This is a genomic window from Streptomyces sp. NPDC093260, from assembly GCF_040683715.1.
GTDB classification, from domain to species: Bacteria; Actinomycetota; Actinomycetes; order Streptomycetales; family Streptomycetaceae; genus Streptomyces; species Streptomyces sennicomposti.
Map to the genome: position 1 here is coordinate 284,642 of NZ_JBFBEK010000005.1, position 55,482 is coordinate 340,123.

Below are 55,482 nucleotides of genomic sequence, written 5' to 3' on the forward strand. Positions count from 1 at the left end.
AGCATCCCGCGGGCGGTGACCTCCTCGATGACCTCGCGGCTGGTGACGGCCGAGAGCGTGTCGAAGACCGCCTGCGCCCACGGACTCATCTTCTCCGCCTCGGAGCCCGGCAGATAGCCCAGCTCCTGCCCGCCCACCGCGTACAGCGGCCGGAACACCATCACCTTCTGGTGCTGACGGCGCTCCAGCACCGCCTCCAGGCCCGCGCACAGCGCCAGCGCCGACTTGCCGGTGCCGGCCCGGCCGCCCATCGACACGATCCCGACGTCCGGGTCGAGCAGCAGGTCCAGCGCGATCCGCTGCTCGGCGCTGCGGCCCTTGATGCCGAACGCCTCCCGGTCGCCGCGCACCAGCCGGACGTTCCCCTCGGGCGTGACCCGGCCCAGGGCCCGGCCGCGCTCCGAGTGGATCGTCAGCCCGGTGTGCACGGGCAGGTCCGCCGCCTCGGGGACGTGGACGTGGCCCTCCTCGAAGAGGACGTCCACCTGTTCGCCCGGAAGGGTGAGTTCGGACATGCCGGTCCAGCCGGAGGAGTCCGTGATGGCGAGTTCGGCGCGGTACTCCTCGGCGAGGAGGCCCACGGACGACGCCTTGATCCGCAGCGGCAGGTCCTTGGAGACGACCGTGACGTCGTATCCCTCGGCCTGGAGGTTGCGGGCGACCGCGAGGATGCGCGAGTCGTTGTCACCCAGGCGGTAGCCGCTGGGCAGCACGCTGGGGTCCGAGTGGTTGAGCTCGACCCGCATCGTTCCGCCGAGTTCCCCGATCGGGATGGGGGCGTCGAGGCGGCCGTGCCGGACCCGGTAGTCGTCCAGCAGGCGCAGGGCCTGGCGGGCGAAGTAGCCGAGTTCGGGATGGTGCCGCTTGGCCTCCAGTTCCGTGACCACGACGACGGGGAGCACGACCTCGTGCTCCTCGAAACGGGTCAGGGCGTTCGGGTCCGCCAGCAGGACGCTGGTGTCGAGAACGTAGGTGCGCCGGTCTGGCTTGGGGCGCTTTGTGCTGGTCACCACGGAAGGACGTACCCCCTCGGATGAGGTCGGGGAGCGACGAGGACGAGCTGGACCGGTCGACGGCCCCGTTGCACGGGCCGGGGACCGGCCCTCCGCGTCTTCGTCCGTGCTGTGACCGCACGGTCGGGCTGGTGCAAAGGGCCTCCCGGGCGGACGGCCCCGAGCCGCCCGCTGAGGATCCGACACCCGTGGTTCGGGTGTCGGCCTGTCTGGCTTATGCCCTCCAAAATGCGCCGCCATGCAAGTGCGGGGGGTGGCACGCGGATGAACTCCACGTGAAGAGGGACATGTCGGTGGCATTCGAGGGAGTGCCGGGGGCTGGGGGTGTGCCGGGGGTGGCTGGGGGTGCGGCACTCGTTCGGTGCCGGGGCGCCGGGGGTACGTCGCGGGGGCGGCGCTCGCTCGGTTCCGGAGCGGCTGGGGGTGCGGCGGTGGGCGCGCCGCTCGTTCGCTGCCGGGGCGCCTGGGGTGCGTCGGGGCGGGGCGGCCCGGGCCGGGGGTCAGCCGCCGTAGCGGCGGTGGCGGGCTGCGTAGTCGCGCAGGGCCCGGAGGAAGTCGACCTTGCGGAAGGCCGGCCAGAAGACCTCGCAGAAGTAGTACTCGGAGTGCGCGGTCTGCCAGAGCATGAAGCCGGAGAGTCGCTGCTCGCCGCTGGTGCGGATCACCAGGTCCGGATCGGGCTGGGCCTTGGTGTAGAGGTGCCGGCCGATCATGTCGACGTCGACGGCCTCCGCGAGGTCCTCCATGGACACGCCCCGGTCGTGGGCGTCGTGCAGCATGGAGCGCACGGCGTCGGCGATCTCCTGGCGGCCGCCGTAGCCGATGGCGACGTTGACCAGTATTCCGTCGACCTCGGCGGTGGTCGCCTCGGCCTCCTTGAGGGCGGCCTGCATACCCGAGGGCAGCAGGTCCCTGGTACCGACGTGGTGCACGCGCCAGCGGCCGTCCGCGGCCAGCGAGCGGACGACGTCCTCGATGATGCCGAGGAGCGGGCCCAGTTCCTCCTGGGGGCGGTCGAAGTTGTCCGTCGACAGCAGCCAGAGGGTGACGACCTCGACGTCCGTCTCGGAGCACCAGCCGAGGAACTCCTCGATCTTGTCCGCGCCGGCCCGATGGCCGTGCACGGTGGTGGAGCCCGAGGCCTTCGCCCAGCGCCGGTTGCCGTCCATGATGACGCCGATGTGCTTGGGCACCTGAGCGTGGTCCAGGTGGCCTTCCACCCGGCGCGCGTACAGCCCCACCAGCAGGCCGCGCAGCTTGTCGCGCAGGTTCACGTGTTCGTCAGCCCCTCCGTGCGGGTCGGACGGGCGCGGCCGGGGCGGTCCCTGTCCGTGCGGCGGCCTCGTCCGTGTGTCGGTCCCCGGGGCGAAGCCTACCCCCGGCCGGGCCAGGCCCCCCAACGCGTGTACGGGTCTGTCGGGCGGACCCCCGTGGCTCGTAAAGAAAACGGGCCGGTCCGTGGGGGGGAGACGGACCGGCCCGAGGGGGGGTTTCCACCATAACCCTTCGTAAGTGATGCTGCGTCCCCCGACGCGCCACAACTACTCTCCGGAGTCGCCCGGAAACGACGGGACGACCGTGGAACCTGTGATTCCATGCCCGATCATGGCGAAATCACAGAAGATTCCCAGGAATGCCGGGGGAGATAGCGCGGGAACCGCAGGTTTTGCGCCATCTGAGTGACGTTCGGCGACTTGTCCGCGGGTCCCTCTCCCGGGGGACTCTCCAGCGAACGTCCGCTTGACGTCGGCAGGAGTCCGGTGAGCCCGTTGCGGGGACGGAAAGCTCTCGTCGGCCGGGGGTGCGGCGCCGCGCAGCCCCCTCCACTGCGCGATGCCGCTCGCGCAGCTTTGCTCACGCGAATTCCGTTGGTCTGAACTTACGTGAGCCGGGCGAGTGACGGGAGGGGCGGACGGTAACAATGTGGAAACTGTGAGCGTCCGGGGCGCTACGGCGGTGCGTCCGGGCCGCGCGGCGGGGCGGCCGGAGGCGGTCAGAGCGGCTTGCGGGCCTCGATCAGGTGGCGGGTGCTGTGCGCGACGAACGGGCCCTCGCCGACGATGCGTTCGTGCAGCGCCCGCAGCGCGTCCTCGTACGCCTCGACCGTGAAGCCGGGGACCATCCAGACCACCTTGCGCAGGAAGTGCACGACGGCCGCGATGTCGTGGAACTCCATCCGCAGCCGCTCGGTGCGCAGATCGACGATCTCCAGCCCGGCCGCCTGCGCCGCCGCCCGCTCCCGGTCGGGGTGGCGGGCGCCGCGGACCTCTGCGGGCTGCGGTCCCAGGAAGTGCTCGACCAGTTCGAAGACGCTGGCCGGGCCGACGTGCTGGGCGAAGTAGGTCCCGCCGCGCCGCAGCACGCGGGCGATCTCGGTCCAGTCCGGGCTGACCGGATGCCGGCTGGTCACGAGGTCGAACGCGCCGTCCGCGAACGGCAGCGGCGCCTCGGGCGGTACGGACACGACCACCACGCCGCGCGGACGCAGCAGCTCGGTGGCCTTGGCCACGTTGGGCGGCCAGGGCTCGGTGGCCGCGAGGAGGGCGGGGGTGCGGGAGGCCCGGCCGAGGGCGAAGTCCAGGACCTCGCCGCCGCCCGTGTCCACGTCGAGCACGGCGTCCGCTTCCGCCAGCCGCCCGGCCAGCGACACGGCGTACCCCCAGGAGGGCCGCGCCTCGGTCGCCCGCCCGGCGAACCAGGAGAAGTCCCATCCCTCGGTGGGCACGGCCGCCCCTTCGGCGACGAGGTCCTCGAAGGAGGGGGGCATGGTCGTCTCCGTGGGCGGCTGGGGTGTGGGGTCGGGCATGAGGGGATCGTGCCAGGCGGGGGCCGTCGTCCGCCTCTTGTTTACGTCCGCCTCCTGCTTACGGGGGCGGGGCAGGTGGGGCGGGCCGGTCGCCGGCTACGGCAGGGTGGCGGCTCCCAGCAGGAGGGCGGTGAGGGCTCCGCCGAGCATGAAGGGGCCCAGGGGGATCGCGGACCTGCGGCCTGCCTTGCGCAGTGCGACCAGGCCGAGTCCGTAGAGGGCTCCGTACAGCAGGCCGGTGAGGCCGCCCGTCACCACGATCGGCCAGCCGTACCAGCCGAGCGCCGTCCCCAGGGGCAGGGCCAGTTTGACGTCGCCGAAGCCCATGCCGGACGGGTTGACGAGGAAGAGCACGAAGTAGGCCGCGCTCAGGGCGAGTCCGCCGAGCAGGGCGGTCGTCCAGGAGCCGCCGGCCGCGGGCAGCGGGGCGGCCAGGCCGAGCAGGGCGGCGGTGGTGGCCGCCAGCGGCAGGGTCAGCACGTCCGGCAGCCGGTGCACGCGCAGATCCACGAGGGCGAGCAGCACACCGACCGGTGCGGCCAGCAACCAGGCTGCTGCTTCGGGGCGGGGCCCGGTGGCTGCGGCGAGGGCGGCGCAGATCAGTGCGGTGGTGGTGGCGGTGCGGGGGGTGTGCGGGCCGTAGGGGGTGCAGTTCGGGGGGAGGGGCTGAGGGTCGGCGGGGGCTGGGGCGGGGGTTGTGGCCGGCTGCTGTGGGGCGGCGGCGGGGGCGGGGTGGTGTGTGGCGGTGAGGAGTGTGCAGCGGGCGCGGCCGATCCAGCCGCCGAACGCTCCCGTGATCGGGTGCCCGCCGGGGCAGTCCGCGCGCCAGGGTCGTTCCGCCTCAACCGACAGGCGGTGCGCGGCCCGGGGCACCAGCAGCCCGGCGCCCGTACCCCACAGGGCGGCGAGGACGATCAGTAATGCGCGCACGCGGGGACCCTAGTGCGGTCGGGCCGCGCGGGTCATGGGCCCGTGGACCCATGTGAGCCCGATGGCGGTACGGCTACGGTCGGTCGGGATCGGGAATGGCACCGGAGGAACCTCCGCAGCAGACCGGGAAGGCGGCCGAGGGTGGCAGGACGCTGGCGGGACGGACGGGGACGGCTGATCGTGCACGGGGAGGGGGCGGAGGACGGCAGCGACGGGGCGGTCGTGGCCGTTCCGCGGGTGGTCCCGCTCGAGCTGGCGACCTCCTACCGTGCCCGTACCAAGGGGCTGCTGGGACGGCACGGCATCGACGGCGCGCTTCTCCTCTCCCCCGCCAACAGCATCCACACCTTCCGCATGCGCATCCCCATCGACGTCGCCTATCTCGACCGCCACCTGCGCGTCCTCGCCGTCGTCACCATGCGGCCGGGACGCCTGGGCCGCCCGCGCCTCCGTTCCCGCCATGTCCTGGAGGCGGCTGCGGGGGTGATGGCGGGCTGGGGGGTGCGGGCGGGCGTGCGGGTGGAGGTGGTGGAGAGAGAGTAGGGCCGTTGCCGTGACGGTCAGTTCGCCGTGCGGGGGAAGGTCACCTCCACGCGGCGGTTCTTCTTGCGGCCGTCCTCGGTGGAGTTGTCGGCGATGGGATAGTCCTCGGCGTAACCGCGTACGTCGAAGGTGATGTCCGGGTCGTTCAGTTCCTGGGAGAGGACGTCCTGGACCGCGTTGGCGCGCTGTCTGGACAGGACGACGCCGTGCTCGTGGCTGCCGAGGTTGTCGGTGAAGCCGAAGACGCGGACCTGGGTCGCGTGCTGCTTCCTGATCTCCTGGGCGATCGCGTCGATACGGGCCTTCGCCTGGTCGCTGAGTTTCGCGCTGTCCTTGGGGAACAGCACCTCGGCCTGGAGGGCGAAGGTGACGTCCGTGTTGGTGTCCTCGCGGCGCTCCTCGCCACCCTGGTCCTCGACCACCGACTTGATGTCCAGCACCTTGGGCGCGGCGAGCGTGGCGCCCTCGGGCAGCTTCAGGTCGGGGTCGTTCGGGTCCACCTGCACGGGGGCGGAGGCGGAGGCCTCGGTGCCGGGGGGTTCGCTGGGACCGCCGTCCGCCCGGGCCGCGACGGCGCCGTGGAGCTGGGCGGCGACCATGACGGTGGCTGCGGTGAGGGCGAGGGTGAGGCGGGGGTGGGAGCGGGTCCGGGTGTGGGTCATGGTGGCCGCCCTCACCCGGAGATCTTGACGGTGCCGCTGGAGAAGGTGGGGAGCTGGAGGGTCACGTCGGTGACGTTTGTCGGGGGGGAGGGGAACTGCATGAAGACGGGGATGGTTTGGCCAGGTTCAATGGTCGAAAGATCGGTTGTGGTGAGTGGCCGCCCATCGGTGTCACGGAGTACGTAATAACGCTTCTTCCCCTGTGAATCCACAAGCGTCGCGCCTCCGAGTGAAGTCCCATGCTTGAGGATCTCGGTCTCGTCGCCCCTCAACGCGACCGGGACGACCACGGACTTGCCACTGTCATTTTTGAGGTTGCCGTTCACGGTCAGGAAGCCACCGGAGTCGCGATCGGCGGAAGTGACCTGGAGGAGTAGACCGTCCGGGCCCCTGAGCTCGGCCAGCGGTGCCTCCGAAGCTCCCTGCTGAGCACTCGGATTCGGTCCCTCGGCCTTTGACGCGGATGCCGACGCCTCGGGCTTCTTGCCATCGTCACCGCTACCGCTACCACAGCCGGCCATGCCGACAGCCAGCCCGGCCGCAACGGCCAGCGCCGCCATGCTTCTGCGCGCCTTCGCCATGAACCGAATACTCATCACTCTGCTTCCTTCGTCGCTCGTCGATCGCTTATCGGTCGGCCAAATGGACGTCGAAGAGATCCTGGGGCTTCGGTAATTCCGTGAGGTGCTTCGGGTCCAGCTCCCACGACCGGCCGTGCTTGCACGTGAGCACGGGCAGTGCATGAGGTCCGGCGTCCCCGGCCAGGGACGGGAACGTGCAGAGCGGCTCGATCACAGCGGTGGCGCGTGCCTTTGAACGCTTGGTGGCGGTGATGGGGACCACCGATTCGCCCATGGTCTTGTCCGTCTGGACTTCTACCGTGAATGCCAGTGCGCCATCAGGTGCGCAGTCGAGCACCTGCGCCTCGTTCTGCTGGGCAAGCTCTTGCGCCCTCCAGCACGAGGGCGCGGTTCCCGGGCCGTTGCCTTGGAAGATGTCGTCCCACTTGGTGGGGTCCAGCACCTCTTTCGCCCACTCGTCCGCGAGCTGGTTCCGCGTGTCCTGGGCCGCCGCGAGTGCCGCCGCGTCGGCGGCCGTCTGGGCGCCGCTCCGGTTCACCGTCGCCTGGCCGACCGCGAAGTACGCGAGCGCAAGGAAGAGCAGGCCTCCCACCACCGTGATGTAGATGGGGAAGGCCTGCCCGGCGTCGCCGTAGCGCCGCGGTCGCGTCAATTGCCAACCTTGCCGATCAGCCCGGTGATCTTTCCCAGAATTGTCGAGCCGATACTCGTCCCCGTGATCGCCAGCACGATCGCCACCACCACCGCGATGATGCCCAGGTACTCCACCGCCGTCTGGCCCTTGTCGCCGGCGCGGTTTCGGAGCGCTGTGACCGTGGTGTTCTTCCAGGTGTTGACGCGGGCCTTGGTGGCAACCGCGGTCTTCAGCATCAGGTCGCTCATGGTGTTCCCCTCCGGGTCGGGTATCGGTGCCGGGTGCGCCCTGGGGAACGTATGCCGGGAAGGGGTCCGCGCCGGAGGGCCCCAGGGCCCATTCACGGGCCCAAAGGGCAGCGCGACCGTGCCTCGTCCGGGGCGTCTTGCGCGTCCTCATCAGCGGTCACCCCCGTCGCGGGGCGAGCCGGGCGCCGTGCCCAGCCACTTCGCCGCGGCCTCGGCACGGCTGGTGCTGTGCAGCTTGGCGAAGATGCGGTTGATGTGGTTCTTGACCGTCTTCTCGCTGATGAAGCAGGCGGCGGCGATCTGGTGGTTGGTCATGCCGGACGCGATGAGGTCCATGATCTCCGCCTCCCTCGTGCTGAGTTGGAACCTCGACCTGTCGACGGCGGCCGGACGGCCGGCCGTCCACCCTGACGACGACTGTCCCATATCTGGTTGCAGTCGCGAAAGCTCTTTCGCGGAAATCGCTAGCCCATTGGGGCTTGGTGCGGCATCCCCGTGTGCAGTTGCACTCTCCAGAGGCTCCGGCATCGGGCCCCGCGCCGGTGTCGCGGGGCGGTCCCTGCGCAGTTGGTCCAGCAGTGCGCCCGCCGCCGTGTGGGTGAAGTGGGCCCTGCCCTCCTTGATGTCCCGTACCGCCGTCACCAACTGGTCGGCCGTGAACTCGCCGTGGACCAGGTACCCGCCGGCGCCCCGGCGCAGGGCCTCCTGGACGATCTCCGACTCGCGGCTGTAGGTGAGCATCACGACCGGGGCTATCTGTACCAGGTACGGCAGCGCGGCGAGGCCGTCCACGCCGGGCATCCGCACATCCAGCAGGACGACGTCCGGGCGGTGCCGCCGGGCGGCCTCCCATGCCTCGCGGCCGTCGGCGGCCTCGGCCGCCACCGTGATGTCGGCGCGGCCCGAGAGCAGGGCTGTCAGGCCCGCCCGGACCACCGGGTTGTCGTCCGCCACGATCACCCGGAGGGGGGTGGGGTCGGCGGGGGGTGAGGTGCGCGGGAAGGGATCGGGCATTCGGGGCCTCCTCTCGGGGCCGGGTGCGGTCAGGCGCGCGGGATCGTCACCGCGTCGAGCGGGAGTTCGATGCGGACCTCCGTCCCCCTCGGGCGGCAGCCCCGGCCGACGCGGATGCGGGCGCCCACCGCCGTCGCCCGCTCGACCATGCCGACCAGGCCGAAGTGGCCCGCCTCGCGGAGTCGTTCGAGGGTGGCACCCGGGGGCAGGCCCGTGCCGTCGTCGTGGACGCTGATGCGGAGCAGTTCGCCGTGGACGCCCGCGCGCACCTCGACCCGGGTCGGGGAGGCGTGGCGGTGGGCGTTCTCCAGGGCCTCCGCGGCGATGGCGAGGAGGTGGCGGGCCACGGCGGGCGGGACGGACGGCGCGGAGGCATCCCCCGTCCGGTGGAATGCGGTGGGCAGGCCCGTGCGGGAGGTGAAGTCCGCTGCCAGCTCCTCCAGTTCGGCGGTGACGTCCCTGCCGTGCGTCGGGTCCGTCTCTCGGCGCAGGTCCGTGAGGAGTTCGCGGGACTCGGCCGCCGCCCTGCGGGCCGAGCGGGCCACCAGGTCCGCCTGCTGCCTCACCAGGGCCGGGTCCATGCGGTCGCTGCCCGCCGAGGCCGCCAGGCCGTCGGCGGCCAGGGCGACTCCGTGCAGCGTCTTCGCCACCGAGTCGTGCATCTCCCGGGCCAGGCGGGCGCGTTCGGCCGCCACCGCCTCCGTGACCGCCAGGCGGGCCTGCACCGCGGTCAGGGCGCGGGTCGCCTCGCCGAAGCGCAGCAGCAGGTTGCGCAGGGTGACGCCGGCCGCGCCCGCGATCACGCACAGGCCGGGCAGCAGGGCGCCCTGGGCCAGGTCCGTGTGGAGGTCCCTGGTCGCGGCGTAGACGACGAGCAGGATCAGCGACTGGAGGGAGGCGAAGATCCCCGCGCCGCGCCAGCCGTAGACGAGGCCGGCGAGGAGGGGGGTGCAGACGCTGACGTAGGCCAGGGTGCTGTCGGTGCCCGCCGCGATGAGCAGCAGGGCGCCGAAGAGGGTGTCCAGGGCGAGGAGGGTGGGGTGGCGCAGGAGGAGGGGGCCGAAGCGCTCCCAGTCCCGGAAGAGGACGTAGGAGCCCATGAAGGTGACGACGACCGCGGTGCCGACGAGGCGGGTGGCCAGGCCCGGGGCGGCGTTGAGGAGCGCGGAGGGGGCGGAGAGCGCGATCATCGCCAGGCGGAACGCGAAGACGTGACGGCACATCGCCTGCAAGGCGCTGATCTGGAGTCTTTCGGGGGCCAGACCCTGCGGGGTGGACGACGTCGGGGCCTCGGCCGTCCTCGGGGGTCGGCCGTCGCTGTCGCGTGCCGGTGACCTTTGCGGGGGCTGCTCACCGTCGGCGGCAGGCCGTCCGTGGCCGGGCCTCGGGCCGCCCGGCCACTTCCCCGCCCGCCCCTTCGGCCGCTGCGGCAGCGCCCCCGTACGCCCCCGTCCTCCCCTCGTCGGCATGTGCGTGGCCATCTGCCTTCACTTCCCCGTGACGGAGTTGAAGTCGACGCCGGAGCCGAGGAGCAGGCCCGTGGCGAGGAGGATCATCGTGGCCGGGACCATGAAGGTGGTGATCATCATGGTGGCCTTGGGGACCGCGCGGGCGGCCTTGCGGCGGGCGTTCTGCGCGTCGGTGCGGCGCATGTCCTTGGCCAGGGAGACCAGGGTGTCCACGATCGGCGCGCCGAGTTCCTCGCCCTGCTGGAGGGCGGTGACGAACATCGCGACCTGTTCGGAGTCGTTGCGGCGGCGCAGTTCGGCGAAGGCCTGGCGGCGGCTCATGCCGAGGTCCATCTGGCGCAGGGTGATGCGGAGTTCGTCCGCCCAGGGACCCTCGTAACGGGTGGCGACCCGGTCCAGCGCCTGGCGGAAGCCGAGTCCCGCGCTCACCACGACGGCGAGGACGTCGAGGAAGTCCGGCAGGGTGCGTTCGATGACGTCCTTGCGGATGCGGATGGCCGACCAGATGCCGACCTCGGTCCACAGCGCGCCGAAGGCGAACAGGAGCAGCGCCACGAAGTACTGGCCGCGTAGTACGAACACCAGTCCGCCGACGCCGCCGAGGAAGCCGTAGACCGCGCGCCGGGCCGCGTAGCGGTCGATGGTGAGGCCGCCGGGGTTGCCGGCCAGGTCGATCTTGCGGCGGTACTTGGCGACGAGACTCGGGCCCATCAGGCGCAGGACGGCGGGGGCGTAGCGCATGCCGAGGCGGTCGATGACGGAGTCCACGGCCCCGGTGCGGGTGGCGCCGACCTCCAGGGCGAGCGCGAGGTCGCTGGGGAGTTTGGCGTCCGCCCGGTACATGCGGATGCCGGCGAAGACGCCCCACACGCTCAGGCCCGTCACGAGTGCGAGCAGCAGTGCCATGTCCGTTTCCCTCCTTCCGTGGCGCGGAGCCGGTTCAGACGTCGATGCGGGACAGGCGGCGGATGAGGACGAAGCCGACGGCGTAGAGGGCGAAGGCGACGATGACCGCGGCCTGGCCGACCGGGGAGCCCGTCATGCGTGCGAGGGCGCCGTCCTTGACGCCGTTCATCAGGAACAGGGCGCCGATGCCGAGCACGGGGACGGCGTACGAGGTCATGTTGACCTGGGAGAGCTGGGTGCGGACCTCGCGGCGGGTCTCCTTGCGTTCCTCCAGGGTCTCGGTGAGGTTGCGCAGGGCGCTGACCACCTGGCCGCCGGCGCGGTTGGACAGGACGAGGGTGGTGACGAGGACGACGAGTTCGCGGGAGGGGAGGCGGTCGGCGAGTTCGCCGAGGGCGTCGTCCATCGAGGCGCCCAGAGCCAGTTGGTGGGCGACCTTGCCGAGCTCCTCGCCGGCCGGTGCCTCCAGTTCCTCGGCGGCCATGCCGACGGCGGTGCGCAGGGCGAGACCGGCCTGGGTGGCGTTGGCGAGGATGCGGGCCAGTTCGGGGAGCTGGTTGATGAACTTCTCGATGCGTTTCTGCCGTTGCCAGCTGAGGAACTGGAGGGCCGCCCAGATGCCGAGGAGGCCGGCGATCGGGCCGAAGAAGGGGGCCAGGGCGGCTTGGCCGATCAGCCAGAGCGCGGCGACCACGGCGAGCATGCAGACGAAGAACTCGCCCGGGGTGATGTCCAGTCCGGTGGCCGCGAGGCGGAGTTCGAGCTTGCGGCCGAGCCCGGTGCGGCGCAGGCGGCGGTCGAGTCCGCGGAAACGGCGTCGGCGGCCGGTGGCGATCTGCCCGGTCCGGGTGAGCCGGTCGACCAGGGCCGCCCGCTGTGCCCGGCCGGTGGTGTAGGCGTGCAGTCCGGCGACGGCCAGGACGCAGGTCAGCAGGGCGACGCCGGTGGTGAGGGTGACGAGGGTGCTCAGTTCCATGGGATCGGCTTCCTACCTGGCTTCTCGGGTGGCCAGCTGGTCTGCGGAGTGGGCGACGCCGAAGGCCTGCGGGACGGGCTGGCTCGCCATGTAGAGGCGGTCGGCGGCACGGCGGGGCAGCGGGTGGTACACGAAGGCGCCGTGGATCCGGCCGTCGGCCGCCATGGGCTGTGCGGCGAAGCGGGCCACGGTCGCCAGCCGGTACGGCTCGCTGCCGTGGCTGTCGAGCAGGGCGACCTCGGTGACCCGGCGGGCGCCGTCGGCGAACCGGGTGAGCTGGACGATGACGTCGACGGCGCTGTTGATCTGGTCGTGCAGGGCCGGGAAGGGGATCTCCACGTCGGACATGGAGGCCAGCGTCTGGAGCCGCATCAGCGCGTCCTCGGCGCTGTTGGCGTGCACGGTGGCCAGCGAGCCGTCGTGGCCGGTGGACATCGCCTGGAGCATGTCCAGCGATTCGCCGCCGCGGACCTCGCCGACGACGATGCGGTCGGGGCGCATGCGCAGGGAGTTGCGGACCAGGTCGCGGATGCTGATCTGGCCGCGGCCCTCGACGTTGGGCGGGCGGGACTCCAGGCGGATGACGTGGGACTGCTGGAGCTGGAGTTCGGCGGAGTCCTCGATGGTGATGATGCGCTCGCCGCCGGGGATCAGGCCGGACAGGGCGTTGAGCAGGGTCGTCTTGCCGGTGCCGGTGGCGCCCGAGACGATGATGTTGAACTTCGCCTGCACCAGCCCGGCCAGCAGGTAGAGCATCGGTTCGTCCAGTGAGCCGAAGCCGATCAGTTCCTGGAGGGTGAAGGAGCGCGGGAAGCGGCGGATGGTGAGGACGGGGCCGGTGAGCGACAGCGGGGGGATGATCACGTTGACGCGTTCGCCGGACGGCAGTCGGGCGTCCACCATCGGGTTCGTCTCGTCCACGCGCCGGTTGACGGTGGAGACGATCCGTTCGATGGTCTGCATCAGCTGGTCGTTGGAGGCGAAGTGCAGCGGCAGCTGCTCGACCCGGCCGCCGCGCTCCACGAAGATCGCGTCGGGGCCGTTGACCATGATCTCGGTGATGGAGGCGTCCTCCAGAAGGGGTTCGAGGATGCCGAGGCCGAGCGCCTCGTCCACCACGCGCCGGATCAGCTGGGCGCGTTCGGCGGTCGAAAGGACCGGGCCCTCGCGGCTGACGATGTGCCCGAGGACGCGTTCCAGCCGGGCCCGGCGGTCGGCGGCGGCCAGCGAACTCATCTCCGCGAGGTCGATCTCCTCCAGCAGTTTCGCCCGGTAGGAGGCGACGAGATGGGCGTCCTCGCCCCGGCTGCCCTGCTCCTCGGGGGAGTTGATGCGTGCGCGGAGACTCATCTGTCCAGGGCTCCTCGGTCCGTTCCTCGTCAGTGGGTCGGCGGGTCAGGGGGTCGGCGGGTGGTCGAGCGGCATGGTCGCGGTCTTGCGGGCGCTGCCTATGGGGTCCCACAGGGGGATGATGGAGGGGATCTCGATGGTGGCGGTGACCGAGACCGTGTCGCCGCCGCGCGCCTCGCCGCAGGTCGTACGGTCGCTGAGCGCGGCGGACACGGCCTGCTGACAGCCCTGCTGGGCGCTCATGTCGAGCGAGGCGGCGCGCGCCCCCGCCCGGGCCGCGGTGCCGGCCTGCTGGGCGCTGTAGGCGACGAGGCCGATCTGTATGGCGGCCACGGCGATCAGCATCAGGATGGGGAGGAACCCCAGGTACTCGATGGCGACCTGGCCGCGGTCGCGCCGGCGTGCGCTCGATCGCCCGTACGTCCGCTCAGCCATCGTCCTTCACCTCCTCCACCGCCCCCGCGTGGGCTTTCACCTGGAGGGGGAAGTCGATCAGGCCGGGGACGAGGACGGGCACGTGCAGGTAGGCGTGGGCCGTCACATAGCCGCCGCCCGTCGTGCAGCCCACGTCCGCGCCCGCGCGCCAGGCGGACGACAGCTTGTCCACCCCGGCCGCCTGGCAGGCGCCGTCCCGGGCGCCGGGGGGCGCCGCCGTCCCCGCCCGTACCGCCTCGTCCGCGGCGTTGCCCGCGAGCGTGTACGTGTAGCCGAGCAGCACGCACTGCCACAGCAGCACCAGGGTGATGACGATGGTGGGCGCCATGCCGAGGAACTCGATGGCGACCTGCCCGCTGTCGTCGCGTAAGCGCGCCGCGCCGTGTCGTCTCATCCGCCCGCCTCCCTGCGCCGCCGGAAGCTCACCGAGCCCCGGTCGCCGCGCAGCCGGCCGCCGGTCCTGCGGTCGGTCTCGGCCCGTTTGACCAGGCCGAGTTCGGCGGCGAGTGCCCACAGCGCCTGCTTGACGGTGCTCTTGTCGTCCAGTTCGTGCAGACGGCCCGCGTCGATGACGCCCTGGAGTTCCTTGAAGGCGGCCGGGACTGCGGTGGCCGCGACCGCCGTGGCGGTGATCTTCTGGACCAGTGGCGGCTGGATCTCGGCGCCGCGGGTGTGGCGGTTGACGACGATGGTCGTCTCCTCGGCCTTGCGGATCTGCAGCCGGTCCCACATCCGCACCGTCCGCTTGGCGGCGCGCACGGCGACCACGTCCGGAGTGGTCAGCAGCAGCGCGGTGTCGGCCATCTCGACGGCGGCGGCGCTGGCGCCGCTGAGCTGGGCGCCGCAGTCCACGACGACGATCTCGTAGCGGGAGCGCAGGGCGCTGACGAGCTGGCGGACGGCCCGGTCGGTGACCTCCTCGCCGCGTTCGCCCTCGGCGGGGGCGAGGAGGAGGGCGAGGCCGGTGTCGTGGCGGAAGACGGCGTCGGCGAGGACGCGCGGCGAGATGTCGTTGATGGCGGCCAGGTCGACGACCGAGCGGCGGAACTGGATGTCGAGGTAGGAGGCGATGTCGCCGGCCTGGAGGTCCATGTCGACCAGGGCCGTGCTGTGCCCGGAGACCTGGGCGGCGAGGGCGAGCTGGACGGCGGTGAGGGTGGCGCCGACGCCGCCCTTGGCGCCGCTGACGGCGACCACGCTGCCGCCGGCGCCGGTGAACACCTCGCCCCCGTGGCCGAGATGCCGCCGTACGCCGGTGGACCACTGGGCCACGGCCTGGACGCGGCTGGCCAGTTCCTCGTAGCTCAGGGGCAGGGCCACCAGGCCGCGCGCGCCGGAGTCCATGGCGGCGGCGAACAGGCCGGGACTCGCGTCGGAGGTGATGAGGATGACGCCGACGGCGGGGAAGCGCAGGGCGACCTCGCGGATCAGCTCCAGGGCCGGCACGGGGCCGATCCGTTCGTGCACGACCACGACCTCGGGCAGTTCGTCCACGGACTCGGCGGCCAGCCGGGCGAGGGTGTCCACGAGCTGGGTGGAGCCACCGACGGGGGTCACCGGCTCGGCGTCGGGGAGCTGGCTGAGCAGGGTGGTGAGGGACCGGACCGCGTCCGCGTCGCCGGCTGCCGGGAGGATCCTGGTGGGCATGGCTGCGGGCCTCTCACTTGTCTTTCGCGAGTTCGTAGGTCCGGTCGCCGGCCGGTACGCCGGCGTCGCCGCCGGGTGCGACCAGCGCCAGGCGGACCCGCTGGGCGAAGGACTCGGCGTAGGTGATGCGCTGGGCGTCCAGGGCGGTGAGCGCGAAGGTGATGGGGACGACCTCGCTGGGCTGCCGGCCCCGGTTGTCGGAGTTGGGGTCGAGGGCGGTGATGCGGCCCACGTCGAGCACCTTGGCGCCGGTCACGATGATCTTGGACTGGGCGGGGTCGCCCTGACGCTGACCGGCGAAGGTGGCGTAGACGTTGACGGAGGAGCCCGGGGTGATCTTGCCGGCGACGCCGGTGGCCGCGTCGATCATGATGGCGACCTCCTGCTGCCCGGGGCGCAGGGCGGGCTGGTCCACGATCATGTCGTCCTGGAGCAGGGAGCCCTGGCGCAGGGTGGTGACGGCGATCTTGCCGCGGATGCGGGAGAGGTCGGTGACGGCGTTGGGCGACAGCCACCGCTTGGGCATCCTGATCTTCTCGAACTGGTCGGCGCTCAGCGTCGTGTACGGCTTCACGTCGGTCTTGAGCTGGTAGGCGGTGACCTCGGGGCCGACCTTGGACTTGGCGTCGTCGACGACGGAGAGGACGCCCGCGAACGCGCCGAGGGCGCACAGGACGGACAGGAGCAGGAGTATCACGCCGCGGCGCTGACGGGAGTTCATGAACCGTGCAACCTCGTTGGGATAGCGGTCGAGGGGAGCGGATGGCGGGTGGTGCGGGCTCGTCCGGTCAACCGGTGGGGGTGTGACTCTCGTGGACCGGTGGTGCGGTGGCGGAGCAGAAGACGCAGCGGTCTCCTATGACGTCGATGCCGCACCAGTGGCACACGCCCTGGCGCACGGAGGTGACCAGTTGGTAGAGGACCGACAGGTCGGGCAGGTAGGTGCAGAACTCGACGAGCTTCGACGTGCCCCACCAGGCGGCGGACTCGGCGGGCAGGGGGGCCTCGTGCAGTGCGAGCACCCGCCAGGACGGGGCGAGGGTCGTCTGCACCCAGTCGGACTGGAGCTGGCCCTTGGCGACGAGCATCCAGGTGCCGAAGTCGGGCCCGGTGAGGGCGGCTTCGGGGCCGATGCGCACGAGCTGCGGGGCGGGGTGGGCTATCACGCCGAACTGGCTGCCGGGAAGCCAGGACTTGGCGTGGGACTTCAGGCCGACGGGGACGCGGTCCAGACGGGTGACGGAGTTGAGCAGGGCACCGGCGTGGACGTAGTGGGTGAGCAGCCGGCCGGCCGAGGCGAGGACGCCGGGGCTCAGGTCGCAGGAGGCGAGCTGGCGTAACTGGCGGGCCAGGACGGCGATCCCCAGGGGCGGCAGATCTGGGCGGAACAGGGCGATGCGGTCGCTCTCCAGCAGGGAGCGGACGGTGCGCAGCCGGGCCTCGACCGTTTGGGGGACGGCCTGCGAGCACACGACGATGACGTGTCCGTGCTGGTCGAGCAGGGTCCGCATCGCGTCGAGCGCCTGCTCGAGCGGCTGCCGGTCCAGGTCGTTCAGGACCGTGGCGGGCACGGTCCGTTCGTCCTGACCGGGCAGCGCCATGTCGCCACTGGTCACAGCGATCGCAGTTGACACGCCGGCTCCCCGCTCGACCCCCGACGGCGCGCCGGCGTTCCCCTTCCGGCGCCCCGAGTTGACTTCACTGCGTGACTACCTGAGCACTGTAACTGCGCCTTCGAGGCCGGAGACAGTGGTTGTGGAGCCGGGTGACAACTGTGCGTGCGCAAGTCACTGCAAAACGGGACAGGTTGAGGGCCGTACGGGTGGAGGTCGCGCCCGAAAGCGTGGCGGCGAGGCGGGGAGTTGACCGCACGGACGGCCCGGGAAGCGGCGGAGGGTCGGGGTCCGGTGCCCCGATTTTGGTCTGGACCTCTTGACAAGGCAATTGGTCTGGACCAACTTGTACGACCAACGGTGGCCACCGCGCAGCAGCACTCCGCACCCGCTTCCCCCGCCTGCCTTTCGCTCCCTTCCCGTTCCTCCCCTCCCCCGTTTCTCCCCTCTCCCCCGGAGGCATCAGTGGACCGCGTAGCACGCACGCCCGGCAGCAGACGGCTTCGGCCGCTGAGCATCTGGTCCGGAGCCGTCACCGCGGCGCTCGCCCTCTCCTGCGCGGGCGCCGGCCAGGCCTCGGCCGCCGACGTCAACAACGCCAAGAACGCCGGCTTCGAGTCGGGTCTGAGCAACTGGACCTGTTCCGCCGGCAGCGGCGCGACCGTCTCCTCCCCGGTGCACGGCGGCTCCGCCGCGCTCAAGGCGACCCCGGCCGGGCAGGACAACGCCCAGTGCACCCAGACGGTGGCCGTCAGGCCCAACTCGACGTACACCCTGAGCGCCTGGGTGCAGGGCGGGTACGCCTACCTCGGCGCGACCGGCACGGGCACGACGGACGTGTCGACGTGGACCCCGGACACCAGCGCCTGGAAGCAGCTGCAGACCACCTTCACCACCGGCTCCTCGACCAGCTCGGTGACGGTGTACCTGCACGGCTGGTACGGCCAGGCCGCGTACTACGCCGACGACGTGTCGGTCTCCGGCCCGGACGGGGGCGGCGGCGGTGACCCGGCCCCGACGGTCCCGGCGGCGCCGGGCGGCCTCGCGGTCTCCTCGACCACGTCCTCGTCGGTGTCCCTGGCCTGGAACACCGTCTCGAACGCGACGGGCTACAACGTCTACCGCGACGGCGTGAAGGTCGCCTCGGCGACGGGCACCTCGGCGACGGTGTCGGGTCTGGCGGCCTCGACCGCGTACTCCTTCCAGGTGACGGCGACCAACGCGGCGGGCGAGTCCGCGAAGTCGGCGGCGGTGACGGCCACCACGGCGGCCACCGGCGGGGGCGGCGGAGGCGGCACGGGACTGCCCAAGCACGCGGTGACCGGCTACTGGCAGAACTTCAACAACGGCGCCACCGTCCAAAAGATCTCGGACGTCCCGGCCGCCTACGACATCATCGCGGTGGCCTTCGCCGACGCGACGACCACGCCCGGCGCGGTCACCTTCAACCTCGACTCGGCCGGCCTCAACGGCTACTCCGTCGACCAGTTCAAGGCCGACATCAAGGCCAAGCAGGCGGCCGGCAAGAAGGTCATCGTCTCGGTGGGCGGCGAGAAGGGCACGGTGTCGGTCAGCGACCCGACGTCGGCGGCCAACTTCGCCAACTCGGTGTACTCGCTGATGCAGACCTACGGCTTCGACGGCGTCGACATCGACCTGGAGAACGGCCTCAACCCGACCTACATGACGCAGGCGCTGCGCGCCCTGTCGGCGAAGGCGGGCCCGAACCTGATCATCACGATGGCCCCGCAGACCATCGACATGCAGTCCACGTCGGCCGGCTACTTCCAGACCGCGCTGAACGTCAAGGACATCCTGACCGTCGTCAACACCCAGTACTACAACAGCGGCGCGATGCTGGGCTGCGACGGCAAGGTGTACTCGCAGGGTTCGGTCGACTTCCTGACCGCCCTCGCCTGCATCCAGCTCCAGGGCGGCCTCGCCCCCTCGCAGGTCGGCCTGGGCCTGCCCGCCTCCCCCAGCGGCGCCGGCGGCGGCTACGTCTCCCCGACGGTCGTCAACAACGCCCTGGACTGCCTGACCAAGCTCACCAACTGCGGCGCGTTCAAGCCGTCCAAGGCCTACCCGGACCTGCGCGGTGCGATGACCTGGTCCACCAACTGGGACGCGGCGGCCGGCAACGCCTGGTCCAACTCGGTGGGCGCCCACGTCCACGCCCTGCCGTAACACCCGGCACCCGCTTCCCCACCGGCGCCCGCCCGGTCCCGGCTTCGTCCCGGGGCCGGGCGGGCGCGCGTCCGCGGCCGGGCGGGCGGGCGTCCCGGGCCGGGCGGGCGCGGCGCGCGTCCGGGCCGGAATCTCCGGGTCCGGCGTCTCCCGGGCTCATCTCCGGGTTCGGCCCCTCCGGCGCGTCACCCGGGCTCCGGCATCCGCGTTATCGGTCAACGACGGTGTCGACGAACGATCAGCGCGGAGCACGGTGTGCGGTGCGCGCGGCAGGGGGAGCCATGACCGCGATCAGGACGTCCGGCTGGGCCCGGCGGAACGACCGGCTGCTGGAGGCGGTGCTGGGAGCGGCCGCCGCGGTGGCCGCCGCCTTCGGGATCCTGATCCCGCTGCTCGGGGTGCTCGGCGTCACCGCTGCGACGCACACCCGTGAGGTCGGGACCGCGACCGCGGCCCGGGTGGCGGACAGCGTGACCGGAAAGACGGCCGTCGACGGCATGACCCTCACCGGAGGCCACCGCGCCGACCTGGTCCTCGCCCACCCCGGCCCGGGCCAGCGCCTGCTGCTCGCACTGCCGGAACTCGTCGGCAGCCTGCTCCTGCTGCTCGTCCTGGTCCTCCTGCTCGGGATGGTCCGGACCCTGCGCGACGGCGACGTCCTCGTCCCGCGGAACGCGCGCCGGCTGAGCCTCATCGGGCTCGCGGCGCTGGCGCAGGCCGTCCTCGCACCGGTGCTGCCTGCGCTCACCACCCGGCTGCTGGTGCGGGGCACGCCCCTGGCCGCCGAGATCCCCTTCGCGGTCACCTTCACCGGCGGGCTCCTCCTGCCGGCCCTCCTGCTCCTGGCCCTGGCGGAGGTCTTCCGACGCGGGACGCGGCTGCGCGCGGACTCCGCGGGGCCCCTCTGACACTTCCGAACGCGGCATGACGCCGCCGGGGCGGATACCTCGCCGCCCGCCTCCCCGCGGTGCGGGGAGACGGGCGGGGGCCGAGGGTCAGTTCAGGGTGTTCCACTTCGGGTCGGTGGCGATCTTCTCCAGTTGGCGCAGGGTGAGGGCCGGGGTCTTGCGGGTGGGCTCGGTGTTCTGCGCGCCCGAGTTGAAGGCGCTGATCACGACGCGGCGGCCGCCGGGGCGGATGGTGTCCACCGTCCACATGACGATGCCCGCGATGTCCTTGTCGCCGGCCGTCTTGCGCGTGACGACCTTCGTGCCGTCGGGCAGGACCTTGGCGCCGGCGCCGAACAACTCGCCCTCGACGTCCCGCATGTCGGGCTGGTCGTCGACCTGCACCAGGCTCGCGCCCTTGCCGTCGTCCACGACGACGTACCCGAACTGCGGGTCGGCGTTGCCCTTGCCCACGATCTCGACGCCCTTGGGCAGCAGTCCGGCGAGCGTCGCCGAGACGGAACCCGTCGGGCCCTTCGGCTCGTTCGGCGCGGGCTTCGGCCACTGGCTCGCGGGGATCGCGTCCGCCGCCGTGCGCCACTCCGGCGCGGTGGCCAGCTGCGTCAGCCGCGCCGCCGACAGCGGGGGTTCGGGGCGAGTGACCGGCGCCTCCTTCTCCGCCGCCGCGTTCCATTCCTGGACTTCGATGAACTGACCCGTCGGCGTGACCAGTTCGGCGCGCCACAGCTTCGTGCCGCCGCGCTTGTCCGGGTACTCGTACCCCTTCAGGATCATCAGGGCGGAGCCGTCGGCCAGTTTCGTCGTGGAGCAGCTGTCGTAGGCGATGAACACCTTGTCGGGGCACTGGGTGGTCTGGAGCGCCTCCTGGGTGCCGACCGGGACGCGGTTGATGCCGACGGTGACGGCTCCCTCGCCCCTTCCGTCGTCGTACACGCCCCTCACGTACGGGTGGTCGTCCGTCCCGCGTCCGTCGGTCTGCGTCAGCTTGCCGCCGGACAGCAGCTTCCCGAAGGTCTCGAGGAGACTCGCGGCGGACACGGCGGGTTGTGAGGCGTTCGTCTCGGCGGCCGTGGTGGCGATGCCCGCCTTGGGGCTGCCGGCGGCGGACTGCTGCCGGTCGTCACCGCCCTGGCCGGCGGGGAGGACGAGCGCCCCGCCCACCGCGACGAGCGCGACGGCGGCGACCCCGCCCGCGACGACGGCCCGGCGCCGCGCGACCAGCCGCCGGCCCCGTGCCGCGCCCTCGGCGGCCAGGTCGCGCCGGCTGGTGTCGAGGGCCGCGCCGGTGTCCCGCAGGACGTCGGTGAACCGTTCCTCGAAGGAGTCGTGGTCTGCTTCGGGCATGACGAACCGCCGTTTCTCGGACGTGGAGGGGTAAGGGGTTGGGCTGTCGGCGCGCCGGCGGTGGGACCGGGGCGGGCGGATGCGGGATCTCCCCCACGGCTCGTGCCCCGTACGGCTCAGGACCTGGCGTACTCGCCGAGCGCGTCGCCGAGCAGCAGCCGCAGCCGGGCCAGGGCGCGGACGCACCGGGTCCGGACGGCGGCGGAGCTGGTGTTCATCGCGGCGGCCGTCTCCTCGACGCTGCGGTCCTCCCAGTAGCGCAGGACGACCACCGCCCGGTCCTTCGCGGAGAGTTGGCCGAGGGCCTGGAAAAGGGTGAGCCGCAGCGAGGCGTCACCGGCCGACTCCGGCCCTGCGACCTCGGGCAGTACGTCGGTGGTGCGCTCCCTGCGGCTGCTGTGCCGGCGCCGGTGTGCCAGGAAGGTTCGGGTGAGCACGGTCTGGACGTAACCGGCCGGGTTGTCCGCGCCGGAGATCCGCCCCCACTTCAGGTACACCCGGCCGAGGGTCTCCTGGACCAGGTCCTCGGCCAGATGGGTGTCCCCGCCGGTGAGCAGACAGGCCGACCGGTACAGATGCCCGGCCCGGGCCGCCGCGAACTCCGGATAGCCGTCGTCGCGTCCCTGCCTCATGCACGCTCCCCCGCGGCTCCCGTGCCCTCCGTGGCACTCTCATCCTCTTGATGCGGTGAGCCCCTCCGGATGTTTCACAGGCTCCGGAGAGATTTTCGGGAGCCGGGAGTGGAGAGCCGGGCGCGACGTGCGGCGGCGGGCGGTCACTTCTCCTTCGAGGGCTCCCCGGCGGCGGACTCCTCGTCCTTCACGGGCGTCTCGTCCTCGGCGGCCGACTCCTCGGCCCCCTCCTCGAAGTACGCGTCCAGCACCGCGTCCAGCTGCGCCTCCCACTCGGCGAAGCGGGACCTGGCCGGGGCCTCGATCTCGATCGGGTACCAGCGGCGCTCGGGGGTGTGAACGGTGACCGTGAAGCGCTTGCCGAACCGCGGGGTCTCCGTCTCCACCGCGCCGATCTCGTCCCAGCGGAACTCGCACTCCTGGTCGTCCAGGCTGAGCCGTACGCCCCGGTGGTCGGCGAGGATCCGCGCCCGGCGGTCGGCGGCCTCGAACACCGGCCCGTCGGCGGCGGCTTCGGCCCCCGGGTCGGCTCCCTCGGTGGTCCCGGCCTCTTCGACGGACTCCGTCCCGGCGTCGGCGGCCTCGGCGGCCTTCGCCCCGGCGGCCTCGGGGACCGCGTCTTCCGGGACCGCCGCCGAGGACGTCGTTCCGGCGGCGGCCGACGGCGTCTCCTCCGGCTCCGCCCCCGGTCCCCCGTCCGCGGGGTCGGCCGCCGCGGGCGGCGTGAGGCCGGGGATGAAGGCCGGGTCGAAACCGGCCCCCGTCACGGGCTCGTTCTTCAGGGGCCGGCTGCTCGAACCTATGCGCTGCTCCACAGCGCGAAGTATGGTCGACAAACCTGTGCGAGGCACTGTCGGGCCCGACTTCGTTATCAGACGCCAACACCGCGCGACCGGACGCCACTCGCGAACGGCAGGACGCCGGCACCGCGCGACCGGACGCCGGCTCCTCCCAGCCGGACGCCGGCACCGCGCGGCCGGACGCCGCCCCGCACCGCGGCCCTACACGAAGACGCTCAGCACCGCCGCCACCGCGAACCCCGCCAGCGACAGCACGCTCTCCAGCACCGTCCACGTCTTGAGCGTGTCCCGCTCGCTGATGCCGAAGTACTTCGCCACCATCCAGAACCCGCCGTCGTTGACGTGCGAGGCGAAGATGGAGCCGGCCGAGATCGCCATGATGACCAGGGCGACGAAGGCCTGCGAGTGGTGGCCCTCGGACAGCAGCGGGGCGACGATGCCCGCCGTCGTCACGATGGCCACCGTCGCCGATCCCTGCGCGACCCGCAGCACCAGCGAGATCAGGTACGACAGCACGATGACCGGCAGGCCCACGCCGTTGAAGGTGTCCGAGAGGGCCTGCGCGACCCCGCTCGCCTTCAGCACCGCGCCGAACACCCCGCCCGCGCCGACCACCAGCAGGATGTTGCCGACCGGCTTCAGGGACGCCGTCGACACCGCCTCCAGGGACTTGCGCGACCAACCCCGGCGGATGCCGAGCAGGTAGTAGGCGAGCACCAGGGCGATGGTGAGCGCCACGAACGGGTGTCCGAAGAACTCGATCACCGAGCGGCCCGTCGACGGGTCCAGCGCGACCGAGGAGAAGGTGGCGGCGAGGATCAGCACCAGGGGCGTGCCGATGATCCCGAGGACGGTGCCGAGCGCCACCGGAGCCTCCCTCGGCTCGACGCCGGAGGCCCGCTGCTCGGCGAGGACCGCCCGGCGGGCCTCCTCGGCCGCCTCGACCATGTCCTGCGGCACCTCGACGAAGACCCGCTTGCCGATCCAGGCCGCGTACGCCCAGGCGGCCAGCACCGCGGGGATGCCGCAGACGACGCCCATGAGGATGATCCAGCCGAGCTGGACGTGGAGCAGTCCCGCGGCGGCCACCGGGCCGGGGTGCGGGGGCAGGAAGGCGTGGGTCATGGACAGGCCGGCCAGCAGCGGCAGGCAGTACAGGACGATCGACCGGCCGCCCCGCTTGGCGGCGGCGTAGACGAGGGGCGCGAGGACGAAGATGCCCACGTCGAAGAAGACCGGGATGCCGAAGATCAGGCCGGTCAGGCCCATGGCGAGGGGCGCGCGCCGTTCGCCGAAGAGGTTCAGCAGCCGGGAGGCCAGCACCTCCGCGCCGCCGCTGACCTCCAGGATCGCGCCGAGCATGGTGCCCAGGCCGATGATGATGGCGACGTGGCCGAGGATGCCGCCCATGCCGGACTCGATGGTGGAGACGGCGTCCGAGCGCTGGACCGTGCCGAAGAGTTCGGTGACGGACAGGCCGGCCAGCAGGCCGACGGCTATGGAGACGGCGAGCAGCGCCACGAACGGCTGGAGCCGGGCCTTGATGATCAGGAAGAGCAGCAGGGCGATGCCGATGCCGGCCACCAGCAGCAGGCCGGGGGTGCCGTCGAGGAGGAGGAGCAGGCCGCCGGTGTGCGGGGGCGCGGCCGGGGCGGCGGCAGCGAGCGAAGGGGACATACGGGGGGTCCTCTGCGGAAGTGGGGTGAGGGGCGTAAGTGCATGGGGCTTTCGGGCAGGGCGGGTCGCGGCACGGCGCCCGGGGGGTGGTGGGCGCCGTGCCGTGCGGGAGTGCGGGTGAGGGAGGCGGTGACGGACTCGCCCCAGGGGGAACACGGGACCGGGTCCGTCCCGTACGGCCCCGGTCGGGGGCGGCCTCCGCCGGCTACGGCCTCAGCCGAGGACGGCGAGCGCGTCGATCTCGATGAGGAGCCCCGCGGGCAGACCGACGTAGACGGTGGTGCGCGCGGCGGGCGGCTGGGTGAGGCCCTGCTCCTCGAAGTACTGGTTGTAGATCGCGTTCATCTCGGCGAAGTGGTCCACGTCGGTGAGGTAGACGCGGATCATCATCACGTCGTCCCAGCTCGCGCCGCCCTCTTCGAGGATCGCCTTCACGTTGGCGAGGGTCTGGAGGGTCTGCTCGCGCAGGCCGGGACCGACGGGCGTGGGGGGCTTGCCCTCCTCGGCGGGCAGGAAGCCGACCTGGCCGGCGACCTGGAGGATGTTGCCCTTCCTGACCCCGTGGGAGAACTTCGCGGGCGGGACGGTGTGGGTCTGGGGGGTGAGGGCGGTCTTCTCGGTCATGCGGGGTCCCTGTCTGGGGTCGGTACGGGGGTTCTGCCGGAGTACTCGCCGCTGATGGCGTCCGCGGTACGGCGCACCAGCGGGAGCAGGGTGAGGAGTTCGTCGGCGGTGACGACGACGTTCGGCGCGGAGACCGACATCGCGGCGACCACCCGGCCGTCGGCGCCGCGGATGGGGGCGGCGACGCAGTTGATGGACTCCTCGTGGCCGCCGAGGTCGGTGGCCCAGCCCTGTTCGCGCACGGTCGCCAGTTCCGTGAGGAAGGCGGCGGGGCCGGGCGTCGAACGGGCCGTGTACAGGGGGTAGTCGAGCTTCTCGGCGACCGCGCGCCGCTCGGGCTCGGGCAGGTCGGCCAGGAGCAGCTTGGCGACGGCGGCGACGGTGATGGCGACCGGGCGGCCGATCCGCGAGTACATGCGGACCGGGTAGCGGCTGTCCACCTTGTCGATGTAGAGGACCTCGCCCTCCTCGTACACGGCGAGGTGCACGGTGTGGCCGCAGGCCTCGTTGAGGCGGACCAGGTGGGGGTGGGCGATCCCGCGGACGTCGAGGTTCTCCATCGCCTCCTGGGCGAGGGCGAAGAGGCGGGCGCCGAGGCGGTAGCGCTGGTCGGACTGGCGGTAGACCAGGCCGTGTTCGTGGAGGGTGCGCAGCAGGCGCAGCGCGGTGGACTTGTGGACGCCGAGACGGTCGGCGACCTTCCCGAGGTCGGCGGGGCCTTCGGCGAGCAGCGGCAGGATGCTCAGGGCGCGGTCGACGGTCTGGCTCATGGGGTGCGTACCTCCTCCTCGGCCCGCCGGGCGGTGCGCGTCCAGCCGGGGCCGAGTCGCAGTCTCCCCCACGCGGCGTCGTCGAGGGCGGCCAGCCGGTCGGCGTGGTCGCGGGCGGGCGGCGCGGCGAGGTCGCCGGGGACGGTGAGGGCGGCGGCGGCCGCGAGGTGGCCGTGGCGCAGCCGGTCGCGGACGGGCAGGCCGCGCAGGGTGGCGGAGAGGAACCCGGCGGCGAAGGCGTCGCCGGCGCCGACGTGGGCGACGACGTCGACGCGCGGGGCGGCGACGCGGGTGTCGGTGTCATGCGTGGCGGTGCCGTCGGCGGCCCCGGCCTCGCCCGCCCGCTCGGCGTTCCGCTCGAACGCGGTCGCCCCGTCCGCCCCCTGCTTGACGACGACGATCCCCGGCTCGGGCAGCGCCTCGCGCACGGCCCGGCCGCCGCGCAGGTCCCAGGCGGCGCGGGCCTCGTCGTCGCCGACGAAGACGATGTCGGCGCGGCGGGCCAGCTCCAGCAGGACGCGTGGCCCGTCGGCGTCGGGCCACAGCGCGGGCCGGAAGTTCACGTCGAAGGAGACCAGCGGGCGCCCGGGCCCGGGGGCCGTCAGCTCGCGCAGCAGTTCCAGGCAGTCGCCGGAGAGCGCCGCCGTGATGCCCGACAGGTGCAGCACGCGGCAGGCGCGCAGCGCGGCCACGTCGATCGTGCGGGCGGACATCGCGGAGGCCGCCGAGCCGGCCCGGTAGTACGCCACCTCGTGGGCGTCGGTGGCGCGGTCGCCGGCGGTGCGGAAGTAGACGCCGGTGGGGCGGTGGGGGTCACGGCGCACGGCGTCCACGTCGACGCCCCAGGAGCCGATCGTCCCCACCAGGTGATCGCCGAAGCCGTCCGCGCCGACCCGGCTCACCCAGCGCACGGAGTGCCCGGCGGCGGCGAGCACGCAGGCCACGTTGGACTCGGCGCCGCCGATGCCGCGCTGGAAGGACGGCACGTCGGCGAGGCGGCCGGGGCGGGAGGGGCGGAAGGCGACCATGGACTCGCCGAGCGTCGCGACGTCCACGGCGCGCACAGCCGGGGCGGCTTCGGCACCGGTACCGCTGTCCTTGCCGTCGCCGGGGCTGTTGCGGGGTCCGCTGGCGGTCACGATGCTCGTAGCTCCTCGGTGCCGGGGTGCGGGGACGTCCGTTGACCTCGCGTGGCCGAGATGTTAGACAGCAGTGAGCGACATGCGCAATGAGCGTTGCATTCAGTGCAACGCCGCTGATCAGGGAGGTTCCGTGAGCACCGAGGCACTCGCCGGGCTGGACGAGGAACGCGTCGACCACCGCTTCAAGGGCCTCCCCCCGGACGCGGACGGCCTGACCGTGGGCGAACTGGCGGCCCAGCGCCGCAACCTCTTCACCGGCGGCTTCACCACGCCCGTGCTCGCGCTGTCCGCCGAGCGCCTGGAGCACAACCTGAGGCTGATGGAGACGTACACGGAGCGCCACGGCCTCGCCTTCGCGCCGCACGGCAAGACCTCCATGGCCCCGCGGCTGTTCCAGCGGCAGCTCGACCACGGCGCGTGGGGCATCACCCTCGCGCTGCCGCACCAGGTGCGGGTGGCGCGGGAGTTCGGCGTACGGCGGATCTTCCTGGCCAACGAGGTCGTGGACCCGGCCGCCCTGCGCTGGTTCGCCGCCGAACTCGCCGCCGACCCGTCCTTCCGCCTGGTCTGCTACGTCGACTCGGTGCGCGGCGTGGAGCTGATGGACGCGGCGCTGCGCGGCGCCGCCCGGCCGCTGGACGTGGTGGTCGAACTCGCCGCCGGGGAGGGCGCCCGGACCGGTGCGCGCACCGAGGCCGACTGCGCGGCGGTCGCGGACGCGGTGGCCGCCGCGCCGACGCTGCGGCTGGCCGGCGTCGCCGGATACGAGGGCGAGGTGCCTGAGGCCGACCCGGACCGGGTGCGGGCGTATCTGCGACGGCTGGTGGAGCTGGCGGCCGGCTTCGACCGGGCCGGGCGGTTCCAGGGGCTGGAGGAGATCGTGGTGAGCGCGGGCGGCAGCGCCTGGTTCGACGCGGTGGCCGACGTGTTCGCCGGCATCCCCTCACTCTCGTCGCCCGTACTGAAGTTGCTGCGTTCAGGCGCGTACGTCTCGCACGACGACGGTCGCTACCGGCAGGTCACCCCGTTCAACCGGGTGCCCGGGGAAGGCGCGCTGGAGTCCGCGTTCCGGCTGTGGGCGCAGGTCGTCTCCCGGCCCTCGGCCGGACAGGCCTTCGCCAACGCGGGCAAGCGGGACGCCGCCTACGACCTGGACCTGCCCGTGGCGCAGGTGGTGCGGCGCGACGGCGTGGAGCGTCCCGCGACGGGCGTCACGGTCACCGGCCTGTCCGACCAGCACACCTGGCTGGAGACCGCGCCGGACGCCGACGTGCGGGTCGGCGACTGGATCGGCCTGGGCCTGTCCCACCCCTGCACGTCCTTCGACAAGTGGTCCCTCATCCCGGTGGCGGAGGCGGACGGGACGGTCGTGGAGTACGTACGGACGTTCTTCTAGCCCGCGCCACCGCGGAAGGAGTCACCCATGGACCCCGTCGAGCTCGCCGACTTCGCCGATCTCGTCGTCCGGGACGCGGACGTCGTGGACGGCACCGGCGCGCCCTCCTACCGCGCGGACGTGGCGGTCAGGGACGGCAGGATCGTCTCGATCGTGAAGGAGGCCGCCTCGGCGGGCTGCCGGCGGCCGCGCGCGCGACGCGAGCTGGACGCGGAGGGCCTGGTCCTCTCCCCCGGCTTCGTCGACATGCACGCCCACAGCGATCTGGAGCTGCTGCGCGACCCCGACCACAGCGCGAAGGCCGCGCAGGGCGTCACGCTGGAGGTGATCGGCCAGGACGGCCTGTCGTACGCGCCGGTGGACGACCGGACGCTCGCCGAGGTGCGCCGGGCCATCACCGGCTGGAACGGCCACGGCGACGACATCGACTTCTCCTGGCGGTCGGTGGGCGCGTACCTGGACCGCCTCGACCACGGCTTCGACGGCGAGGGCATCGCCGTGAACGCGGCCTACCTCATCCCGCAGGGCACCGTCCGCGCGCTCGCCGTGGGCTGGGACGACCGCCCGGCCACGCCCCAGGAGCTGGACCGGATGCGGCGGTCGGTCGCCGAGGGCATGGAACAGGGCGCGGTCGGCATGTCCTCCGGGCTCACCTACACACCCGGCATGTACGCCGAGGACGCCGAACTCACCGAGCTGTGCCGGGTGGTGGCGGGGTACGGCGGCTACTACTGCCCGCACCACCGCAGTTACGGCGCGGGCGCGCTGGAGGCGTACGCGGAGATGGTGGCGCTCAGCCGCGCGGCCGGCTGCCCGTTGCACCTCGCCCACGCCACCATGAACTTCGGCCCGAACAAGGGCCGGGCGCCCGAGCTGCTGGCCCTGCTGGACGAGGCGCTGGCCGCCGGGGCCGACATCACCCTCGACACCTACCCGTACACCCCCGGCTGCACCACCTTGGTGGCCCTGCTGCCGAGTTGGGCGAGCGAGGGCGGCCCGGACCGCGTCCTCGGCCGACTCGCCGACGAGGCGACCGCCGAGCGCGTGCGCCGCGACCTGGAGGTGACCGGCTCCGACGGCTGCCACGGGGTGCCGGTGGAGTGGGAGACGATCGAGGTCTCCGGCGTCACGGCCCCCGCGCTCGCCGGGTACGTCGGCCGGACGGTCGCCGAGTCGGCGGCGCGGCGCGGCGAGAGCCCGTGGACCGTCGCCCGCCGGCTGCTGGTCGAGGACCGGCTCGGCACGACGATCCTCCAGCACGTGGGCCACGAGGAGAACGTCCAGGCGATCATGCGGCACCCCGTCCACACCGGCGGCTCCGACGGCATCCTGCGCGGGACCAAGCCGCACCCCCGCGCCTACGGCACCTTCCCGCGCTACCTCGGTCACTACGTGCGGGAGTTGGGCGTGCTGTCGCTGGAGGAGTGCGTCGCGCACCTGACCGGGCGGCCGGCGGCGCGGCTGCGGCTGCCCGACCGGGGCGTGGTGCGCGAGGGGTACCGGGCCGACCTGGTCCTGTTCGACCCGGCGACCGTCGCGGCGGGCGCCACCTTCGAGCAGCCGCGCACCCTGCCGACCGGCATCCCGTACGTGCTGATCGACGGCCGGTTCGTGATCGAGGACGGCCGGCGCACGGACGTGCTGGCGGGGCGGGCGGTCCGCCGTGCTCCGGCGTGACCGCCCGCCCTGCGGCTCAGTGCGGGTCGCTCACGGCTTGGGCAGGACGCAGCCGCTCGCGTTCAGGTCGAGCTTGTTGCCGGTCGTGAAGCAGGCGGGTATCTGGTACGTCTCCTCGGCGTAGTTGATGCCCTGCCGGACGGTGACGTTGCCGCTCGCGTCGACCTCGCACGGGTTGTTCTCCGTGCAGCGCTGGCCGTCCTCGTTGCCGGTGTTGTTGACGGCGACGACCTTGCCGGTGGCGGTGTCGACGACGGGCGAGCCGGAGGTGCCGCCGATGGTGTTGCAGGCGGAGGTGTAGCGGACGGAGTCCTTCCAGGTCCAGCCGCCCTCCTTCAGGCGGTAGACGAACCCGTCGATGGCGCAGCTGTAGATCTTCTTCCAGTACCCGGAGACCACCTTGATGGCGGTGCCGGCCACCGGGTGGGTGTCGCTCACGGTCAGCGCGCTGATCCCGTACGCGTTCTTGATCTGCGCGTAGGTGCTGGTCAGGCGGTAGATCGTGACGTCCGTGTCGGTCATGGTGGAGTAGACGACCTGGTTGGCGCGGAGCGTGGCGACCTTGGTGCCGGCGGAGTTCAGCAGGCCGAAGGTGCGGCTGGAGGACTGGCCGGTGATGACCTCGCCGGGGTCCGGGAAGCCGGTCTCCAGGCAGTGGCCGTTGGAGAGCACGAGCGCCGGGTCGCTGTCCGCTGAGGCGGGGAAGCGGATGACGGAGCCTGAGCAGTTGCTCAGCGAGACGGTGCCGGCGAAGTCGACGGCCTTGACCGCGGGGGCCGGCTTCTTCGCGGGAGCGGCGGCCGCGCCGCCGTTCTGCGCGGCGGCGGCCGCGGGCGCCGTGCCCGCCCCGGTGATCACCAGGGTGGCGAGCGCGGCAAGGAGAGGCTTGTTCATGTGGGGTCCCCTCTTGAGACGCAGGCAGCCGGAGATCTTCCGGGCGCCTGGTTTGTCATGCGCATTGTGATGGCGAGGGGGGCACGCCCACAAGAACGCGGAGGGGACCAGCGGGACGGGAGGGGGAACGCTGCGGCTTCCCCTCAGCCGCCGTGCCAGTGACCGCCGCCCCCGTGCCGGCCGCCGTGACCCCAGCCGCCCGTGGGAGAGGGAGACGGGGCGCCCGCGGTCGGGGACGGAGCGGCGGACGTGACGGAGGGGGAGACGGAGGGGGCCTCGGTCGCCCTGCGGGGTGTCGGAGTGCCGGCCGACGGCGTGGCGGCGCCCGGGCTCGACGCGGTGGCCGCGGGCGCGTGGGGGGCGGGCGCGGCCGCCGGGGGCGCGGCGGTCCGGCGCGCGGTCCCCGTCGGCGCCGTGGGGCCGCCCGCCGTCGGGGCGGCGTCCGCGACGGGCGGCACGTCCGCCGCGCCGGCCGTCGGCACCGTACGCCCCGCTCCGCGCCCTGAACCGTCCGCCGACGAATGCAGGGCCGACAGACCGGCGATCACCGCGGCCAGGGACACCACCCCCGCCGCCCCCGTGACCGCCACCGCGCGCCGCGACCCCCGCGAGCGCCGGGCGGCGGCCCGCCGCGCACCGCGGCCCCCGGTACCGGCCCGGCCTCCGGGCCCCGCGCCCTCGCTCCCCTGCCCCTGCCCCTGCCCCTGCCTCGCGAGGGTCTCGGCCGTCAGCGGGGGCAGTTCGCGTGTCTCGTCGTACGCGTTCTGCCACCCGTGCGCCGCGGCCGGGTCGGCGTACCCGTCGTACGCCGGGGCCGCCGGAGCCTGCGGGTGGTACACGTTCGGCGGCCCCTGGGGCACATCACCCGCGCGGGGGACGGCGGGGCGGTCGGAAGGCATGGACATGGCCGGAAAGCATAGGCAGTGCGGTGACCGGCGGCACCGGCGCGGGCGTCAACCCGCGTCCGGCCGGGGCCCCCGGAACGTCTCACGTGGCGGAAAACACGGGCCACCGGGCGATACCCGGCCGTAAGCTCCCAGACATGCAGGTGATCCAGTCGACCAAGCTCGCCAACGTCTGTTACGAGATCCGGGGCCCGGTGCTCGAGGAGGCGATGCGGCTGGAGGCGGCCGGTCACCGCATCCTCAAACTGAACACCGGCAACCCGGCCGCGTTCGGCTTCGAGTGCCCCCCGGAGATCCTGGAGGACATCCTCCGCAACGTCTCCACCGCGCACGGCTACGGCGACGCCAAGGGCCTGCTGGCGGCGCGCCGCGCGGTCGTCATGCACAACCAGACCCTCGGCATCGAGACCGACGTCGAGCACGTCTTCATCGGCAACGGCGTCTCCGAGCTGATCGTGATGGCGATGCAGGGGCTGCTGGACGACGGCGACGAGGTGCTGGTGCCCGCGCCGGACTACCCGCTGTGGACCGCCGCCGTCTCCCTGTCCGGCGGCACCGCCGTGCACTACCGCTGCGACGAGCAGTCCGACTGGATGCCGGACCTCGCCGACGTGGAGCGCAAGGTCACCGACCGCACCAAGGCGATCGTCATCATCAACCCCAACAACCCCACGGGCGCGGTCTACGACCCGGCGGTGCTCAAGGGGCTGACCGACATCGCCCGCCGGCACAACCTGCTGGTCTGCTCCGACGAGATCTACGACAAGATCCTCTACGACGGCGCCACGCACACCCCGACCGCCTCCGTCGCCCCCGACCTGCTGACCCTCACCTTCAACGGCATGTCCAAGGCCTACCGGGTGGCCGGCTACCGGGTCGGCTGGATGTCGATCTCCGGCCCGCGCGCCCACGCCGACTCCTACATCGAGGGCCTGACCATCCTGGCGAACATGCGCCTGTGCGCGAACATGCCGGGACAGCACGGCGTGGTCGCCGCGCTCAGCGGCCGGCAGACCATCAACGACCTGGTCCTGCCCGGCGGCCGGCTCAAGGAGCAGATGGACGTCGCCCACGAGCTGCTCACACGGATCCCGGGGGTGACGTGCGTACGGCCCAAGGGGGCGCTGTACCTGTTCCCGCGCCTGGACCCCAAGGTCTTCAAGATCAAGGACGACCGGCAGATGGTCCTGGACCTGCTGCGCCGCGAGAAGATCATGGTCGTCCAGGGCACCGGCTTCAACTGGCCCGAACCCGACCACTTCCGGGTCGTCACCCTGCCCTCGGTCGGCGACCTGCGCGACGCGGTGGGCCGGATCGGCCACTTCCTGGACGGCTACGGCCAGCCCTGACGCCCGCCTCCGCTCTGTACGCCCGATCCGGCACGCTCACCCTCGGTGTGCGCGCGGACCGGTTCGGCGAACGGGCTCAACTTTAGACGAATTCTAAGCTAGGATGTCTTCTGTCAGAGCACAGGAGGCCATCCCATGTACGAACCGATCCGCGCCAAGTCGGTCCACACGATGGCCGGCACCGACTCCGACTTCCCCCACCGTTCACGCGGGGAGGAGTTGGACATCCAGCTCGCCGGTCATCTCGCGGCGCTGCTCGCCGTCACCGACGAGCTGCGCGCGCTGACCCCGTCCTCGGCCGACCTGGACACCGCGGCCGAACGGCTCGCCGAGCAGGTGGCCCGCCTGCGCGGCGGCCGCGCCCCGCTGCGGGCGGCCCTGTCCGCCGGCCGTACGGCCGACCAGGCGCCGGCGCTGCACCGGCGGGCGCACACGCTCGCCGGACGCGCCCTCGTCGTGGCCGCGTCCCGCGCCGACACCAAGGCGGCGATCCTGGCCGCCGAGCGGATGGACGCGCACGCGGCCGCCGCCCAGGAGGAACCGCGCAGGCCCATCGGCGCCGCGCAGTAGAGCCTGCCGGGCAGACCCCGCTCCTCCCCTCCGGACGCCACGCGTCCGTCCCGCCCCGGTCACCTCCGGTCCGGCCGCCTCGCGCCGGGCCGGCCAAGACCGGGGGCGGACCCTGTCGGCCCCGGTCCGCGCGCACCCGCAGCGACGCGCGGACCGGGTGCCCTACACTGCGCGGACCGCGTCCGCGAGGCGAGCACGAGGCCGTGTCTCCAGCGGCGTCGCCCCGCGGGGCGCATCGCCCCGGCCGCGTTACCGAGGCGGGGAAGAGCCCCGTTTCCGAGGCGAGGGAGAAGCCGTGGCCGCCCCCACCGCCACCGTCCGGGCCGCCCTGCCCGCCGATCTCGCCGAGGTCGCCCGCATCTACGGGCACCACGCCCTGCACAGCGTCGCCACCTTCGACGAGGAGCCGCGCCCGCTCGCGGGGTGGGAGCTGAAGTTCGAGGAGATCGCCGGGCGCGGGCTGCCGTTCCCCGTCGCCGAGGAGACGGGCCGGATCGCGGGCTTCGCCTACGCCGGACCGTGGCGGCCGAAACCGGCCTACCGGAACACCGTCGAGGACACCGTCTACCTCGACCCGGCGGCCACCGGCCGGGGCCTGGGCGGCGCCCTGCTCGCCGAGCTGCCGGCCGCGTGCGCGCGGGCCGGGGTGCGGCAGGTGATCGCGGTGATCACCGCCCCCGGCAGCGAGGCCTCCGCGGCCCTGCACCGCCGGTTCGGTTTCACCGAGGCGGGCCGGCTGACCGCGGTCGGCCACAAGCACGGCCGGTGGCTCGACACGGTGCTGCTCCAGCGCACGCTGTGACACCGAAGGGGGCGCGCCGGCCGGGCCGGACGACGTCAGCCGAAGATCACCACGAAGAGCACGAACAGCACCAGGATCGCCAGGACCACCATCCAGACCGGCCAGTTGCCGCGCCCTTGGGGGTCCTCGGGGCCGCCGCCGCGCGGGCGGTCCTCGGCCAGGCCCGGGTCGTCCGGACGGTCGTGCTTGTAGAAGTCGCCGTCTCCAGCCATGCGCTCATCACGCTCCTTCACCGGGAGGCCACCCGGGTACCCCGGAGCGGGAGCGGCCATACGGGCAGGTGAGCCGCACGGGTGACGTGCCCCGACGACGGGAAGGCGGCCGCAGCGGGCCCGCCCACGGCGGAGGGCCGGGTGCACACGGCGGAGGGCCGGGTGCGCACGCCGTTGTGCGCACCCGGCCCACCGAATCGATGCCGCGGCCGGCCGGAGCGACGTCGCAGGTCAGGGCAAGTCGCGGCCGGCCGCGGAGCTCGTGCGGCGAGGCCGGGCCGGCTCAGCCGAGCCGCTCGACCAGCGCGCGGTACTGGTCCCACAGCTCCTCGGGCGTGTGGTCGCCGAAGGTGTTCAGGTGTTCGGGGACCAGGGCGGCCTCCTCGCGCCAGACCTCCTTGTCGACCGTGAGGAGGAACTCCAGGTCGGACTCGGACAGGTCCAGGCCGTCGGTGTCCAGGGCGTCGCGGGTCGGCAGGATGCCGATGGGGGTCTCGACGCCCTCGGCCTTGCCGTCCAGGCGCTCGACGATCCACTTCAGCACCCGGCTGTTCTCGCCGAAACCGGGCCAGACGAACTTGCCCTCGTCGTTCTTGCGGAACCAGTTGACGTAGTAGATCTTGGGCAGCTTGGACTGGTCCCTGCCCTTGGCGACGTCCACCCAGTGGCCCATGTAGTCGCCCATGTTGTAGCCGCAGAACGGCAGCATGGCGAACGGGTCGCGGCGCAGCTCGCCGACCTTGCCCTCGGCGGCGGCGGTCTTCTCGGAGGCGACGTTCGCGCCGAGGAAGACGCCGTGGTTCCAGTCGAAGGACTCGGTCACCAGCGGCACCGCGCTGGCCCGGCGGCCACCGAAGAGGATCGCCGAGATCGGCACGCCCCTGGGGTCCTCCCACTCCGGCGCGATGATCGGGCACTGCGCGGCGGGGGTGGTGAAGCGGGCGTTGGGGTGCGCGGCCGGGGTTCCCGACTCGGGCGTCCAGTCGTTGCCCTTCCAGTCGGTCAGGTGGGCCGGGGTCTCCTCCGTCATGCCCTCCCACCACACGTCGCCGTCGTCGGTGAGGGCGACGTTGGTGAAGACCGAGTTGCCCCACAGCGTCTTCATGGCGTTGGCGTTGGTGTGCTCACCGGTGCCGGGCGCGACGCCGAAGAAGCCGGCCTCGGGGTTGATCGCGTACAGCCGGCCGTCCTCGCCGAACCGCATCCACGCGATGTCGTCGCCGATCGTCTCGACGGTCCAGCCGGAGATCGTGGGCTCCAGCATCGCGAGATTGGTCTTGCCGCAGGCGCTCGGGAAGGCGGCCGCGACGTACTTGGACTCGCCGGTGGGCGGGGTGAGCTTGAGGATCAGCATGTGCTCGGCCAGCCAGCCCTCGTCACGCGCCATGACGGAGGCGATGCGCAGGGCGTAGCACTTCTTGCCGAGCAGGGCGTTGCCGCCGTAGCCGGAGCCGTAGGACCAGATCTCGCGGTCCTCGGGGAAGTGCGAGATGTACTTCGTGGAGTTGCAGGGCCAGGGCACGTCCTCCTGGCCCTCGGCCAGCGGGGCGCCGAGGGTGTGCACGGCCTTGACGAAGAAGCCGTCCTCGCCGAGCTCGTCGAGGACCGGCTGTCCCATGCGGGTCATGGTGCGCATGGACACGGCGACGTAGGCGGAGTCGGTGATCTCGACGCCGATAGCGGACAGCGGGGAGCCCAGCGGGCCCATGCAGAACGGGACGACGTACATCGTCCGGCCCTTCATCGAGCCGCGGAAGACGCCTCCCTTGCCGTCCTTGCCCCGGAAGATCTCCCGCATCTCGGCGGGGGCCTTCCAGTGGTTGGTCGGGCCGGCGTCCTCCTCCTTCTCGGAGCAGATGAAGGTGCGGTCCTCGACGCGGGCGACGTCGGAGGGGTCGGAGGCCGCGTAGTAGGAGTTGGGGCGCTTGATCGGGTCGAGTTTCCGGAAGGTGCCCTTCCGGACGAGCTCCTCGCACAGTCGCTCGTACTCGGCCTCGGATCCGTCGCACCAGACCACGTCGTCCGGCTGCGTGAGTTCCGCGATCTCGTTGACCCACGAGATCAGGTCCTTGTGGTGGGTGGGAACGACGGGGGGAGCCGCGATGTCGCGCGCCACGATTGCTCCTAAATGAGGGGTTCTTGTCTTGTCGCCCCGTGGGGGCTGCGACCCGGATGCTTCGTAGCCGCTCATCCGGTGCCGACCGCACTCATTTGATCATCCGACTCCCGCGCCCATCTGTCCAGAGGGCCGCACAGGTGAGCAGCGTGAGGAATCCCACGGTTATCCGCGCTTTTTTGCGTCCGTGTTGGGTTCACCTGAAGGACTTTTTGCGTTTTCCCCGTACGGACGATCAATGTCCTTCGCCCCCGTGGCCGCTCACCCGCGACTTACGAGGTCGCCGGTACCATGCGGCCATGACTGCGTCCGCCTCCGACACGCCCCTGGACCCGCCGGCCCATGGCCGCGGTCCGGCCGCGCTGTCGCTGCCTCATCCGATCAAGCCGAAGCTGCGCGGCTGGCTGCACCTCGGCATGTTCCCGGCCGTGCTCATAGCGGGACTGGTGCTCACCGCGCTCGCCGACTCCACCCGAGGACGTATCGCCTGCGGGGTCTACGCCCTCAGCGCCTGCCTCCTGTTCGGGGTCAGCGCCCTCTACCACCGGGGCAACTGGGGCCCCCGGATGAGCGGGGTGCTGCGCCGCCTCGACCACGCGAACATCTTCCTGATCATCGCGGGCACCTACACGCCGCTGACCCTGCTGCTCCTGCCCGGCGCCACCGGCCAGTGGCTGCTGTGGGGCATCTGGGCCGCCGCGCTGGCGGGCATCGCCTTCCGCGTCCTCTGGGTCGGCGCGCCACGCTGGCTGTACACCCCGTGCTACCTCGCCATGGGCTGGGCCGCGGTGTTCTACCTGCCGGACTTCATGCGCACGGGCGGCATCGCCGTGATGGTCCTGGTGATCGTCGGCGGCCTGCTCTACAGCGCGGGCGGCGTCGTCTACGGCATCAAGCGGCCGAACCCCTCCCCGCGCTGGTTCGGCTTCCACGAGGTGTTCCACTCCTTCACGCTGGCCGCGTTCGTCGTCCACTACGTGGGGATCTCGCTGGTGGCCTACCAGCACGCGTAGGGGGCGCCGCGTACGGGTTCTCTCGTACGGCCGGGTGCCGTGCGGGCACCGGTGCCTCTCGGTGCGGCCGCGTGCCGCTCCGGCGCGTACGTGAGGGCGTCTGCGGCCGGCATCACGGCCACGGCTCGGTCGAGCCGTGGCCGTTCCCGTGTCCGTGGCCGTTCCCGTTCCCGCCCGTGGCCGTTTCTGCCTGTGTGGCCGTACTGCTGCCTCCGTGGTGGCGGCCGTCCCCGGATCTACGCCGCCGCCCGAAAACCCCTCAGGCCGGCCGGGCCGACCGTGCCATCCTGGCCGGGTGAACGGTCCAGAGATCCACGTCGAGTTCGCCCCCGACCTCGGCCAGTTCGTCCCGCACGCCCGGCGCCGCGGCGCCACGGCGGTCGTCACCGACGGCGTCTCCACCCTCGGACACGTCGTCGAGTCCCTCGGGGTGCCCCTGACCGAGGTCGGCGCGCTGGTCGTGGACGGCCGCCCGGTGCCCGCCTCACATGTCCCGCGCGCGGCGGAGACCGTCGAGGTGCGCGCCGTCGAACGCCCCCAGCAGGTCCCCGGCGCCCCGCTGCGCTTCCTCCTCGACGTGCACCTCGGCACCCTCGCCCGCCGACTGCGCCTGCTCGGCGTCGACGCGGCATACGAGTCGACGGACATCGGCGACCCGGCACTCGCCGCGCGTTCGGCGGCCGAGAAGCGGGTGCTGCTCAGCCGCGACCGAGGCCTGCTGCGCCGCCGCGAACTGTGGGCGGGCGCCTTCGTCTACAGCACCCGCCCCGACGACCAGTTGGGCGACATCCTGGACCGCTTCCGCCCCGAGCTGCGCCCCTGGACCCGCTGCACCGCCTGCAACGGACTGCTGCGGCAGGCCACCAAGGACGAGGTGGCCGACCAGCTCGAACACGGCACCCAGCGCACCTACGACGTGTTCGCCCAGTGCCGCGACTGCGGCCGCGCCTACTGGAAGGGCGCCCACCACGACCAGCTGGAGGAGATCGTGGAACGGGCGCTGGGCATGCGGGCGGGGGGAAGTGAGGGAGCACGTCGCTCATGAGTCCAGCGGACACGCCCGGGAGTCGGGTCGGCCCCCGGGACCCGCGGGGGCGCGCCCCGGAGTGGGGCGGCCCACCCGGCGGCTCGGCGGCCACGCCCGGGCGACGGGCGGACGCATCCGGGACCGACGCGGACGCGCCCGGGAACTGATCCGCCCCACCCGAAGAGTGGTGCGGCCCCCCTGCGTCGGGCGGGCGTGCCCTGGCGCCGGACGGGCGTGTCCGGGCGGCGGGCGGGCGTGTCCGGGCGGCGGGCGGCTGCCTCCGCCGGCCGGGCTGGCTGGCTCACCCGGCCGCCGAGCGGGTGCGCCCCGGGAATCGAGCGGCCCGGACGCCGACCCCGTCCCCTACCTCACCTCACCTCACCCGCCGAGCGCGGCCCGCAGGCGCTCCGGGTCGGTGGTCGGGACGTCGCAGGTGAAGTTGCGGCAGACGTAGGCGGCGGGGGCGCCCCCGACCAGCGAGCGGTCGGCCAGGAGCGGGAAGTCCGCGCCGCCTTCCGTGCCGTAGGCGACGACGGCACCGGGGGCGGTGCCCAGCAGGGCTGTGCGGTGCAGGGTGCGGCCCGCCTCGTCGGCGGCCGACGGCGCGACGACGGCGACCTCCCGCGGCCCGTCGAGGGCGGCTTCGGCGACGGCGAGCCCCCAGCCGATGAACCGCGGCACGCGCGGGCCGAGCGCCTTCACCACGCCCAACGCCTTCTCGGCGGCGGTGCGATGGGCTTCCGAGCCGGTGTGGGCCGCGTAGCCGAGCAGCGCGCCGGCCGCCGCCGACCAGCCGGAGGGAGTGGCGTTGTCGGTGGGGTCCTGGGGGCGGCGGATCAGCTTCTCGGCGTCGGCGGCGGTGTCGTACAGCGCACCGGACTCGGGGTCGGTGAAGCGGGTCAGCACATGGTCGAGGAGGAGCCCGGCGAAGTCGAGCCAGACCCCCTCGCCGGTGACGGAGGCCAGCGCGAGGAAGCCCTCGGCGACGTCGGCGTAGTCCTCCAGCACCCCGGCGTTGGCGCCGACCTGCCCGTCCCGGCTGGTGCGGGCGAGCCCGGCGTGCTCGTCCATGTGCACCCGTACCAGCAGGTCGGCGGCGCCGAGCGCGGCCTCCACGAGGTCGGGGCGCTCGAAGTAGGCGCCGGTCTCGGCGAGGGCGGCGATCGCCAGGCCGTTCCAGGCGGCGACGATCTTGTCGTCCCGGCCGGGCGCCGGCCGCTCGGCGCGCCGCTCCAGCAGCCGGCGCCGCACGGACTCGATCCGCGGCGCGTCGTACACGCCTTCCTGCTGGGGCAGTTGCAGCACCGAGGCGCCGTGCTCGAAGGTGCCCTCCTCGGTGACGCCGAAGTACTGGGCGGCGAGCGCCGCGTCCTCCTCACCGAGGGCGTCGCGCAGCTGCTCCGGCGTCCACGCGTAGTAGGCGCCCTCGACGTGCCGTCCCGTGCCGTCGTCGCTGTCGGCGTCCAGCGCGGAGGCGAACCCGCCCTCGCCGGTGCGCAGTTCGCGGACCATGAAGTCGGCGGTCTCCAGGGCGACACGGCGGGCGAGCTCGGAGCCGGTGGCGCGCCACAGGTGGGCGTAGACGCGACACAGCAGCGCGTTGTCGTACAGCATCTTCTCGAAGTGCGGAACGATCCAGTCCCGGTCGACCGAGTAGCGGGCGAAGCCGCCGCCGAGCTGGTCGTAGATGCCGCCGCGGGCCATCCGCTCGCAGGTGTCCCGGGCCATCTGCAGGGCGCCCTCGGAGCCGGTGCGGGCGTGGTGGCGCAGCAGGAACTCCAGCGCCATGGAGGGCGGGAACTTCGGCGCCCCGCCGAACCCGCCGCGCTGCGGGTCGTACTCGCGGGTGAGCCCGAGCAGCGCCTGCGCCAGCTCCTCCTCGCCGGGCAGCCGGGTGCCGCCGTAACCGATCTCGCGCTGCGCGAGGTCCCGCACGATCTTCCCGGCGACCTCGGTGACCTCGTCCCGGCGGGTGGCCCACGCCTGCTGGACGCCCGCCAGCACCTGCCGGAAGGACGGCATGCCGTGCCGGGGCGCGGGCGGGAAGTACGTCCCGAAGTAGAACGGCTCGGCGTCCGGGGTCAGGAACACCGTCATCGGCCACCCGCCCTGCCCGGTGGCAGCCTGCACCGCCTCCATGTAGACGGCGTCCACATCGGGCCGCTCCTCACGGTCCACCTTGACACTGACGAAGTGCTCGTTGAGGTAGTCGGCGGTGGCCTGGTCCTCGAACGACTCGTGCGCCATGACGTGACACCAGTGGCACGCGGAGTACCCGACCGACAACAGGATCGGCACATCACGCCGCCGCGCCTCCTCGAAGGCCTCCGGCGCCCAGGGCCACCAGTCGACCGGATTGTCAGCGTGCTGAAGCAGATACGGCGAGGTCACACCAGCCAACCGGTTCATACGCCCCAGCCTCTCACAGCGCCCGTCCCCGCAGGCGAAGCCACGTTGGGCGTTCCACGCCCCCGCGGGCGCCGGCAGGTGCCACGCCGCCGACGAGTCCGCCACCCACGGCAGCCGGTTGTCGCTGACGTCCTCCGGCGGCGACTACGCCATGGCCGCCCGCCTCTTCGGCGACGAGGACGACCCCGCGATGTGCCCGGCCGACCCACCGGACGACGGCTGCCCCACGACGGGATGTCTCCGACCGGTGCGCTGACGCGGCGAGAGTCCGGGTCCGTGATCGTCGCCCCCTCGCCTTCCCGCGCGGGGCGAAGGACACTTTGGGATCGAGGAGTCGGCGCCGGAGGGGGACGGGACATGCGGGACAGTCATCGGGTGGATGCCGAGCGGCTGCTGGTGACCGCCGTGGAGGAGGAGGTGCGGCGGTCGGCCGGGCGGACGGACGGTGCGGTGCTGCTGGCCCGGGCGCGCGCCGCGCTGGACACCCTCGCCGAGCCCGCGGCCGAGGAGTACGCCGCCTACACCCGCGCCCTGGACGAGGCCGCCGCCGGGCAGCAGACCTTCGCGCAGCGCTACGCCCGCGAGGGAGCGGGCACCCCGCTGCTGGTCGCGGGCGTCGCCGCGGTGGCCGCCGCCGTCGCCGACCTGGCGCTGGGCACCGGCTCGGGCACCGCCGTCGGCGCGGGCCTGACCGTCGGCGCGGCCGGCGCCGCCGCCACCGTCGTCAAGGTGACCGCCGCGCATCTGCCCGCCGCCCACCACCGGGCGGGCGCGGCCGGCCAGCCCGGCGGTCCGGAGCAGCTGCGGCTGCAGTGGCTCACCGCCCTTGAGGTGCGCGGCATCCGCCCCTTCCTGGACCAGCAGCGCGTCCTGACCGCCGCCACCACACCGAGGAAGACCGCGCCCCGGCTGCGCGGCGCCGACAAGAGCGCGGCGGCCCGCAGGCGCAGCGTGCTGGAGCATTCCTTCGGTCAACTTCCCGAACCAGCAGGCGCGTTCGCTGGGCGCCAGCAGGAGGTGGCGCAGATCCGGCAGTGGGTGCAGGCGGCCCGCGCCAGCAGCGAGACCCGCCCCACGGTCGTCGTGCTGCACGGCGCGCCCGGCTCCGGCCGCTCCACCCTCGCCGTCCGCGCGGCCCACGATCTGAAGGACCAGTTCCGGGGCGCGGTGGTGGTCGATCTGCGCGGCGACAGCACGGAGGAACCGCCGCTGCCCACCCGCGACGCCCTGCTGCACCTGCTCAACCGGCTCGGCGCACCCCGCGAGCAGTTACTGTTCCGCGACCGCTCCTCCCCCGACCAGCAGGTCAAGCGGCTCGGCGAGCTGTACGAACAGCATGTGACGGGCCTGCCGGTCGCCATCGTCCTGGACGACGCCTCCGACGCCGGCCAGGTCCGCGCCCTGGTCCCGGAGCGCTCCGACAGCCTCGTCCTCGTCACCGCACGGCAGCCGCTCGACCTGCCCGCCGACCTGTCGGCCTGGGTGTACCGACTGCCCGTCGAACCGCTGGACGAGGCGGGCGCGGAGGAGCTGCTGGGCGCCGCCGCCGAGGACAGCTCGGGCCCGTACGACGCCGAGTCCGCCGAGGTGATCCGCCGGCTGTGCGGCGGGCTGCCGCTGGCGCTGCGCGTCGCCGGCTCCGCCCTCGGCCCCCGCTCGCCGCGCCGACTCGCCGCCGACCTCGAGGCGTACGGCCCGGTCGAGCCCGTCGAACGGGCGCTGTGGCTGCGCTACACCGACCAGCCGGAGGCGGCCCGGCGGCTGCTGCGCCGGCTCGCCCTGGCCGGCCGCGCCTCGCTCGGCGCGGCCGCCGCTGCCGCGCTGGCCGCCACCGACGAGACGGAGGCGGGCCGGCACCTGGCGGCCCTGGCCCGCGCGGGCCTCGTCGACCACGTACGCGGCAACCGCTACCGGCTGCACGACCTGGTCCGCGCCTTCGCCCACGCCCGGCTGCTGGACGAGGAGGACCCCGCCGAGCGCGCCGCCGCGCAGGAACGCCTGATCGGCAACTACGCCGAGCTGGCCGACTCCGTGCTGCGGCTGGTCGACGGCAACAACTCCACCCGCTCCGACCACTTCAGCCCGCACGGCTTCACCTCCCTGGACGAGGCGCTGCGCTGGCTGGACGACGAGTCCAGCTTCATCACCGCCGCCCTCCGGCACGCCGATGAGGGCGTCGACCAGGCCGCCGTGCTCCATCTGCTGGGCGCGCTGTGCGACTACTGCCTGCTGCGCGGGGACCTGTACCGGCTCGGCGAGATCAGCGAGCTGACGCAGGCCGTCGACCAGGGGCTGCTGGTGCGCTCGGTGCAGTGGCGTACCGGCATCGCGGCCCGGCAGCTCGGCGAGCTTGACAAGGCGCGCGCCACCCTGGCCTCGGTCGTCGACCTCTACCGGGAGGCCCACCACGACGCGGGCGCGGCCCGCGCGCTGAACTCCCTCGGCATCACCCTGCACCACCAGGGCAACCTGACGGAGGCGGCGGCCCGGCTCCGCGAGGCGCTGGAACTCCAGTCGGTACCCGAGCTGGCGACCGACCGGGCCTGGACCATGCACGCGCTCGCCGCGGTGGAACGCGACCGGGGCCGTCTCGCCGAGGCCCTGGACCTGCTGAACGGCTCGCTGGTCCTGCACCGCGCGGGCGACTCGGTGCACGGCGAGGCCTGGGCCCACTTCCAGCTCGGCCAGCTCGCGCTGCGCCAGGGCGACGTGCCGCGCGCGGAGGAGGACCTGCGCCAGGCCCTGGAGCGCTACGGCCGCACCCGCGACGGGCGCGGCGAGGCCTGGGCGCTCACCCAGCTGGCGCGGGCCCGGCTGGTGGCCGGCGACACCGCCGAGGCGGTGGCCGAGCTGCGCCGCGCGGCCGCCCGGCACCGCGACAACGAGGACGCGCGCGGCGAGGCGTGGACGCTGTACTACCTGGGGCAGGCGCTGGAGGAGACCGGCGACCTGGACGAGGCCGTGCGCGAGCTGGAACGGTCCCGCACGATGTTCTCGCGGATGCGCGACGTGTACGGGCTGGCCTGCGCCCGGCACCACTCGGCGCGGGTGACCCGCGACCAGCGGGCGGCCCGCACCGGCTCGCTGCGCAACTCGGGCTTCGCCCGGCAGCTGCTGGTGGACGCCCGCGCCGACTTCCAGCGCATCGGCGTCGCCCACGGCGAGGCCTGGACCTGTCTGGAGCTGGCCGTGGTCGACGCGGGCAACGCCCGCACCCAGCAGGCGCTTGCCCTGTGCGACGAGGCGGTGACGCTGTTCGCCTCGTACGGCGACGCCCGCGGCGAGGACTGGGCGCGCTTCCTGCGCTGCACTCTGCTGCCGTTCGCGGCGCCGGGCGGGGTGGAGATCGGCACGGCGGTGGCGCAGGAGGAGCTGACGCAGCTCACCCGCGCCGCCCATCCGCTGCGGGACGGGAAGCTCGCCCCCTACGTCGACGCCTACCAGCTGCTGCTGGAGCGCGGAGTGGACCTGGACGCGGGCTGGCAGGCGTGGCGCCTGGGCATGGTCCCGGACCGACACGCCCGTGAGGTGATGGGGGTGGCGGCCGGCGCGACGGGGTGAGACGGCCGCGCCGGGCACTTCGGCGGCGTGGACGCCGCACGCCGCACGGGTCGGAACGGCACGCCTCACGGGTGAGCGTCGCACGCCCACGGGTGGGCGCCTCGCGTCACAGGGGTGGTGCGCCGCACGCCTGGGCCCGGGCAGCATGAAGCCGCGCACCGGCGGTGACACGCGGCACGCGGCCCGTACCGCCGGGCGCGGGACACGGCCCGCAGACGGCCGGGTTCCTCAGCCCTTGGAGGGCTGGACCCCGCCCGATCCGGAACCGCCCTTGGGCGTGTTCCCCTCGGGGTCCGCGACCTCCTTGAAGTCGACCTTGCCCATGTGGCGGTTCATGGACTTCATCAGGACCCACACCGCCAGGGCCATCGCCGCGAAGACGATGAAGCCGAGGACACCGGGGGTGACCTTGTTCTTGTCGAACTCCGCCAGGGTGACCAGATGCGTCGTTGCCAGGCTCGCGCTTGCGCTCATGTCAGGCATTGTCCCTCAGGCCCGGCGGACGCCCGCGAAGAGGTCGTCCTCGGGGAGCGAGGTGTCCACGAGGGACTTCGCCAGCTCGTACTCCTCCGTGGGCCAGACCTCCTTCTGGATCTCCATCGGCACCCGGAACCAGCCGCCGTCGGGGTCGATCTGCGTGGCGTGGGCGATCAGCGCCTTGTCGCGGATCTCGAAGAAGTCGGCGCACGGCACGTGCGTGGTGAGCGTGCGCTCCTTGTGGCCGGACTTCTCCCAGCGCTCCAGCCACTCGCCGTAGGGCGACTCCAGACCGCGGGCCAGCAGCGCCTTGTGCAGGGCCTCGGTGCGCAGCCGGTTGAAGCCCTGGTTGTAGTACAGCTTCAGCGGCTGGTACGCGGGCCCGTACTCGCCCTCCGGGTACTTCTCGGCGTCCGCCGCGCCCTCGAACGCCACCATCGTGATCTTGTGCGTCATGATGTGGTCGGGGTGCGGGTAGCCGCCGTTCTCGTCGTAGGTGGTGATCACCTGGGGACGGAAGGAGCGGATCCGGCGCACCAGCTCGCCGGCCGCCTTGTCCACGTCCTCCAGGGCGAAGCAGCCCTCCGGCAGCGGCGGCAGCGGGTCGCCCTCGGGCAGCCCGGAGTCGACGAAGCCGAGCCAGTCCTGCTTCACGCCGAGGATCTCGCGGGCCTCGTCCATCTCCTTGCGGCGCACCTCGTGGATGTTCTCCTCGATGTACTTGTCGCCCTGGAGCTTGGGGTTGAGGATGGAGCCGCGCTCGCCGCCCGTGCAGGTCACGACCAGCACGTCCACCCCCTCGGACACGTACTTCGCCATGGTGGCCGCGCCCTTGCTCGACTCGTCGTCGGGGTGCGCGTGCACGGCCATCAGTCGCAGCTGGTCAGTCAAGGCTCAATCCTCAAGGTCAGGTCGGTGCCCGCGCTCGGGCAGGCGGTCAACGGGTGCCGTCCCGGGTGTATCCCCGTCCCGGGGCGGCGCTCGCACGGTGGGCCGGGCCTTCTATAGTGACCGAACCGGGGGGCGAATAATTCCGGAGTACGGCTCCGAAAGGCCCCTCGCGGGACGCCCGTCCCGCCCCTGCCGAGAGGACGATCATGACTACGGCGAGCACCCGGCCGCCCGAGGGCCGCTACGGCCGTTCCTCGGACGAGCGTGCCGACCGCAAGCTCAGGATCGCGGGCGCCGTCCTGGGCGTGTTCGTGCTGGCCCTGATCGGCTACTTCGCCTACCACTACGTCGCCAAGAGCGAGATCAGCGCACAGGTCGTCTCGTTCCAGACGTCCGACGACTCGGTGAAGATCCATCTGGAGGTCCACAAGGACGCCGGCGCCCGGGGCTACTGCACGCTGCGGTCGCAGGCGGAGGACGGCGACGAGGTGGGCCGGGCCGACTTCCGCTTCGATCAGCACGCCGAGCGGATCGACCAGGTCGTCACGCTGCGCACGACGGCCCGGGGCACCACGGGCGAGCTGCTGGGCTGCCACGCCGACTGACGCGCGGGCGTCCTTGGGAACAGTGAGGCGCTGACCAGCGTTGACATGATGTACACGGCTTATGTCCTCCCCCTTTGGCCGCCGAATTGTTAGGCTCGTGGTTTCGCCCATCCAAGAGGGAACATTCTTCTGGGTAGGGCGATGCTTTGTATTCCCAGTACCGACGAGGAGCACCTGTGACCCAGACCAGCGAGAACGTCACCTGGCTGACCCAGGAGGCGTACAACAAGCTCAAGGACGAGCTTGAGTACCTTACTGGTCCTGCGCGCACGGAGATCGCCGCCAAGATCGCCGCCGCGCGCGAGGAGGGCGACCTGCGCGAGAACGGCGGGTACCACGCGGCCAAGGAGGAGCAGGGCAAGCAGGAGCTCCGTGTGCGCCAGCTGACCCAGCTCCTGGAGAACGCCAAGGTCGGCGAGGCTCCGGCCTCCACCGACGGCACGGTCGCGCCGGGCATGGTCGTGACGATCGCCTTCGACGGTGACGAGGACGACACGCTCACCTTCCTGCTGGCCTCGCGCGAGTACGCCAGCAGCGACATCGAGACCTACTCGCCGCAGTCCCCGCTCGGCTCCGGCGTCATCGGCCACAAGGTCGGCGAGGACGCCGAGTACGAGCTGCCGAACGGCAAGAAGGCCTCGGTGAAGATCCTGAAGGCCGAGCCGTACAGCGGCTGAGGCCCCCGCCCACCATCCTTCCAAGAGCCCCCGGCGCCCCCTGCGGAGCGCCGGGGGCTTCGCCGTGCCGGGCCTCGGTCTCCCCGGTGAGGGGCCGTACGCCGACGGCCGGGCCGCACGCGCATCGTCAGTCGATGACCGTGTACCCGGCGTCGCGCAGCGCGCGGCCCAGCTCGGCGCAGTGCGCCGGCCCCTTGGTCTCCAGGTGGAGTTCCACCTCCGCCTCGGCGAGCCCGAGCCGCGGGTCGGTGCGGACGTGGCTGACGTCGAGGACGTTCGCGTCGGCCGCCGACAGCACGCCGAGCAGCGTGGCCAGCGCGCCCGGCCGGTCCGTCAGGCGCAGCCGGACCGCCAGGTAGCGGCCCTGCGCGGCCATGCCGTGCCGCAGGACGCGCTGGAGCAGCACCGGATCGACGTTGCCGCCGGACAGCACGGCCACCACCGGGCCCTCGATGTCACCGGCGCCCGTGCCGCCGCCCGCGCCCAGCAGCGCGGCGACCGGACTCGCGCCCGCCGGTTCCACCACCAGCTTCGCCCGCTCCAGGCACAGCAGCAGCGCGGCGGACAACGCGTCCTCGCCGACCGTGCGCACCTCGTCCACCAGCTCGTCCACGATCGCGAACGGCACATCGCCCGGCCGGCCCACCCGGATGCCGTCGGCCATCGTCGCCGGGTTCTCGACGGCCACCGGGCGGCCCGCCGCCAGCGAGGGCGGATACGCCGCCGATCCCTCGGCCTGTACTCCGATGATCCGCACATCGGGCCGCAGCTCCTTCACCGCGACCGCGACACCGGCCGCGAGCCCGCCGCCGCCCATGCCGACGACGATCGTGCGCACCTGGGGGCACTGCTCCAGGATCTCCAGCCCGACCGTGCCCTGGCCCGCGATCACATCGGGGTGGTCGAACGGGTGGATGAACACCGCGCCGGTCGCGGCCGCGTACTCCTGCGCGGCGGCCAGAGTCTCGTCCACCACCTGGCCGTACAGCCGCACCTCGGCGCCGTACTCCTCGGTGGCGCTGATCTTCGGCAGCGGGGCGCCCTTCGGCATGAACACCGTGGCGTGCACGCCGAGCAGGGACGACGCCAGCGCGACGCCCTGCGCGTGGTTGCCCGCGCTCGCCGCCACCACGCCCGCCGCGCGCTCCTCGGGCAGCAGCCCGGCGATGCGCACGTAGGCGCCGCGCAGCTTGAACGAGCCGGTCCGCTGGAGGTTCTCGCACTTCAGGAGCACGGGCGCGCCCACCAGCTCGGACAGGTGCCTGCTGGTCTCCAGCGCGGTCACCCGCGCCACTCCGGACAGCATCTTCTGGGCGCCGCGCACGTCGTCCAGGGTGACGGGAGGGAAGGAGCCGGCCGTGCGGTAGTTCATCCCTCAAGTCTCGCAGTCCACGGCCCTTCGCATCCGGTGTGACCAACCTCTGGGACCGGTTCGCGCAGCGCCGGTACGACGCGCCGCCGGGCCGCGTACCCTGTCCCCCAACCAGCAGCCCTTCAGAAGTGAGCGTCCGGCCATGCCCACAACACCTGAAATGTCGATGGACATGACGACCGTCGGTGACACCGGCCTCCTCGACGCGCTCCAGCACGAGGTGGCCCTGTTCGCCCGCCGCGCGGAGCAGACCCGGCTCGGCGGCGTCGCGCAGGTGCGCAACTCCATGGACCGTGCCGCGTACCTGCTGCTCAACCGGCTCGACCAGGAGGGCCCGATGGGTGTCAAGGCGCTCGCCGCGAGCATGGGCATCGACTCCTCCACGGTCACCCGGCAGGTGGCGCCGCTCGTCGACACCGGACTCGTCAAGCGCACCTCACACCCCGAGGACGGACGCGCCGTGGTGCTCCAGCTGTCCCCGCGCGGGCTGGCGCGGCTGGCGGAGGTGCGCTCGTCCCGGCGCCGGCTGATGGCCGAGCTGACCCACGACTGGGAGCCCGAGGAGCGCGAGGTGTTCTGCTCGCTGCTGACCCGCTTCAACCGCGCGCTGTCCGCCCGCCAGACCTCCCCGGGCACAACGGCGGCGGAGTCGGCCACGGCGGCCGAACCGGGCCGGGCGTCCTGACCCGTCCCCACACCCGGACCGCGCACGTCCGGGTCCTGTTCCCTCCAGATCGCCTGTCGCGGGAGGCGCGGTGCGAGAACGGCAGGCGCCGGGCGGCATCCGGCCGGCCGGGGACTTCGCGTCGTTCGTCGCGGGCGCCGGCGGGCGGCTGCTGCACACCGCGACGCTGCTGACGGCGGAGGCCCCGGACGACAACCCGCGCGCGCGGCGCCTGCTGACGCTGGCCCTCGCCCGCACGTACGCGTCCTGGGACCGGCTGCGCGGCGACGACCCGTACGACCATGCCCGCCGGCACCTCGCCACCCGCTTCGCCCGCGAGGCCTGGCGCGCACACGCCCCGCTGCCGCGCACCCGCCCGCACCTGGCCGGCACGCTGGCGGGCCTGCCGCCCGCCGAGCGGCTGGTCGTCGTCCTCATGCTGTGCGAGGGGGTCGCCGAGGAGCAGACGGCGGCTCTGCTGGGACTGCCCGAGGACCGGGTCCGCGTCCTGTGCGACCGCGCGGTCGCCGCCCTCGCCCGTCCGCCCGCGCGCGCCCCGGCGGACGCGGGAGTGCCGAAGCCGGCCCCGTCGTGAGCCTGTCGTACGGCGGCGTGCACGCGCGGGCACGACGAGGGGCGGGCGGCGCGGGGACGAGACCGGGCGGAGGGACGCGAGGTGAACAGGACGGAACGCGAGCGGGTCGTACGGCGCCTCCTGGCGCAGCCCCGGCCCAGGGTGCCGCCCGGCCTGTACGCCGACGCGGTACGCCGGGGCGACCGGCTGCTGCGCCGCCGGGCGCTCGTCCGCCGCGTGCTGTGGCTGGCGCTGCTGGCGGCGGTGGTCGCGTTCACGGTGTGGGCGTCGGCGGCACGCCCCTGGGTGGAGCCGCCCTCGCGGACGACTCCACCCGTACGCGGCCGGTGAGCGCCGCCGTCAGCCGCCGAGGGCCTGCTTGAGGTCCTCCAGCAGGTCGTCGACGTTCTCGATGCCGACGGACAGCCGCACCAGGTCGGCCGGGACCTCCAGGGCGGAGCCCGCCACGGAGGCGTGCGTCATCCGGCCCGGGTGCTCGATCAGGGACTCGACGCCGCCGAGGGACTCGCCGAGCGTGAAGACCTTGGCGCGGTTGCAGACCTCGACGGCCGCCTCCTCGCCGCCGGCGACCCGGAAGGACACCATGCCGCCGAACGCCTTCATCTGCTTGGCGGCGACCTCGTGACCGGGGTGCTCGGGCAGGCCCGGGTACAGGACGCTCGTCACGCGCGCGTGCCGGGACAGCATGTCCGCGATCTTCGTGGCGTTCTCGCTGTGCCGGTCCATGCGCACCGCGAGCGTCTTGGTGCCGCGCAGCACCAGCCAGGAGTCGAACGGACCGGCGACCGCGCCCATGGCGTTCTGGTGGTAGGCCAGCTCGTCGCCGAGGGCCGCGTCGCCGGTGATCAGCGCGCCGCCGACGACGTCGGAGTGGCCGCCCATGTACTTGGTCAGCGAGTGCACGACCACGTCCGCGCCTAGGGCGAGCGGCTGCTGGAGGTAGGGGGTGGCGAAGGTGTTGTCGACGACGAGCCGGGCGCCGGCGTCCCGGGCGACCTCCGCGACGGCGGCGATGTCGGTGATGCCGAGCAGCGGGTTGGACGGGGTCTCCACCCACACCGCCTTGGTCTTCGGCGTCAGCGCGGCCCGTACGGCGGCCGGGTCGCTGGTGTCGGCGACCGACCACTCGACGCCCCAGCGGGAGACGACCTTGGCGAACAGCCGGAAGGTGCCGCCGTAGGCGTCGTTCGGGATGACGACGTGGTCGCCGGGGGCGAGCAGCGTACGCAACAGGCAGTCCTCGGCCGCCAGTCCGGACGCGAACGCGAGGCCGCGGCGGCCGCCCTCCAGGGCGGCGAGGTTCTCCTCCAGGGCGGTCCGGGTCGGGTTGGCGCTGCGGCTGTACTCGTAGCCGCCGCGCAGGCCGCCCACGCCGTCCTGCTTGTAGGTCGAGACCTGGTAGATCGGCGGGACGACCGCGCCGGTCAGGGGATCCGCGGTGTTGCCCGCGTGGATCGCGAGGGTCTCGAAGTGCTCACTGATGTGCCTGTCACTCATGCGCCCGAGCGTAGTGCGCCCGGGCGGCCGGTGCGGGACGGCGGGCCGGGCGGCCCGCGGGAGGGGACGGGCGGCGGCAGGGGCCAGGACTGCGGAAGTGGGCGGGCCTGCCGGCGAGAGCGGGTGAGGGGACGGGCGGAGGAACGGGCGGGCGGAGTCCTCGACAGGCCCCGGCGCGGAGTTTTCCACAGGCCCGGAGCACAGGTTGGCCAATTGTCGGCGCGGTCTGGTTCGCTTGGGGCATGGAGATTCTCTGGGTCCTGATGGCGCTGGTCATGCTGGGCTTCGTGCTGCTGCCGTTCCTGCGGCGCAGGCGTGGCGTCATCGAGCAGGTCCCGCCCGGGCACCCGGACGCCGCGGACCCGGCGGACTACGGCTTCGCGCCGGAGGAGGAGCTGGACGTCCGCATGCCCGGCCCCGACCAGGACCTGCTGGACGTGCTGGACCTGGTGCAGCGCACCCAGGACTATCGCGCGGCCGCGCAGCTGCTGGCCGGCACCGAGACGGAGGGCGAGCTGCGCTGGCAGCGCGTGCAGGCCTTCGCCGGTGCGGCGGCGCTGGAGCTGCAGCAGCGGCCGGGCGGGGTGCACGAGACGCCCGGGGGCCAGTGGCTGCGCGTGTGGCGGGCCGAGGCGCCCAAGGACGCGGGCGGCGCCGCCGTGCACGCGGAGTTCCTGGTGCAGCAGGCGTGGCGCACGTCGACGCCGGGGACGGACGAGTTCCGGATCATCATGGAGGAGGCCCGGGAGACCTGCGGCCAGGCCGCGCTGCTGGCGCCCGGCGACCCGGTCCCGTACATCATCGAGCTGGCCGTGGCCCGCGGTCTCGGCTACCCGCAGCCGCAGTTCGAGGAGCTGTGGCTGAAGATCCTCGACCGGGCGCCGGCCCACATGGGCGCGCATCTGGCGGCCCTGCACTACTGGTGCGAGAAGTGGCACGGCTCGCGTGAGCTGGCGATGTCCTTCGCGGAGGCTGCGGCGGCCCGCGCGCCCAGGGGTTCACTGCTGGCGGCGATGCCGCTGTTCGCGGTCTTCGAGCACCTGCCCGAGGTGAACCTGGTCCGCGGCTTCTACCGGAGCGAGGTCGTCACCAAGGCGGTGCACGGCGCACTGTTCGCGGTGGAGGCGGCCCGCCCGGGCGACCCGATGACGGCCCACGTCCGCCATCTGCTGATCTTCTTCCTGGTCCGCTCCGAGCGCTGGGCGGAGGCCATGAGCCAGCTCATACACGTCGACGGCCACGTGGGCGCCCTGCCCTGGACGCTCTCCGCGGACCCGGCGGCGGAGTTCGCCGTCTACCGGGCCCTGGCGGTCGCGGGCTACGAGGCGAACGGCGGCAGCCCGGCGACGCTGCCGCACTGAACCGCAGCACTCCCGGGGCACGGCCCGCCTCAGGACGGCCGGGCCGCGCCGAGGCCGGCCCCGGCGCGGGCCGGGTCAGCCCTCGGTACGGGCGGGCAGCCGCCATCCCGGGCGGGGGAAGTGGCAGGTGTAGCCGTTCGGGTAGCGCTGCAGGTAGTCCTGGTGCTCGGGCTCGGCCTCCCAGAAGGGGCCGACCGGCTCCACCTCGGTGACGACCTTGCCCGGCCACAGCCCGGAGGCGTCCACGTCCGCGATCGTGTCCTCGGCGATCCGCTTCTGCTCGTCGTCCACGTAGTAGATCGCCGAGCGGTAGCTGAGACCGATGTCGTTGCCCTGGCGGTTCCTGGTGCTCGGGTCGTGGATCTGGAAGAAGAACTCCAGGATCGCCCGGTAGTCGGTCTTCTCGGGATCGAAGAGGATCTCCACGGCCTCCGCGTGCGTGCCGTGGTTGCGGTACGTCGCGTTCGGCACGTCGCCGCCGGTGTATCCGACCCGGGTCGCCGTCACGCCGGGGAGCCGGCGGATCAGCTCCTCCATACCCCAGAAGCACCCGCCCGCAAGCACGGCCCTCTGCGTCTGCGCAGCCATAGCGGCCCTCCAATGTCTCGGTCAGCTCGGTCACTCGGGCCGGTCGGCTCACCCACCGCCGACACTCGCCCACTGTCCTCAACGTTCGGGCGACCGAGGCCATTCCGGGTCCGCCGGACCGCGACCGGTGAGCGGACACGGGCGGCGGCCTGCACCGGGTGGCGGAGTCCCCGTGCAGGCCGCCGCGCCACCGCTACGCCTGCGCGTTCTCCTTCACCGTGATGCGGCCCTTGCGGATGGTGGCCAGGCGGGGGGCCTTCCTGGCGATCGCGGAGTCGTGGGTGACCATGACGAAGGTCAGGCCGTGCTCCTTCCACAGGCCTTCGAGGACGTCCATGATCTCGTCACGGGTGGACTCGTCCAGGTTGCCCGTGGGCTCGTCCGCGAGAAGGACCTTGGGCTGCTTGACCAGGGCACGGGCGATGGCGACGCGCTGCTGCTGGCCACCGGACATCTCGCCGGGCAGGTGGCCGAGCCGCTCGCCGAGGCCGACCGAGGTCAGCGCCTCGGCGGCCCGCTCGCGCCGCTCCCTGATCGTGACGCCGAGCGGGACGAGGGCGGTCTCGACGTTCTCCTGCGCGGTCAGGGTCGGTATCAGGTTGAAGGACTGGAAGACGAAGCCGATGTTCTCGCTGCGCACCTTGGTGAGCCTGGCCTCGGACAGCTTCGCCATGTCGGTGCCGTCCAGGACGACCTCGCCGGAGGTCGGCCGGTCCAGGCCGCCGAGCATCTGGAGCAGGGTCGACTTGCCGCCGCCGGTGGGGCCCTGGATGACCAGCCGGTCGCCGTCGCCGATCGTCAGGTCGATGCCGTCGAGGGCGAGGACGGCTTCCTTGCCCCGGGTGTAGCGCTTGGTGACGCCTCTGAGTTCGTACATGGGTGCAGCAGCTCCTGGGTGGGTGCGGGAGGGGAAGGGCGGGTGCGCGGGCGTGCGCTACTCGACCCGGCGCAGCGCGTCCGCCGGGCGCAGTCGCGAGGCGCGCCAGCCGCCGAACGCGCCCGCGACCAGGCCGCCGGCCACCGCGAGGCCGACCGCGACGGCGACGGTGGTGAGGCTGACCGGCGCGGTGAGCGCCACTTCGAGGGACCTCGCCGTCTGCCGGCCGGGACCGCCGAAGCCGCCGCCCCCGCCGCTCCTGCCGAAGCCGCCGAACCCGCCGCCCGCGCCGGAGCCGCCCGAGGGACCGAGATCGGCCTGCAGCGACGGACTGATCGCGGTCACCGCGTACGCGCCCGCCAGGCCGAGCGCGATGCCGAGTACGCCGCCCACCAGGCCGTTGACGACGGCCTCGCCGATCACCTGCCGGGTCACCCGGCCCGACTTCCAGCCCAGCGCCTTGAGCGTGCCGAACTCGCGTACCCGCCGGGACACCGCCGAGGAGGTCAGCAGTCCGGCGACCAGGAACGCGGCCGCCAGCACCGCGACCGACAGCCACTTGCCCACGTCGGTGGCCAGGCTGGAGGCGGTGGACAGCGAGCCGGAGACGGTCTTCGCCAGGTCGGCGGAGGTGGTGACCGTGGTGCCCGGGACGTTCTTCTGGATGGCGCTCTTGACGGTGTCGATCTGCTGGGAGTCGGCCGCCTTGACGTAGATCGTGGTGACCTTGTCCTTGTTGTCGCTGAGCGTCTGCGCCTGCTTCAGCGGGATGTAGAGGTTGGCCGCCGCGTCACGGCTGTTCGCCGTCGCGATGCCGATGATCCGGAACGTGACGTCCTTGATCGTGACCGTGCTGCCGGTGGTGAGCTTCTTCTCCTTGGCGTACGCGGAGTCGGCGACGGCGACCTTCGCGTCCGTCTCGGTGGTCCTGAAGGTACGGCCGCTGGTGATCTCCGAGGAGGTCAGCGGGCCGAGGGCGGGCTGGGTGACGTCGGCGCCGTAGACGCTGTACTGGTTGACGTCGAAGTCCGCGCCG

At 72.9% G+C, this 55,482-nt stretch carries 55 protein-coding genes (2 of these 55 only partly in view); 18 read left to right on the forward strand and 37 right to left on the reverse strand.

Translation table 11 applies throughout. The annotated features are described in order from the left end of the window. The 4 genes from AB0N63_RS09240 to AB0N63_RS09255 all read right to left on the reverse strand — a co-directional run. Positions 1-1,013 carry the 5' portion of a PhoH family protein gene (locus tag AB0N63_RS09240; RefSeq protein ID WP_365526256.1) on the reverse strand. 313 nt of this gene lie to the left of the window's left edge, so 1,013 of the gene's 1,326 nt are visible here — the first part of the coding sequence; its start codon is at positions 1,011-1,013; its stop codon lies off the left edge, out of view. A gap of 500 nt (positions 1,014-1,513) precedes the next feature. Further along, positions 1,514-2,287: an isoprenyl transferase gene (locus AB0N63_RS09245; protein WP_365526259.1), complete on the reverse strand. Its 774-nt coding sequence runs from the start codon at positions 2,285-2,287 to the stop codon at positions 1,514-1,516. A gap of 719 nt (positions 2,288-3,006) precedes the next feature. Then, the gene (locus AB0N63_RS09250) at positions 3,007-3,819 is read right to left on the reverse strand and encodes a methyltransferase domain-containing protein (protein WP_365526262.1); all 813 of its coding nucleotides are present in this window, start codon (positions 3,817-3,819) and stop codon (positions 3,007-3,009) included. Positions 3,820-3,915: 96 nt separating this feature from the next. After that, positions 3,916-4,749: an A24 family peptidase gene (locus AB0N63_RS09255; RefSeq protein ID WP_365526265.1), complete on the reverse strand. Its 834-nt coding sequence runs from the start codon at positions 4,747-4,749 to the stop codon at positions 3,916-3,918. A 141-nt stretch (positions 4,750-4,890) separates the two neighbouring features. Between AB0N63_RS09255 and AB0N63_RS09260 the strand changes: the two genes are divergently transcribed. After that, complete coding sequence (locus tag AB0N63_RS09260) at positions 4,891-5,292, forward strand: DUF192 domain-containing protein (RefSeq protein WP_365526268.1); 402 nt, start codon at positions 4,891-4,893, stop codon at positions 5,290-5,292. A gap of 17 nt (positions 5,293-5,309) precedes the next feature. Here the strand turns inward: AB0N63_RS09260 and AB0N63_RS09265 are convergent, their stop codons facing one another. The 14 genes from AB0N63_RS09265 to AB0N63_RS09330 form a co-directional block, all read right to left on the reverse strand. After that, positions 5,310-5,954: an OmpA family protein gene (locus AB0N63_RS09265; RefSeq protein WP_365526271.1), complete on the reverse strand. Its 645-nt coding sequence runs from the start codon at positions 5,952-5,954 to the stop codon at positions 5,310-5,312. A gap of 11 nt (positions 5,955-5,965) precedes the next feature. Beyond that, a complete protein-coding gene (locus tag AB0N63_RS09270; RefSeq protein WP_365526274.1) occupies positions 5,966-6,550 on the reverse strand; it encodes a hypothetical protein in 585 nt (194 codons plus the stop codon). A gap of 31 nt (positions 6,551-6,581) precedes the next feature. Next, a complete protein-coding gene (locus tag AB0N63_RS09275) occupies positions 6,582-7,187 on the reverse strand; it encodes a pilus assembly protein TadG-related protein (RefSeq protein ID WP_365526277.1) in 606 nt (201 codons plus the stop codon). Beyond that, positions 7,184-7,417, reverse strand: coding sequence for a hypothetical protein (locus tag AB0N63_RS09280; protein ID WP_365526280.1), 234 nt, complete (start codon positions 7,415-7,417; stop codon positions 7,184-7,186). Before AB0N63_RS09280 ends, AB0N63_RS09275 begins: the two co-directional genes overlap by 4 nt. Before the next feature lie 150 nt (positions 7,418-7,567). Then, a complete protein-coding gene (locus tag AB0N63_RS09285) occupies positions 7,568-8,431 on the reverse strand; it encodes a response regulator transcription factor (RefSeq protein ID WP_365526283.1) in 864 nt (287 codons plus the stop codon). Positions 8,432-8,460: 29 nt separating this feature from the next. Beyond that, positions 8,461-9,900 (reverse strand): histidine kinase, encoded by a 1,440-nt coding sequence (locus tag AB0N63_RS09290; RefSeq protein WP_365526441.1) that lies wholly within the window; start codon positions 9,898-9,900, stop codon positions 8,461-8,463. Between the two features lie 18 nt (positions 9,901-9,918). Continuing rightward, complete coding sequence (locus AB0N63_RS09295) at positions 9,919-10,806, reverse strand: DUF5936 domain-containing protein (RefSeq protein WP_365526286.1); 888 nt, start codon at positions 10,804-10,806, stop codon at positions 9,919-9,921. 34 nt (positions 10,807-10,840) lie between these two features. Then, on the reverse strand, positions 10,841-11,782 hold the full coding sequence (locus AB0N63_RS09300; protein ID WP_365526289.1) for a type II secretion system F family protein: 942 nt from the start codon (positions 11,780-11,782) through the stop codon (positions 10,841-10,843). A 12-nt stretch (positions 11,783-11,794) separates the two neighbouring features. After that, positions 11,795-13,132 carry a CpaF family protein gene (locus AB0N63_RS09305; protein ID WP_365526292.1) on the reverse strand — a complete coding sequence of 446 codons (1,338 nt, stop codon included), beginning with the start codon at positions 13,130-13,132 and terminating at the stop codon, positions 11,795-11,797. Positions 13,133-13,177: 45 nt separating this feature from the next. Next, on the reverse strand, positions 13,178-13,567 hold the full coding sequence (locus AB0N63_RS09310; RefSeq protein ID WP_365526295.1) for a TadE/TadG family type IV pilus assembly protein: 390 nt from the start codon (positions 13,565-13,567) through the stop codon (positions 13,178-13,180). Beyond that, the gene (locus tag AB0N63_RS09315) at positions 13,560-13,961 is read right to left on the reverse strand and encodes a TadE/TadG family type IV pilus assembly protein (protein WP_365526298.1); all 402 of its coding nucleotides are present in this window, start codon (positions 13,959-13,961) and stop codon (positions 13,560-13,562) included. The genes AB0N63_RS09310 and AB0N63_RS09315 overlap by 8 nt, the downstream gene beginning before the upstream one ends. Beyond that, on the reverse strand, positions 13,958-15,214 hold the full coding sequence (locus tag AB0N63_RS09320; protein ID WP_365526300.1) for an AAA family ATPase: 1,257 nt from the start codon (positions 15,212-15,214) through the stop codon (positions 13,958-13,960). Before AB0N63_RS09320 ends, AB0N63_RS09315 begins: the two co-directional genes overlap by 4 nt. Positions 15,215-15,227: 13 nt before the next feature. After that, the gene (cpaB, locus tag AB0N63_RS09325) at positions 15,228-15,935 is read right to left on the reverse strand and encodes a Flp pilus assembly protein CpaB (RefSeq protein ID WP_365526302.1); all 708 of its coding nucleotides are present in this window, start codon (positions 15,933-15,935) and stop codon (positions 15,228-15,230) included. Positions 15,936-16,002: 67 nt separating this feature from the next. After that, on the reverse strand, positions 16,003-16,815 hold the full coding sequence (locus AB0N63_RS09330) for a hypothetical protein (protein ID WP_365526444.1): 813 nt from the start codon (positions 16,813-16,815) through the stop codon (positions 16,003-16,005). A 477-nt stretch (positions 16,816-17,292) separates the two neighbouring features. Here AB0N63_RS09330 and AB0N63_RS09335 point away from each other — a divergent pair, with 477 nt between their 5' ends. Then, a complete protein-coding gene (locus AB0N63_RS09335) occupies positions 17,293-19,014 on the forward strand; it encodes a glycoside hydrolase family 18 protein (RefSeq protein ID WP_365526304.1) in 1,722 nt (573 codons plus the stop codon). Positions 19,015-19,295: 281 nt separating this feature from the next. Further along, on the forward strand, positions 19,296-19,922 hold the full coding sequence (locus AB0N63_RS09340; RefSeq protein ID WP_365526306.1) for a DUF2975 domain-containing protein: 627 nt from the start codon (positions 19,296-19,298) through the stop codon (positions 19,920-19,922). An 87-nt stretch (positions 19,923-20,009) separates the two neighbouring features. On the opposite strand, the gene AB0N63_RS09345 is transcribed toward AB0N63_RS09340, so the two are convergent. From AB0N63_RS09345 to AB0N63_RS09375, 7 genes are all read right to left on the reverse strand, one after another. Continuing rightward, positions 20,010-21,266, reverse strand: a complete 1,257-nt coding sequence (locus tag AB0N63_RS09345; RefSeq protein ID WP_365526308.1) for a hypothetical protein — start codon at positions 21,264-21,266, stop codon at positions 20,010-20,012. Positions 21,267-21,382: 116 nt separating this feature from the next. Beyond that, the gene (locus tag AB0N63_RS09350; protein WP_365526310.1) at positions 21,383-21,898 is read right to left on the reverse strand and encodes a SigE family RNA polymerase sigma factor; all 516 of its coding nucleotides are present in this window, start codon (positions 21,896-21,898) and stop codon (positions 21,383-21,385) included. A gap of 143 nt (positions 21,899-22,041) precedes the next feature. Then, positions 22,042-22,713 carry a hypothetical protein gene (locus AB0N63_RS09355; protein ID WP_365526313.1) on the reverse strand — a complete coding sequence of 224 codons (672 nt, stop codon included), beginning with the start codon at positions 22,711-22,713 and terminating at the stop codon, positions 22,042-22,044. A gap of 186 nt (positions 22,714-22,899) precedes the next feature. Next, the gene (locus tag AB0N63_RS09360) at positions 22,900-24,375 is read right to left on the reverse strand and encodes a gluconate:H+ symporter (RefSeq protein ID WP_365526316.1); all 1,476 of its coding nucleotides are present in this window, start codon (positions 24,373-24,375) and stop codon (positions 22,900-22,902) included. Positions 24,376-24,588: 213 nt separating this feature from the next. Further along, complete coding sequence (locus AB0N63_RS09365) at positions 24,589-24,999, reverse strand: RidA family protein (protein ID WP_365526319.1); 411 nt, start codon at positions 24,997-24,999, stop codon at positions 24,589-24,591. Then, positions 24,996-25,769: an IclR family transcriptional regulator gene (locus tag AB0N63_RS09370; RefSeq protein WP_365526322.1), complete on the reverse strand. Its 774-nt coding sequence runs from the start codon at positions 25,767-25,769 to the stop codon at positions 24,996-24,998. Before AB0N63_RS09370 ends, AB0N63_RS09365 begins: the two co-directional genes overlap by 4 nt. Continuing rightward, positions 25,766-26,824 carry a sugar kinase gene (locus AB0N63_RS09375; RefSeq protein WP_365526446.1) on the reverse strand — a complete coding sequence of 353 codons (1,059 nt, stop codon included), beginning with the start codon at positions 26,822-26,824 and terminating at the stop codon, positions 25,766-25,768. Before AB0N63_RS09375 ends, AB0N63_RS09370 begins: the two co-directional genes overlap by 4 nt. A 217-nt stretch (positions 26,825-27,041) precedes the next feature. Between AB0N63_RS09375 and AB0N63_RS09380 the strand changes: the two genes are divergently transcribed. Together AB0N63_RS09380 and AB0N63_RS09385 are read left to right on the forward strand one after the other, a co-directional pair. Continuing rightward, a complete protein-coding gene (locus AB0N63_RS09380; protein WP_365526325.1) occupies positions 27,042-28,307 on the forward strand; it encodes an amino acid deaminase in 1,266 nt (421 codons plus the stop codon). A 27-nt stretch (positions 28,308-28,334) separates the two neighbouring features. Next, complete coding sequence (locus tag AB0N63_RS09385; protein WP_365526327.1) at positions 28,335-29,984, forward strand: D-aminoacylase; 1,650 nt, start codon at positions 28,335-28,337, stop codon at positions 29,982-29,984. A gap of 30 nt (positions 29,985-30,014) precedes the next feature. Here the strand turns inward: AB0N63_RS09385 and AB0N63_RS09390 are convergent, their stop codons facing one another. Both AB0N63_RS09390 and AB0N63_RS09395 read right to left on the reverse strand, forming a co-directional pair. Continuing rightward, complete coding sequence (locus AB0N63_RS09390; RefSeq protein WP_365526330.1) at positions 30,015-30,878, reverse strand: serine protease; 864 nt, start codon at positions 30,876-30,878, stop codon at positions 30,015-30,017. Positions 30,879-31,021: 143 nt separating this feature from the next. Beyond that, the gene (locus tag AB0N63_RS09395; protein ID WP_365526333.1) at positions 31,022-31,783 is read right to left on the reverse strand and encodes a hypothetical protein; all 762 of its coding nucleotides are present in this window, start codon (positions 31,781-31,783) and stop codon (positions 31,022-31,024) included. A gap of 137 nt (positions 31,784-31,920) precedes the next feature. On the opposite strand from AB0N63_RS09395, the gene AB0N63_RS09400 reads away from it, so the two are divergent. The 3 genes from AB0N63_RS09400 to AB0N63_RS09410 all read left to right on the forward strand — a co-directional run bounded on the left by AB0N63_RS09400 (position 31,921) and on the right by AB0N63_RS09410 (position 34,504). Beyond that, a complete protein-coding gene (locus tag AB0N63_RS09400) occupies positions 31,921-33,132 on the forward strand; it encodes a pyridoxal phosphate-dependent aminotransferase (RefSeq protein WP_365526336.1) in 1,212 nt (403 codons plus the stop codon). A gap of 135 nt (positions 33,133-33,267) precedes the next feature. Continuing rightward, positions 33,268-33,702, forward strand: a complete 435-nt coding sequence (locus AB0N63_RS09405) for a hypothetical protein (RefSeq protein ID WP_365526339.1) — start codon at positions 33,268-33,270, stop codon at positions 33,700-33,702. A gap of 295 nt (positions 33,703-33,997) precedes the next feature. Further along, positions 33,998-34,504, forward strand: a complete 507-nt coding sequence (locus AB0N63_RS09410) for an N-acetyltransferase family protein (protein WP_365526341.1) — start codon at positions 33,998-34,000, stop codon at positions 34,502-34,504. A gap of 35 nt (positions 34,505-34,539) precedes the next feature. Here the strand turns inward: AB0N63_RS09410 and AB0N63_RS09415 are convergent, their stop codons facing one another. Both AB0N63_RS09415 and AB0N63_RS09420 read right to left on the reverse strand, forming a co-directional pair. Beyond that, a complete protein-coding gene (locus AB0N63_RS09415) occupies positions 34,540-34,716 on the reverse strand; it encodes a hypothetical protein (RefSeq protein WP_365526343.1) in 177 nt (58 codons plus the stop codon). Between the two features lie 283 nt (positions 34,717-34,999). Then, a complete protein-coding gene (locus AB0N63_RS09420; RefSeq protein WP_365526345.1) occupies positions 35,000-36,832 on the reverse strand; it encodes a phosphoenolpyruvate carboxykinase (GTP) in 1,833 nt (610 codons plus the stop codon). 299 nt (positions 36,833-37,131) lie between these two features. On the opposite strand from AB0N63_RS09420, the gene AB0N63_RS09425 reads away from it, so the two are divergent. Beyond that, positions 37,132-37,845, forward strand: a complete 714-nt coding sequence (locus AB0N63_RS09425; protein WP_365526348.1) for a hemolysin III family protein — start codon at positions 37,132-37,134, stop codon at positions 37,843-37,845. A gap of 295 nt (positions 37,846-38,140) precedes the next feature. Beyond that, the gene (locus AB0N63_RS09430) at positions 38,141-38,890 is read left to right on the forward strand and encodes a Mut7-C RNAse domain-containing protein (protein WP_365526350.1); all 750 of its coding nucleotides are present in this window, start codon (positions 38,141-38,143) and stop codon (positions 38,888-38,890) included. A 360-nt stretch (positions 38,891-39,250) separates the two neighbouring features. Here AB0N63_RS09430 and AB0N63_RS09435 read toward each other — a convergent pair whose 3' ends face one another. Further along, a complete protein-coding gene (locus AB0N63_RS09435) occupies positions 39,251-41,281 on the reverse strand; it encodes a thioredoxin domain-containing protein (protein ID WP_365526353.1) in 2,031 nt (676 codons plus the stop codon). Between the two features lie 118 nt (positions 41,282-41,399). Here AB0N63_RS09435 and AB0N63_RS09440 point away from each other — a divergent pair, with 118 nt between their 5' ends. Next, entirely contained in the window at positions 41,400-41,537 is a 138-nt protein-coding gene (locus AB0N63_RS09440) for a hypothetical protein (protein WP_365526355.1), read from the forward strand. Positions 41,538-41,638: 101 nt separating this feature from the next. After that, positions 41,639-44,842 (forward strand): tetratricopeptide repeat protein, encoded by a 3,204-nt coding sequence (locus AB0N63_RS09445; RefSeq protein WP_365526357.1) that lies wholly within the window; start codon positions 41,639-41,641, stop codon positions 44,840-44,842. 228 nt (positions 44,843-45,070) lie between these two features. On the opposite strand, the gene AB0N63_RS09450 is transcribed toward AB0N63_RS09445, so the two are convergent. Together AB0N63_RS09450 and mca are read right to left on the reverse strand one after the other, a co-directional pair. After that, entirely contained in the window at positions 45,071-45,325 is a 255-nt protein-coding gene (locus AB0N63_RS09450) for a hypothetical protein (protein ID WP_365526359.1), read from the reverse strand. Between the two features lie 6 nt (positions 45,326-45,331). Further along, positions 45,332-46,210 carry a mycothiol conjugate amidase Mca gene (gene mca / locus AB0N63_RS09455; protein WP_365526361.1) on the reverse strand — a complete coding sequence of 293 codons (879 nt, stop codon included), beginning with the start codon at positions 46,208-46,210 and terminating at the stop codon, positions 45,332-45,334. 206 nt (positions 46,211-46,416) lie between these two features. On the opposite strand from mca, the gene AB0N63_RS09460 reads away from it, so the two are divergent. After that, positions 46,417-46,815 (forward strand): DUF4307 domain-containing protein, encoded by a 399-nt coding sequence (locus AB0N63_RS09460; RefSeq protein WP_365526363.1) that lies wholly within the window; start codon positions 46,417-46,419, stop codon positions 46,813-46,815. Between the two features lie 176 nt (positions 46,816-46,991). Next, positions 46,992-47,492 (forward strand): transcription elongation factor GreA, encoded by a 501-nt coding sequence (gene greA, locus AB0N63_RS09465; RefSeq protein ID WP_365526366.1) that lies wholly within the window; start codon positions 46,992-46,994, stop codon positions 47,490-47,492. A gap of 127 nt (positions 47,493-47,619) precedes the next feature. Here greA and ilvA read toward each other — a convergent pair whose 3' ends face one another. Then, complete coding sequence (ilvA, locus tag AB0N63_RS09470; RefSeq protein WP_365526369.1) at positions 47,620-48,864, reverse strand: threonine ammonia-lyase; 1,245 nt, start codon at positions 48,862-48,864, stop codon at positions 47,620-47,622. Positions 48,865-49,024: 160 nt separating this feature from the next. Between ilvA and AB0N63_RS09475 the strand changes: the two genes are divergently transcribed. The 3 genes from AB0N63_RS09475 (at position 49,025) to AB0N63_RS09485 (ending at position 50,453) form a co-directional block, all read left to right on the forward strand. Then, entirely contained in the window at positions 49,025-49,549 is a 525-nt protein-coding gene (locus AB0N63_RS09475; protein ID WP_365526449.1) for a MarR family transcriptional regulator, read from the forward strand. A gap of 70 nt (positions 49,550-49,619) precedes the next feature. Continuing rightward, positions 49,620-50,123, forward strand: coding sequence for a sigma factor-like helix-turn-helix DNA-binding protein (locus AB0N63_RS09480; RefSeq protein ID WP_365526372.1), 504 nt, complete (start codon positions 49,620-49,622; stop codon positions 50,121-50,123). 81 nt (positions 50,124-50,204) lie between these two features. Continuing rightward, on the forward strand, positions 50,205-50,453 hold the full coding sequence (locus AB0N63_RS09485) for a hypothetical protein (protein WP_365526374.1): 249 nt from the start codon (positions 50,205-50,207) through the stop codon (positions 50,451-50,453). A gap of 9 nt (positions 50,454-50,462) precedes the next feature. On the opposite strand, the gene AB0N63_RS09490 is transcribed toward AB0N63_RS09485, so the two are convergent. Next, entirely contained in the window at positions 50,463-51,620 is a 1,158-nt protein-coding gene (locus tag AB0N63_RS09490; RefSeq protein ID WP_365526377.1) for a cystathionine gamma-synthase, read from the reverse strand. A 242-nt stretch (positions 51,621-51,862) separates the two neighbouring features. Between AB0N63_RS09490 and AB0N63_RS09495 the strand changes: the two genes are divergently transcribed. Then, positions 51,863-52,981, forward strand: coding sequence for a hypothetical protein (locus tag AB0N63_RS09495; protein ID WP_365526379.1), 1,119 nt, complete (start codon positions 51,863-51,865; stop codon positions 52,979-52,981). Between the two features lie 75 nt (positions 52,982-53,056). On the opposite strand, the gene msrA is transcribed toward AB0N63_RS09495, so the two are convergent. The 3 genes from msrA to AB0N63_RS09510 form a co-directional block, all read right to left on the reverse strand. Beyond that, complete coding sequence (gene msrA / locus AB0N63_RS09500; protein WP_365526382.1) at positions 53,057-53,569, reverse strand: peptide-methionine (S)-S-oxide reductase MsrA; 513 nt, start codon at positions 53,567-53,569, stop codon at positions 53,057-53,059. Between the two features lie 193 nt (positions 53,570-53,762). Further along, entirely contained in the window at positions 53,763-54,446 is a 684-nt protein-coding gene (locus AB0N63_RS09505; RefSeq protein WP_365526385.1) for an ABC transporter ATP-binding protein, read from the reverse strand. Positions 54,447-54,503: 57 nt separating this feature from the next. Next, positions 54,504-55,482, reverse strand: the 3' portion of a protein-coding gene (locus AB0N63_RS09510; RefSeq protein ID WP_365526388.1) for an ABC transporter permease. 488 nt of this gene lie beyond the right edge of the window; 979 of the gene's 1,467 nt are visible here — the last part of the coding sequence; its start codon lies beyond the right edge, outside the window; its stop codon occupies positions 54,504-54,506.

Coding starts and splice junctions, on each gene's coding strand:
- AB0N63_RS09415 (WP_365526343.1), bottom strand. CDS start 34,716: ATGGCTGGAGACGGCGACTTCTACAAGCACGACCGTCCGGACGACCCG.
- AB0N63_RS09330 (WP_365526444.1), bottom strand. CDS start 16,815: ATGGCGCTGCCCGGTCAGGACGAACGGACCGTGCCCGCCACGGTCCTG.
- AB0N63_RS09475 (WP_365526449.1), top strand. CDS start 49,025: ATGTCGATGGACATGACGACCGTCGGTGACACCGGCCTCCTCGACGCG.
- AB0N63_RS09360 (WP_365526316.1), bottom strand. CDS start 24,375: ATGTCCCCTTCGCTCGCTGCCGCCGCCCCGGCCGCGCCCCCGCACACC.
- AB0N63_RS09460 (WP_365526363.1), top strand. CDS start 46,417: ATGACTACGGCGAGCACCCGGCCGCCCGAGGGCCGCTACGGCCGTTCC.
- AB0N63_RS09495 (WP_365526379.1), top strand. CDS start 51,863: ATGGAGATTCTCTGGGTCCTGATGGCGCTGGTCATGCTGGGCTTCGTG.
- ilvA (WP_365526369.1), bottom strand. CDS start 48,864: ATGAACTACCGCACGGCCGGCTCCTTCCCTCCCGTCACCCTGGACGAC.
- AB0N63_RS09390 (WP_365526330.1), bottom strand. CDS start 30,878: ATGAACAAGCCTCTCCTTGCCGCGCTCGCCACCCTGGTGATCACCGGG.
- AB0N63_RS09315 (WP_365526298.1), bottom strand. CDS start 13,961: ATGAGACGACACGGCGCGGCGCGCTTACGCGACGACAGCGGGCAGGTC.
- AB0N63_RS09400 (WP_365526336.1), top strand. CDS start 31,921: ATGCAGGTGATCCAGTCGACCAAGCTCGCCAACGTCTGTTACGAGATC.
- cpaB (WP_365526302.1), bottom strand. CDS start 15,935: ATGAACTCCCGTCAGCGCCGCGGCGTGATACTCCTGCTCCTGTCCGTC.
- AB0N63_RS09295 (WP_365526286.1), bottom strand. CDS start 10,806: ATGGCACTGCTGCTCGCACTCGTGACGGGCCTGAGCGTGTGGGGCGTC.
- AB0N63_RS09435 (WP_365526353.1), bottom strand. CDS start 41,281: ATGAACCGGTTGGCTGGTGTGACCTCGCCGTATCTGCTTCAGCACGCT.
- AB0N63_RS09290 (WP_365526441.1), bottom strand. CDS start 9,900: ATGCCGACGAGGGGAGGACGGGGGCGTACGGGGGCGCTGCCGCAGCGG.
- AB0N63_RS09285 (WP_365526283.1), bottom strand. CDS start 8,431: ATGCCCGATCCCTTCCCGCGCACCTCACCCCCCGCCGACCCCACCCCC.
- AB0N63_RS09405 (WP_365526339.1), top strand. CDS start 33,268: ATGTACGAACCGATCCGCGCCAAGTCGGTCCACACGATGGCCGGCACC.
- AB0N63_RS09365 (WP_365526319.1), bottom strand. CDS start 24,999: ATGACCGAGAAGACCGCCCTCACCCCCCAGACCCACACCGTCCCGCCC.
- AB0N63_RS09305 (WP_365526292.1), bottom strand. CDS start 13,132: ATGAGTCTCCGCGCACGCATCAACTCCCCCGAGGAGCAGGGCAGCCGG.
- AB0N63_RS09370 (WP_365526322.1), bottom strand. CDS start 25,769: ATGAGCCAGACCGTCGACCGCGCCCTGAGCATCCTGCCGCTGCTCGCC.
- AB0N63_RS09490 (WP_365526377.1), bottom strand. CDS start 51,620: ATGAGTGACAGGCACATCAGTGAGCACTTCGAGACCCTCGCGATCCAC.
- AB0N63_RS09320 (WP_365526300.1), bottom strand. CDS start 15,214: ATGCCCACCAGGATCCTCCCGGCAGCCGGCGACGCGGACGCGGTCCGG.
- AB0N63_RS09505 (WP_365526385.1), bottom strand. CDS start 54,446: ATGTACGAACTCAGAGGCGTCACCAAGCGCTACACCCGGGGCAAGGAA.
- AB0N63_RS09445 (WP_365526357.1), top strand. CDS start 41,639: ATGCGGGACAGTCATCGGGTGGATGCCGAGCGGCTGCTGGTGACCGCC.
- AB0N63_RS09385 (WP_365526327.1), top strand. CDS start 28,335: ATGGACCCCGTCGAGCTCGCCGACTTCGCCGATCTCGTCGTCCGGGAC.
- AB0N63_RS09250 (WP_365526262.1), bottom strand. CDS start 3,819: ATGCCCGACCCCACACCCCAGCCGCCCACGGAGACGACCATGCCCCCC.
- AB0N63_RS09280 (WP_365526280.1), bottom strand. CDS start 7,417: ATGAGCGACCTGATGCTGAAGACCGCGGTTGCCACCAAGGCCCGCGTC.
- AB0N63_RS09395 (WP_365526333.1), bottom strand. CDS start 31,783: ATGTCCATGCCTTCCGACCGCCCCGCCGTCCCCCGCGCGGGTGATGTG.
- AB0N63_RS09340 (WP_365526306.1), top strand. CDS start 19,296: ATGACCGCGATCAGGACGTCCGGCTGGGCCCGGCGGAACGACCGGCTG.
- AB0N63_RS09265 (WP_365526271.1), bottom strand. CDS start 5,954: ATGACCCACACCCGGACCCGCTCCCACCCCCGCCTCACCCTCGCCCTC.
- AB0N63_RS09310 (WP_365526295.1), bottom strand. CDS start 13,567: ATGGCTGAGCGGACGTACGGGCGATCGAGCGCACGCCGGCGCGACCGC.
- AB0N63_RS09425 (WP_365526348.1), top strand. CDS start 37,132: ATGACTGCGTCCGCCTCCGACACGCCCCTGGACCCGCCGGCCCATGGC.
- AB0N63_RS09345 (WP_365526308.1), bottom strand. CDS start 21,266: ATGCCCGAAGCAGACCACGACTCCTTCGAGGAACGGTTCACCGACGTC.
- AB0N63_RS09350 (WP_365526310.1), bottom strand. CDS start 21,898: ATGAGGCAGGGACGCGACGACGGCTATCCGGAGTTCGCGGCGGCCCGG.
- AB0N63_RS09450 (WP_365526359.1), bottom strand. CDS start 45,325: ATGCCTGACATGAGCGCAAGCGCGAGCCTGGCAACGACGCATCTGGTC.
- msrA (WP_365526382.1), bottom strand. CDS start 53,569: ATGGCTGCGCAGACGCAGAGGGCCGTGCTTGCGGGCGGGTGCTTCTGG.
- AB0N63_RS09300 (WP_365526289.1), bottom strand. CDS start 11,782: ATGGAACTGAGCACCCTCGTCACCCTCACCACCGGCGTCGCCCTGCTG.
- AB0N63_RS09270 (WP_365526274.1), bottom strand. CDS start 6,550: ATGAGTATTCGGTTCATGGCGAAGGCGCGCAGAAGCATGGCGGCGCTG.